Raw genomic sequence first — 41,780 nt, 5'->3', positions numbered from 1 at the left:
GGATACTGAACAGGCATCTCCCAGCCCGCAAAATCAACCATCTTGCCGCCAAGCTCGACGTGCAAATCGTAAAGAGGAGTGCGCTTCGGTGCGTCGGTCATGGCAGATACCTTTTCGTATCGAGTGGTCGGAACGCATACCCGTAAGTTTGCCCCAACTTGGATCTAATGCAACGATTCAGCCTTGGTGTTTCGGCCCAGAACCGCAGCCAGAGCGGGCATGTATACGAGCGCATGCATCGGTAATGTTCCTATAGGAAACTTTTTTCCGTTAGGCAACAGACGATGTTCTCAGCGCTGGTAACTGGCACATTTGCGAAGCTGCACTTTCAACTCGGAGATTGGCTATGGTCATGCTTACAATCGAGAATTTGCGTATTCGCTACAATTCACTACGGTTTTGGCTGCAGCCTTTGAACGACGTGATCCAGCACATGAAGCCCGGCGATCAGGTCACTTTCGGCGGTATCCTCGGCAAAATCGTGACTGATTCCGTCAATAGACGGCGCAAACAGCATGGCAACCGGCATCAGGCGCGAGACGTTGGTGGCATCATGAAGCGCCCCCGAGGGCATCCTGCGCCACTTGCCGGGCGCGACCTGTTCGGCCCCATGCTCCAACGCGGCGCGAAGCGAGGAGTCCATGGCCACCGGCTCCAGCCCCAGCATCGGACCGTAGCTCAGGCCCATGCCCATCTCTGCGGCGATCTCGGCGGCTGTGGCGCGAATGATCTCCTCCATCCTTGCCAGACGGTCGGCATCTCCGTCACGCCATTGCATCGAAAACCGCACCCGCCCCGGCACAATGGACGAGGCGTTGGGGTGCAAATCCACATGCCCAATTGTCCAGACGGTTTGCTGCGTAACCACGTTTCGGAACCGGTCGTTCAGACGGGCGTTGAACGCAGACAGAGCCTGAAACGCGTCGCGACGCAGATGCATCGGCGTGGTTCCGGCGTGGTTCTGCTGACCGTCGAACTGAACCACCATATCGCGAATGCCAACGATCTCGGTTACAACTCCGATTTGCTCTTTCTGGGTATCAAGCGTCGGGCCTTGCTCGATATGCATCTCGATGAAGCCGGTGAAACGGGAGGGATCGACAAAACTCTCGGCCAGATCGCCCATCGCGCCCCGGGCTTTGGCAAAGGGTATGCCTGCATGGTCGGTCAGCTCGTCCGCCTGATCCAAAGACAAACCGCCCGACCAGATGGCCGAGCCTGTAGTAACACCAAACCGCCCCTCTTCATCTTGAAAGCTGACGACCGAGACTGGCTGATCGCTACTGCGCGCAATCTCAAGCGCGGCGATCACGCCTAGCGCACCGTCGAGCCAGCCGCCTTCGGGCTGGCTATCGCTATGTGACCCCATCAGCAAGGACGGCCCGTCCGTCAAACCAAACAGGTTCCCGACCGGATCGAAATGCGGGGTAAGGCCCGCATCTGCCATCCGGTTCGCCAGCCATTTCCGGGCGGCAATGTCGGCCTCGGAATAGGCGGGGCGGATAACGCCTTTGCACACGCCCGAGGCACCGAATTCGCGCAGCTTGTGCAGATCAGCCAAAAAGCGGTTTTCGTTGATTGCCATGAACTCCCCCCAAACGTCTTGCGCGGCCAACCATAGCGCCCAGCTGGCAACCTGCAATCACCCTTCGATTTTTGCCTAACCCCTCTGGCCCCGGCCCGGAACCTGCCCTAAGACTTGCCAGCAAGAGGGACCGCCATGTCACATATCACACTGGTTCGTCACGGTCAGGCCAACACGGCAGCGCGGGACGAGGTAAACTATGACAAGCTCAGCGATCTGGGCCACCAGCAGGCGCGCTGGCTGGGCGCGCATTTGCGCGACACGCGCGCGCATTATCCTCGCGTCTATTGCGGCACGCTGACCCGGCATGTCGAAACCGCATCGAGCATGGGACTGCCTGAGCCGGTTCGAGATGCACGCCTGAACGAGATCGAGTATTTCACCTTGGCGCAACTGTTTCACGAACAGCACGGCGTGGCGATCCCGACTGATCGCGAAGGGTTCGTTGACCACCTGCCCCGCACATTCGCTGCGTGGGCCGCTGGCGACATCCAGGATGCGCCCGAAAGTTTCGAACAGTTTGAAACCCGCGTCAGTGACGCCCTGCATGAGATCGGAACCGAGGGTGGGCCGGCCATTGTCGTAACTTCGGGTGGGCTGATCTCGATGGTGGTGCGGCAGGCAATGGGGCTGGATATCCCGTCGATGGCGCGGGTGGCGCTTGCCATCATGAACACCTCGATGCACCGGCTGCATCCGATTGGAGCGCAGCTCAGCCCGGTTCTTTTCAACGCGACCCCGCATCTGGAAGCGCCAGACCGTCAGTTCGCCCAGACCCATCTGTAGGGAGGTCACGATGCAGCTTTACTACGCTCCCCGCACCATCTCGGTCGCTGTCGCCATAGCGCTGGAGGAGGCCGGTCTGGATTATGAGGCGATCCGATTGGACTTTGCCGATGGCGAACAGACCAGACCCGCCTACAAGCAGATCAACCCCAAGGGCCGGGTTCCGGCGCTGGCGGTGGATGGCGGTATCCTGACCGAAACCGGCGCGTTGCTCGACTATATCGCAACCATCGCGCCGCAAGCCGGGCTGGCCCCCGAAGACCCGGTCATGGCCGCGCGGATGCGCGAGGTGATGTACTACCTCGCCTCGACCATGCATGTGAACCATGCCCACAAGATGCGCGGGCACCGCTGGGCCGACAAGAAATCCAGCTGGAAAGACATGAAGGACAAGGTCGCGCAGACCATGACCGCGTCCTGCAAATACATCTCGTCGAACGGGCTGCGCGGGCCGTTCGTTCTGGGTGAGACCTTCTCGCTTGCCGATGCCTACCTCTATGTGGTGTGCAGTTGGCTGGAGGGCGACGGCGTAGATGTCTCGGCCTTCCCCAAAATCCTCGCCTTCCGCGAGGCGATGGAAGCGCGGGGTTCGGTTCAGGCGGTGCAGGCCGCCGGAATGCTCTGACAAAAGGAAATATGATGACACATCTCTGGGTCCGGGCAGAACAGCGCCCGAACGAAGAACGGGTCGGCCTGACCCCCGAAGGCGCCGCCGCGCTGATCGCGGCAGGCATCCGTCTGACGGTCGAAGAAAGCTCTGTCCGCGCCATCCCGCTGGACGGTTACAAGGACGCAGGCTGCGAGATCGCGGCTGAAAACAGCTGGCCCGAGGCCCCGCAGGACGCGATCATCTTCGGCCTGAAAGAGCTGCCCGAGGACGGCACCCCCCTGCCTCATCGCCACATCATGTTTGGCCATGCCTACAAGGGCCAACATTCCGGTCGGGCTCTGCTAGAGCGGTTCAAGGCGGGCGGCGGCACGCTCTATGATCTGGAATATCTGGTCGACGAAGACGGCCGCCGCGTCGCTGCCTTTGGCTATTGGGCTGGATATGCGGGCGCGGCGGTCACGCTGAAAACATGGGCCGCGCAGCAACGCGGACAGGAATGCCCGCCCGTAGGCGTCTATGCCAACAAAGATGCGCTCAACGCCGAATTGCTGGCCGAGTTGGACGCCACCGGCGCCGACCGCCCCCGTGCCATCGTTATCGGCGCGTTAGGCCGAGTGGGTACGGGTGCCGCAGATATGTGCGAAGCGATGGGTGTCAGCGTCACTAAATGGGACATGGCCGAGACCGCCAGCGGAGGCCCATTCCCGGACATCCTGGATCATGACCTGTTCCTGAACTGCATCTTCGCGCGCCCCGGCACGCCGGTCTTTGTTCCGCGCGAGGCGCTGACCGCGCCGCGTAAGTTGACCGCCATCGGTGACGTGGCCTGCGACCCGGATAGCGACTACAATCCGGTCCCGGTCTATGACCGCGCCACCACGTGGGAGGCCCCCGCCCTGCGCGTTGCCACCGACCCAGTGATGGACGTGATGGCCATCGACAACCTGCCCTCAATGCTGCCGGTCGAAAGCTCACAAGACTACGCGGCGCAACTGCTGCCGTCTCTGCTGACGCTCACCGATCTGGACAGCGGCGTCTGGGGTCGGGCAGAAGCAACCTACAAAACTCATATCGAAGGACTCTGAGCGATGACGATTCACTGGTGTGGCACCGGCCTGTCGGCCATCCCCGGCCTGCGCCGCCTGATCGAGGGCGGGCACAAGGTCACCGTCTGGAACCGAACCATCGAAAAGGCCGAAGCCGAGGTCGGAGACCTGACCGACGACATCCGTGCCTTCGACATCGACGCTCTGGGCGCGGTGCTGGAGAAGGGCGACGTGATCGTCTCGATGTTGCCGGGCGATTGGCACGTGCCGCTGGCGGAGCTGGCAATCTCCAAAGCAGCGAACTTCGTCTCGTCCTCCTACATCGCTCCCGAAATGCGCGCGCTGGATGACAAGGCGCGTGAAGCTGGTGTGGCTTTGGTCAATGAGGTCGGGCTGGACCCGGGCATCGACCACCTGATGGCGCATGCTTTGGTGGCCGACTACCGCGCCTCGGATGCATTTGACGCGCAGAACCATCTGAGTTTTATTTCTTATTGTGGCGGCATCCCTAAGAACCCGAACCCGTTCCGCTACAAGTTCAGCTGGTCGCCACTAGGTGTGCTCAAAGCACTGCGGTCGCCGTCGAAATCCATACGCGACTATGCCCCGCTGGACATCGCCCGCCCATGGGACGCGATCAGCAGCTATATCGCGCCGCTGCCAACCCCCGAGAGCTTTGAGGTCTACCCAAATCGCGACTCGCTGCCCTTTATGGCCGAATACCAGTTTGAGGATCACTGGCCGGTCAAAGAATTCGTCCGCGGCACCCTGCGCCTGAACGGCTGGACCGATGCCTGGGCCGACGTATTCTCCGAAATCGAGACCCTCTCAGGCCCCGAAGGCGACGCGCGTCTGAAAGAGATGTCGGATCAGTTCTGGGCCGAAAACGCCTATGACGAAGGCGAGCCCGACCGCGTGGTGCTGTGCGTTGGCCTGAAAGCCGAGAAAGACGGCGTTGAGGTTTGGCACAAAACCTACGTCATGGATGCCTGGGGCGATGAACGCGGCACCGCGATGGCGCGGCTAGTGTCGATCCCGGTTTCGCTGGCGGTTGAAGCCGTCCTGAACCGCGCCATCCCTGCTGGCGTTCACGCGGCACCCAGCGATCCGAAACTGGTGCAAGGCTGGATGGGTGAAATCGACACGCTCGCGCAGCATCTACAAATCGTGGATCACTTGGGTTAACCAGCCGGTAAAAAGAAAAAGGCCATCCCAGCATGTCTGGAATGGCCTTCAATCTCGTATTTTTTCCATCTCTTAGTCTGGCTTTCTTTGCGACGCCCAAGCGTCAGATATATCGATTGATCGTGTCCTCGATATCGCTGCGGTTTATGCCCAACTCGGCCAACTGATTGTCGCTCAGGCCATCCAGATACTGCGCAGCACGCACAATTTCCGGACTTATGGCCCTGATACGCATTGCGCGATCAAACAGAAGTAGAGCCGTAGCGGATGGCGTTGGCTGATTCGCGGGCGGGATGACATCAAACATATTCGTTACCTCACTCATTATATAAACGGCGTTTGTGAACGGTCGCGGACCCTGTTTCATTGCCGAAGTGGGGCACCGTTGAAAACGCTCTCATAGGCGCGCTGTTTGATCTCGCTCCGATCAATCCCGATATCCGCGAGTTGGTGATCCGAAAGTCTTTCCAGATTGCGCACCGTGTTCGAGAAAATGCGTCTCCGAAAAAACTCGACCTTTGCGTCCGCGTAGTTCGAGAACAAACCGTCAAAGAGGCCAGTCCGGGCTTCTGCAGTATGTGAATGTGCCATTTCTTTTCCTCCTAAATTTGATTTTCAGTGCAGTACTGACATCAAATAAAGGGACGCTGCGTTAACCAAAAAGCAGCGTTCCATTAAAGTTTCTTTAGGAAGATGGAGCACGATGGCACGCGCTATCCGGAGCCTTTGGCTACATCAGATCGTTCTCGATATCCTCAGCCGATATGCCCAACGCATCCAACCCGTTCTCAAGGTGGTCCGACAGATGCGGTGTGCCGATCAGATAATCGGCGCAGGGGGTTGAGGCCTCGGATTTGGCGGTGGCAATGGCCTCGGCAAGATCCTCGGCGAAAAAGCTTTCGCGCCCGATCCACATGATGGCGACCAACTCGGCTTGCTCATCCTCGCTCATCCGGTCGACAAAGGCGCGCAACTCACCTTCGGCCCGTCCCAGCTCACGTCCCATCATGGCAACCTGAGCCACTTTCCTTGCCGAAATTTCCAACATGCCTTCAGCTCCTCTTGTTCGCGGTTTCGACACATCAGACCCCGACACGCGCCCTGAGTCTTTGATCTTACGCAAACAGAGGGGCAACTATCGCCGAACCCGCGACACCGGTTGATCCGGAACAGGCGCAGTGCGGAACGGACGAAAGCGGGCTTTTTTGATCCACAGCTTGATTGCCTGCCATACGATCAGCGCAAAGGTGCGCCGCGCACCAAACGGACGCCGCAAAAACGACCATAGTATAGAGCGGTTGGTCAGCGGCTGACGCGGACCCGTCAGCGTGGCAATCAGCCCGCCTCCTTCCCGCCCATAGTCGATCCAAACCCCAACGCGGTCGGGACGATAGTCGAAGCGGAATGTGTAGTTCCCCTCAATCTTCTGGAAGGGCGACACATGCATCAGCTTGTCCGCCACCACCCGGTCCGAGGGGTCGATGACCGCAAAACCCGGCTTGTGGCAAACATAGCTGTGGCGTGTCCCGTAAGTGTTTGTGACTTCGGCAACCACAGCGTAAAGCTGCCCATCCCCATCGAAACAGAACCAGAAACTGACCGGGTTGAAAACATGGCCCAGAACCCTCGGCTGCGTCAGCAACATGATCTGCGCAGGCTGGGGCACCTCCAGTTCCTCAAACCGGGCACGCAGCCATGGGGCTCCGATCCCCTGCCCCGGTTTACCGCCGTGATCTGACCTGCGCCAATTGGTGATGTTCACGCGGTCGACTGAAAAGAGCATCGGCGTGGACAGATCGGCCTCGGGGTCCAGCAGGATGTAATCGACCGAATAGCGAAAGGCGTTTTCAATCGCCCCTTTGCGACCGTGATAGGTGTAACCTGCTATGTGGTCGATATTTTTCATTCCGCCGCGCGTCCTGCTTTGCCCGTAAATTGTTCGACTTGCGCCCTTTTCAGAAAAGAGACGTCATTTGAAATACGGAATCCACCCCGGTTTGGACTTTTTTTGTCGCATGAAAGTGATCCGCCTTGGTGCCCCCCGCGTAATCCGGTTATGTTTACCGAGATCAATACCGTGACCTTGGACGAACCTGCGGCTGAACAGGCCGCCCCTCAGCCTTGGCGCGCAAAGAAACGCATCAAGGGTAGACAGGTGAACGGAACGAACGGCAGTTGCGACACCAGGACCGAGTGGGTGGACCATGTCAGGCGCATCCGAGACGCGCAGGACCAGGCGGCTTTTGCCGAGCTGTTCCTGCATTTCGCGCCGCGTGTAAAGGCGTTCCTGATGAAGTCAGGATCCGACGCCGCTCTGGCCGAGGAGTGCGCGCAAGAGGTGATGGCGACCTTGTGGCACAAGGCCCATCTGTTCGATCCGTCACGGGCCACGGTGGCCACTTGGGTGTTCACCATCGCTCGGAACAAGCGCATTGACGTCCTGCGCAAGCAACGCCGCCCTGAACCCGAGGAACTGGGATGGGGCCCCGAGGCTGAGCCGGACCAGGACGATGTCCTTGCGCTACAACAGGAAACCGCGCAGCTGCGCACCGCCATGCTGGCGTTGCCCGAGGCGCAGAGAGAGCTGATCGAGAAGGCGTATTTCGGTGATCTGAGTCATCGAGAGATTGCGTCTCAGACCGGGTTGCCCCTGGGAACGATCAAATCACGTATTAGGTTGGCGCTGGACCGCTTGCGCCACGCGATGAACTGAGATGAGCAAGATGAGCCAGTCGATTAAACATCACCTGACAGATGAGCTGCTGATGGCCTATGCCGCCGGCTCGCTGCCCGAGGCGTTCGACCTGATGGTTGCAACCCATCTGTCGCTTTGCGACCACTGCCGTGCGCGCGCCGAAAGCTATGAGGCCGTGGGCGGACATGTTTTGGATGCACAACCCGATGCTGTCAGCATGAGCGACGCATCCCTTGCCGCAACGATGGCCCTGATCTCTCAAGGCGCACCGACCCCCAAGCCCGCCCGTCCGGGCTGCGCCATCCTACCGACCCCCCTGCAAGACTATGTCGGTGGGACAGTTGATGACATTCAGTGGAAACCGATCGGTATGGGCGTGAAGCAGGCGATCCTGCCGACCAGCAAAGAGGCCACCGCCCGCTTGCTGTTCATTCCCGCAGGTGTCGCCGTCCCGGATCACAGCCACAATGGTACGGAACTGACAATGGTTCTTCAGGGCGCGTTTTCGGATGAGGTTGATCGCTTCGCACGCGGCGATGTCGAGATTGCAGATGAAGATCTGCATCACACGCCGACGGCCGACATCACCGAGGATTGCATCTGTCTGGCCGTTACGGACGCACCGCTGAAGTTTAGCAAACTGATGCCGCGCCTTTTCCAGCCCTTCCTGCGGATCTGATCATGTATATTTCGGATCAGAACTGCCTCTGACAGGAGATAATTCATGACCCGAACATGTTTGATCGCGCTTGGCTTTGCGTGCTTTGCCACGATTGCGTCTGCCCAGATGAAGGCTGATGTGAAGTTCGAGCCAGGCAACTTTGGCACAATGGTCAACGGTACCGTGACCGGAGATGAGTATTTTGACTACTCTCTCGGCGCGAAAGCCGGGCAAGAGATGTTTGCCGATCTCAAGGTCAGCGACACCAATGGCAATGGTGTGGTCTATTTCAACATCCTGCCCCCCGGTAGCGATGGCGTCGCGATCTATAACGGCTCGATTGACGGCAACACTGCCCGCATCGATCTGCCCGAGGACGGGGACTATACGATCCGAGTCTATCTGATGGGAAATGACCGGGATACGGGCAAAACCGTGGGCTACAATCTGGACCTGTCGATCCAGTAAGTTGCTACTTGAGCTCGCTGTCGACTGCGGCGTTTTCAGACCGAATAGGAACCCCCAACAACTCTAAAGCGCCGCTGCGGCCCTTGACCTCGATCGGGGGGATGCTGACTAGCCCGTCCAAGAGGCCCCGCCCTCCAGCCGCTGTCACAAGGTCGTTCGAGACAATCAGGTCCATTTCCAGATCGCGGGTCAGGCTTTCAAGCCTTGCGGCTATGTTCACCGCGTCTCCGAACACCGAAAACTCCAGCCTGTCTTGATCGCCTATAACGCCGAGAAACACCTCACCCCAATGCAAGCCGATTCCGGTGCCAAGTGACGGAAGGCCCGCCGATTTGCGCTCGGCAGTCCAGCGGGCCATTTCGTCGAACAGCCCTGCGCCGCAGTTCAGGCAGCGTTCTGCGGCCTGATCTCCGTCAAACACGATCATAACGGCGTCTCCGATGAACTTGTCGATGATCCCGTTTTCCCGACGCACAACAGCCGAGACCCGGCGCCTGTAATCCGACACCAGTTCAGAGACCTCATCCGGCTCAAGCTGTTGCGACAGTGTAGTGAATCCGCGCAGATCGATGAAAATCAAACCGGCCATCTGGCGGCGTCCGTTTTTCAAAGCCGCCAATCCGCTGTCGCCGAGGTCCTGAACGACCTGCGAGGGCAGGTAGCGCGTCAGGTTTGCGCGTCGCTGCGCCTCAGTTATGGATTGGAACAGCAACTTGTGAACCCGCCTTGCGGCAACGATCAGAACCATCCCGGCCAGGGCGATCATGAAGACTCGGATCAGGTTGGGCGGCGGTGCCAGAAACAGCCAGATAGGACTATCCGTGTGACCCCGCGCGGATCCTGCATTTATCCCGATCAGGAACAGAAACCCAAGCGACAGCAAGACAACCTGCATCAACATGACCTTGGGGTTGCCGCGTAATACTCCGAAAGCCAGAACCACAGGGACCAGCCAGACGGCAGGCAGAACGAAGACCTCGTCCCCGACAAGGCCAGTATTGAGCAAGCCCAACCAGACCGAGACAATCAGGAACACGGAATCCGCGCCCGACACAGGCCAGGCCATCCAACCCGAAAAGCGCCCCCTGCGAGCCGCGATCCATGTCACGAAGCCAAGCAAGAAATAGGCAAAGAGGGTTCCGAACGCGAACGCCCATTGGCGCTCCAGAACCGCATGTCCGCTGTTCGAAACCGGTTGGATGGTGACGAGGAAAAAGACGCCAAGGCCCGCCGCAACACCCATTCGCAACAGGCCAACGATCTGTTCCGCGTCTTGCTCGGCCGTTCTCAGCAGTTGGTCAATTTCTGGCGGGTGCGCCGCATTTTTCATTCTGCAACCTGTCTGTCAGGATGCGCACTCAGCCCTCGTGCCGCGTCAAAGGGACGACCTCCGAGGGGGCCTCTGGCGCCAATTCCTCAAAATCAAAGTTATCAAGCCGTTGCGCCCTGCGGCCAGCTTTTTCCGCACTGATCTTGATGTCCGAGATATCCTTGGCCGCCTGCCCGAAATGACGATCCAAATTGGCAACGCGGTCGCCCAGACGCTCGACATCCTTGTGCAGCATTCCCAGTTCTTTGCGGATGGCGCCTGCTTGTTCCCGCATCCTTGCGTCTTTTAGAATCGCGCGCATCGTGTTCAGCGTCGCCATACAGGTGGTCGGTGACACGATCCAGACGCGTTTGGTAAAACTCTCCTGCACCAATTCGGGGAACTTGGCGTGCAACTCGGCATAGACCGCCTCGGACGGCAGGAACATCAGCGCGCCATCGGCTGTTTCGCCATCCAGAATGTATTTCTCAGCGATATCGTTGATGTGTTTGCGCACCGTGCTGCGGAACATTTGAACCGCCGCCTTTAGCTCGGCGTCATTGGTCGATCCAATCAGAGCCTCATAGGCTTCCAACGGGAATTTGCTGTCGATCACAATCGGCCCCGGAGGGTTCGGCAGATGGATCAGACAATCCGCCCGGCGTCCGTTCGAGAGGGTTGCCTGCAACTGGAAACTGTCATGCGGAAGCGCTTTGGAGACTATGTCATTCAGCTGAATCTCACCAAACGCGCCCCTGGTCTGTTTGTTCGACAAGATATCCTGCAGCGACAACACATCGCCGGACAGCTTGGTGATGTTGTCCTGCGCCTTGTCTATGGCGGCCAACCGCTCCTGAAGCTGGGTCAGCGAAGTCGCGGTCTGCTTGGAGGACCCGTGCAGCGATTCCTTCATCCTCTCTTGCATTTCGGCCAGCGCGCGGGCCGATTTCATGGCATTGTCGGCCAGTCGGTCATTCATCTGCTGCTGCACCGAGGAAAGGCGGGATTCGACCGTCTGAATCACCTGCACCTGCGCATTGGCCTGCGTGTCCGAGACATGCTGCAACCCGCCGCGCAATTGCTCCTGCCCCTGCCCCAACGCCTGCACATGTTGCCCCAGATGCGCCATCTGTCGCGCGAGGGGCTCTGCCATCCGCGCGGAACGTTGCGACGCCCGCAGCGACAGAAACAGCAACAAAAGAACCAGCGCCAGAACGCCACCCGCAACGAGGATTACGGGGTCATTCAGTGCATATTGGGTGCCTGCAATCTCGATCATATAAACCTGTATGTTCTCGTTTTGTTTCTATCTTTTTAGACGCTTCGCGTGACCAGATCAACTGCGCCCGAACAGGCGCTCGATATCGCTGAGTTTCAGTTCAACATAAGTGGGTCGCCCGTGGTTACATTGGCCGGAATGCGGGGTGGCCTCCATCTCGCGCAGCAGGGCGTTCATTTCCTCGGCCCGCATCCGGCGGCCAGAGCGGATCGAACCACGGCAGGCAACGCGGCTGAGGATCGCCTCAATCCGCGCCTGCACCATCTGACTGTCGCCCTGATCGGCAAGCTCATCGAGGATATCCAGGATCATCGCGCGGGCATCAACCTCGCCCAGAATGGCAGGGGTTTCGCGCACGGCAATGGCACCGCCGCCAAAAGGCTCCAGCGTCAGGCCAAGGCGTGAAAGGTCATCGGCCACTGCCATCAGCCGCGCGCAATCGCCTTCGGACAGTTCGACGATCTCGGGGATCAGCAAAGCCTGCGCGGCGACACCGTTCTCGGCCATTTGCGTTTTGAGCTTTTCATAAACCAACCGCTCATGCGCCGCGTGCTGGTCGACGATGACCATCCCGTCGGCGGTTTGTGCGATGATGTAATTTTCATGCACCTGACCGCGTGCTGCCCCCAAGGGCAGGTCCTGAGGCGCGGGTTCTTCAGCGGTCACCGGGGTCACAACCGGGGTCGGCTCAACGATGCTGCCGCTATAGTCCCTTGCCAATTCAGCAAAGCCGGGGGATTGCGCCCGATACGCGGCTTGCCGGGCCGCCTGCGACGGCCGGTCCATCTGGTAGACCCGCGCAGGGGTAGGCTGCGGCGCCTCGGGCCGCATCGCGCCCAAAGTCGCGTTGGCAACAGTCGAGGACGCCCGATGTCCGGCTTCGGCCAGCGCGTGGCGCAGGGCGGATACGATCAAACCACGCGCGACGCCGGGATCGCGGAACCGAACCTCTGACTTGGCGGGATGCACGTTCACGTCCACCAGCGTCGGATCGCAGTCGATGAAAAGCGCCGCAGCAGGGTGTCGGTCGCGGCTGAGGAAATCGAAATACGCGGCCCGAAGCGCGCCAGTCAGCATCTTGTCACGGACTGGACGGCCATTGACGAACAGATATTGCGCGACCGCAGCCCCGCGCGAATAGGTCGGAAGGGCAGCATAGCCGTACAACCGAATACCTTCGCGGGTCGCGTCAATCTGCAGGGCGTTATCGGCGAACTCGCGACCGATCACGCGGGCCAGACGGGCGTGGAGGGCATCGAAAAGATCGCCATTCTCGCGGTCGGCGCGGAAGGTCACGCGACCCTGACCTCCGCCCGAAACATCGCGCAAGGTGAACGTGACGGAAGGCTCAGCCATGGCGAGGCGTTTGACCGTATCGCCAATGGCCTGAGCCTCGGCCCGATCGGTTCGCATAAACTTGAGCCGTGCCGGCGTGGCGAAAAACAGATCGCGCAGCTCGACCACTGTGCCTGCACGAAGGGCGGCGGGCTTCACCGCCTCCATCTTGCCGCCCGAAACCGCAATTGACGCCGCATTCGCGCCCGGAACGCGGCTGGTGATCGACAAGCGACCTACCGCGCCGAGCGAGGGCAAAGCTTCACCCCGAAAGCCGAAGGTGTGAATGTTCAAAAGGTCCGACCCGTCGATTTTCGAGGTCGCATGGCGCGACAAGGCCAGCGGCAGATCCTCGGGCGCGATACCACAGCCATCATCGGTGACACGAATCAAGGTCTTGCCCCCGCCCGCGATATCTATGGCAATACGGGTGGCTCCGGCGTCGATGGCATTCTCGACCAGTTCCTTGACGGCCGAGGCCGGGCGTTCGACCACTTCACCCGCGGCGATGCGGTTGATCGCAGCATCGTCGAGCTGCCGGATAACGGGTCGTGTTTCGCTGATATTGGGGGTCGTCTGCGCCATACCACCAGACCTAGCACATCACGGCCCGATTCTGCCACCGGATTGAACCGTAATATCGGCCGATCTTTCAGATCAAGAAGGAGGGGGGCCGGACAGTGTTCGGGGGCTGGCTGTGCCGCCCTCACCGAACCCTGCCCGGACTTACCGAAGTGAGTGGTAGTTGTTAGCCGGTAATGTAATTGACCTAACATGCAATTAGTTAAATTGCTTATTAAGAGTCATCTTTATTTACTCTGGGCAAAGTTCAGCCGATGACCTGCGGGAACCAGTGGCAGGAAAGTGCCGCTTCACGCAGGTGTGTGCGCACCCACTCGGGTGCGGCACGGGCCGAAAATGGCGGTCAGGGCCAGGATCGCGCCGGACATGGTGGCGATCATCCCTGCCGCGCTGACGGCGTCCGCCGCGCCCAGCCAAAGCGGGCCATACCCGGCCAGCACATATCCCGAAACAGCTGAGAGGATGGCGAATCCCACGCTCCAGGCGATTTGCGTCTCCAGCCGGTTGGTCATCATGCGCGCCGCAGCAGGGGGGCAGATGAACATGGCGATCACGATGATCGAGCCGACGGCATCAAAGGCGGCAACAGCAGCGATCGCGGCGACGATGACCAACGCCAGTCCTAGCGCGCCCGTGCGGATACCCATGGTGCGAGCGAACCCCTCATCGAAGGTCGAGATTTTCAGTGGCCGCCAGAACAGCCATGTGAACAGCAGAACACCCAGCATCGTCACCGCGATCCGAGGCAGTTCAGGCGGCAGCCCGGCCAAGGCCTGCAAGTCCCAAAGTGAGGACCAGCCCGTCGCATCCAGCCAGATCTGGCTTTCCAGATTGCCGTAAAGCGCATGTTCCACATCCAGATGCACGGTTGAGGTATCCGTCTGCTCCAACAGCAGCACACCTGCCGCAAACATCGTGGTAAAGACCACACCCATCGCCGCACCCGGCTCGATTTGACCCAGCCTCCGGATCGCCTCGATCAGAACAACGGCAACGATCGCCGCTCCCGCCGCGCCCAGCATCATGGGCCAGGTGGAGATCGCTCCGGTCAGCAGAAAGGCCACAACGATGCCGGGCAGGACCACATGGCTGATCGCATCCCCGATCAGCGCCTGTTTGCGCAGCACGAGGAAATTGCCGGGCAAGGCGCAGGCTATCGCCGCGAAGGTGCCGATCAGCAGTGGCGTCAGCGACAGGGGAACGAATTCTTCACCGCTCATGTCGGAACCCCCTGTGGTCCGCCGATGCGATTGTCTATTTCCGCGATCTGATCCTTGGTCAGTACGGTTTCGATGTCACGCAGGCCATCGTATAGCGCGGCAGTCGCCTCATGCGCCTGATCCGCGCGCACGACCTCCCACCGCTTTTCATCGCGCAACGCTTTTGCAGCGCGAGCTTTGCCAGCCTCGGTCGCTACGCCATCGGCGCGCACAAGATCAGCGTGGCGCAACAGGCGCAGGGTTAGAGGTTCGTAGATCTTCTGGCCTTGTGCCAAAGCCAACAGCCCTTGCCGGATATGCACCCGACGTTGGAACCTCAGATGGCGCAGAACGGCGGCCAGAATCCCGCGGACCGGGGCGAGGAACAGGGACAGGACGAAGAAGGCGAAGCTGACCAGAACGATGATAGGCCCAGTCGGCAGATTCGGCGCAGTGGCCGACAAGGCGGCGCCGATATAGCCCGCCAAACCACCCGCGAGACCGGCCAGCAAGACGACGCGATCCGACCGCTCGGACCAGAACCGCGCGGTGACTGGAGGGATGATCAGCAAAGCCACGATCAGGATCAGACCAACGATCTTCAGGCCCACCACAGTGACCGCCATCACCAGACCCATCATGGCAAGGTCAATGCGATGCACGGGCAAGCCCCGGGCGGCGGCATATTCGGGGTCAAACGCCACCAAAGTCATCGGGCGGCGCAGGATCATCACAAGCACCAGAGTCGCCGCACCTCCGATCGCGATGATCAAGGCATCCGCCCACAGCATCCCGGCGGTTGATCCGAGAAGGAAGCCCTCCAACCCCGCTTGCCGACCAACGCCCATGGTCTGAATGACGGTCAGTAGGACGATTCCGAAGCCGAAAAACACCGATAGAACCGCGCCAATGGCTGCATCCTCGGCCAGTCGCGTGTGGCGCGTTAGCCAGTTCAGGCAGAGCAGACCAACCCAAGCCGACACCGCCGATCCGGCCAGCAGCCCCAGCAGGTTACGCCCATCCCCACCCAAAGCGACAAGCAACATGAAGGCCAGACAGACCCCCGGCAAAGTCGCATGACTGATCGCGTCACTGACCAGCGCGCGTTTGCGCAAAAAAAGAAAGGTGCCGGTCACACCGGCCGAGACTCCCAGCAAACTCGCACCAATAGCGACCAGCGTGGCGTTGTAGCCAAGCTGCAGGCTGAGCGCATCCCAGAGCATTCCCTACCCCAGCGCGCGCGAAATCTGGTCGATTTGGGCGGTGGCCAAGCGGCCTCCGTATGCGGATTGCAGGGTTTCGGCGGTAAAGGCCTGCGCCACCGAGCCCTCGGCGATCTTGCGTGTGTTGATCAGGAAGACATGATCAAAGTAGTCCGAGACCGTGGCCAGATCGTGATGCACGACTACCACGGTCTTGCCCGCCTCTTTCAGCGATTTCAGCACCGCGATGATGGCTTTTTCGGTGGCCGCATCGACACCAGCGAAGGGCTCGTCCAAGAGATACAGATCGGCGTCCTGCGCCAAGGCACGTGCCAGAAACACGCGCTGTTGCTGGCCACCTGAAAGCTGACCGATCTGACGATCCGCAAAGTCGCGCATGCCAACGCGGTTCAGGCAATCCATCGCTGCCGCTTTGTGCCGCGCGCGGACACGGCCCAACAGGCCCAGTTGACGCGACAGGCCCATGAGAACCACGTCAATAACGCGGGTCGGGAAATCCCAATCAACACTGGCGCGCTGCGGGACATAGGCGATCCGGGCACGCTGTGCCTCGAGCGGTTGACCGAACACTGTCACCTGCCCGGACAAGGGCGTGACGATCCCAAGCGCCGCTTTCAGGAGTGTCGACTTCCCTGCCCCGTTGGGGCCAATAATCGCGGTCATCGCTCCCGGCTGAACCGTCATATCCACCGAGAATACAGCGGGCTTCTGACCGTATGAGACTGTCAGACCCCGCACTGCCAGCGGGCTGGCCTCAATCCCTTGGTCTTCGACGGAAACACCCTGAACAGCTGCAAGCTCTAGCATCACTCAAAACCCCGCAGACAGTTTGCCGTTCAGACCCTGATCTGGAACTTCAGCCCCCAAGGCCCCTGCTATCACGGTGATATTGTGATCCAGCATGCCGACATAGGTGCCCTCATATGTGCCTGGCTCGCCCATGGCATCGGAGTACAGCTCACCCCCGACCGAGACTTTGTGGCCCTTGGCCGCAGCCCCTTCAATAAGCGCACGCATCGAGCGATCCGAGACCGAGCTTTCTACGAACACGGCGGTCAACTGGCGGTCGACCAGAGTGTCGACCAGCTCTCCGATCCGGTTCAGACCGGCCTCGGACTGGGTCGAGATGCCCTGCACGCCCATTACTTCATAGCCATAGGCCGCACCGAAATAGCCAAAGGCGTCATGGGCGGTTAGCAACACACGGCTGCCTTCGGGCACTGCGGTCAGGGCCTGTTCTGCATAGGCTGTCAGAGCGTCCAGCTCAGCCAGATGCACCTGTGCGTTTGCGGCAAAAATCTCGGCAGCCTCGGGGCGGGCCTCCGTTAGTGTCTCTTGGACTTTGGCGACCACATCGGCCCACAGGACCGGGCTCATCCAGATATGCGGGTCATATTTGTCGGCATAGTCGTCGTGCGCGCGCAGCTTCGATTTTTCGACGCTTTCGGCCACGGCTACCACGGTCTGCTTGCGGCTGAGGTCTCCAAAGAAATCCTCCATCTGCGCTTCAAGGTAGAGACCGTGCCACAGCACCAGATCCGCGCGGGTCATGGCGACGATATCGCTGCGGGTCTGGCGATAGGCATGCGGATCAACACCGGGACCCATGAGGCCCTTAACCTCGACCTGATCGCCGCCAACCTGTCGCACGGCGTCGGCAATCATGCCGGTCGTTGCCACGACCTTCAGCGGAGCCTGTGCCCATGCGGCAAGCGGCATGGCGGCGGCGATAGCGAGAGCAGTAAGGAAACTGCGACGAATCATAGTTGATCTCCGGAATTCGGACCCTGTTGCGATTAAATATGAGAACGACTCGCAACTAAGTCAATGCTATTGCGAATTAGTCGCAACAAAATCCCATTTTATTTGTCCAAATGGTCAAAAAAATACCGCAAGGCCGCTCTGCTGCCTTCCATTTACTGCCAAGCCGTGCGATTTTGGCGCAAACCTCCCAAAGGATGTGAGAATGGAACCGCAGCGCTCAGACAGCCCCGTGCGCACCGCGCATCTGCCGCAAGTCACCGAACCCAGAAACCCCGGAATGGATCTTGATCTGGATTGGGTCCGCGCCGTGCAGGCCAATACCTCGGCGATCGAGCGCCGGGCCACGACCCTGCCCGGTCGGCGGTCGGTGAAGAAGGAACATCAGGCTGCGTGGCTGCTGAAGGCGGTCACCATGATCGACCTCACCACACTGTCAGGTGACGACACGGTGGGACGCGTGCGCCGTTTGTGCGCTAAAGCGCGGCAACCGGTTGCGCCAGCAACTTTGCAAGCGCTGGATATGCCCGCAATCACCACAGGGGCCGTCTGCGTCTATCACGACATGATCGAGACTGCCGTTGCCGCTTTGAAAGGCACTGGGATACCCGTGGCTGCCGTCTCCACCGGGTTTCCGGCGGGCTTGTCGCCGTTCCATCTGCGCGTGGCCGAGATAGAAGAAAGCGTGAAAGCCGGAGCGGAAGAGATCGACATTGTCATCTCACGCCGTCACGTGCTGTCGGGCGATTGGCAGGCTTTGTATGACGAGATGAAGGCGTTCCGCGTGGCCTGCGGCGATGCGCATGTCAAAGCCATTCTGGCGACCGGAGAGCTGGGCAGCCTGCGCAACGTCGCGCGCGCCTCGCTGGTCTGCATGATGGCGGGGGCGGATTTCATCAAAACCTCAACCGGGAAGGAAAGCGTCAACGCTACTCTGCCCGTATCGCTGGTGATGATCCGCGCGATTCGCGACTACTATGACCGCACCGGATATCGTGTCGGGTACAAGCCTGCGGGCGGCATTTCCAAGGCCAAGGATGCCTTGGTCTACCTGTCGCTAATCAAGGATGAGCTGGGCGACCGCTGGCTGGAGCCGGACCTGTTCCGCTTTGGCGCCTCATCACTGCTGGGCGATATCGAACGGCAGTTGGAACATTATGTGACGGGCGCGTATTCCGCCGATTATCGCCACTCCATGGGCTGAGGAAAAGCACAATGACAGTCAAAGAAATCTTCGAGACCATGGACTATGGCCCCGCCCCTGAAAGCGCAGCAGAAGCTTTGGCCTGGCTGGTCGATCAGGGCGACAAGTTCGGTCACTATATCGACGGGAGTTTCACCAAACCGGGCAAAGGGTTCGAAAGCCGCAACCCAGCGACCGGAGAGGTTTTGGCCAAGCTGACCCAGGCCAAGCAAGCTGATGTGGACGCGGCCGTCGCGGCTGCCCGCAAGGCGCAACCCAAGTGGGAGAAACTGGGCGGCGCAGGCCGGGCGCGGTATCTCTATGCCATTGCGCGGCTGTTGCAAAAACATTCGCGCCTGTTCGCCGTGCTGGAGAGCATGGATAACGGCAAGCCGATCCGTGAATCGCGTGACATCGACATCCCTCTGGCGCAACGCCACTTCTACTATCACGCCGGTATGGCGCAATTGATGGAGAGCGAGTTGCCCGATGCAGAGGCCTTGGGCGTATGCGGGCAGATCATCCCGTGGAACTTCCCTTTGCTGATGCTGGCCTGGAAGATTGCGCCCGCGCTTGCGATGGGGAATACGGTGGTGTTGAAACCGGCCGAATATACCTCGCTGACCGCGCTGCTGTTCGCTGATATCTGCTCACAGGCCGGGCTACCCAAAGGCGTCGTCAATATCGTGACCGGAGACGGCGCGGTGGGTGAGATGATCGTAAACGCGGACGTGGACAAGATCGCGTTTACCGGCTCGACCGTTGTGGGGCGGCGTATCCGCGAGGCGACTGCGGGTTCGGGCAAGGAACTGACCTTGGAGCTGGGAGGCAAGTCCGCCTATATCGTCTTCGACGACGCTGACATCGACAGTGCGATCGAGGGGCTGGTAGATGCGATCTGGTTCAATCAGGGGCAGGTTTGCTGTGCAGGGTCCCGTCTGCTGGTGCAGGAGGGCATTGCCGACCGCTTCCACGACAAGCTGCGCACCCGGATGGACGGCTTGCGCATCGGTGATCCGCTGGACAAATGCATCGACGTCGGCGCGGTTGTGGACCCGGTTCAGCTGCAGACGATCAAATCCATGGTCGACAGCAACACCGCAGGCCATGTCCATCAGGCCGCCTGTGAGCTGCCGGAAAACGGCTGCTACTACCCTCCGACGCTGATCTCGGGGCTCGAGACCTCGGACCCTCTGATGCAGGAGGAGATTTTTGGCCCGGTTCTGGTCTCCTCGACCTTCCGCACCCCAGCTGAGGCCGTAGAACTGGCCAACAACACCCGCTACGGCCTGGCCGCTACGGTCTGGACCGAGAATGTGAACCTCGCGCTGGATATCGCGCCCAAGCTGGTTGCGGGCGTGGTCTGGGTCAACGCCACCAACCTGTTCGACGCCGCAGCCGGGTTCGGCGGAGTGCGCGAAAGTGGTTTTGGCCGTGAAGGCGGTTGGGAGGGGCTGACGGCCTACACCAAGCCCAAAGGCAAGGCCAAGCCGCTGGCAAAAGTCGTGGCGACCATGGGCGAAGGTGCTCCGGTAGATCCCATCGACCGCACCGCCAAGATGTATGTGGGTGGCAAGCAGGCGCGGCCCGACGGGGGGTACTCCAAGCCTGTTTGGGGTAAGTCCGGTCTTTTGGGTCATGTAGGTCTTGCCAACCGCAAGGACGTCCGCAACGCGGTTGAGGCCGCCGCTGGCGCGAAAGGCTGGTCCAAGACCACCGGCCATCTGCGGGCACAGATATTGTACTATATCGGCGAGAACCTCTCGGCCCGCGCGGGTGAGTTCGCCGCCCGTATCGACGCCATGACCGGCAAGAAAGACGGCGTGAAAGAGGTCGAAGCCTCGATCCAGCGCCTGTTCACCGCAGCTGCCTGGGCCGACAAATATGACGGTCAGGTGCATGGCGTTCCGATCCGGGGCGTGGCAATCGCCATGAAAGAACCCGTTGGCGTGATCGGCGCGCTCTGCGCGGATGAGGCCCCTCTGCTTGGGCTGGTCTCGGCCATGGCGCCTGCGATCGCCATGGGCAACCAGGTCGTACTGGCCGCATCCGAGCCGTATCCGCTGGCGGCGACGGATTTCTATCAGATTCTCGAAACATCGGACGTGCCCGCAGGTGTGGTCAATATCCTGACCGGCAGCCATGCGGAACTGGCGAAGCCGCTGGCCTCGCACCTGAACGTGGATGCGGTCTGGTCTTTCTCATCGACGGATCTGTCGAAAGAGATTGAGGTTGTCTCAGCCGGGAACCTGAAACGGACCTGGGTCAATAACGCGACGGCATTTGATTGGAGCATGGACCATTCCCGCCGCTTCCTTCAGGCTGCGACCGAAGTGAAAAACATCTGGGTGCCCTACGGCGAGTAGGGCTCCCGCATCACGGGAGGCCCACATGGACTTTGCAAACAAAACCGTCATCGTCATTGGCGGCACCAGCGGTATTAACCGGGGCATTGCCGAGGCCTTTGCGGCCTCGGGCGCGAGGTTGGCGGTTGCCAGCCGCTCACAAGAAAAAGTGGATGATACCGTCGCTGCGCTGAAAGCGGCAGGCGCGGCAGAGGCCATCGGTGCGGCGTTTGACGTGCGCGATCCGGACGCCGTGGCGGCGGGGTTGAAACAGTTCCATGATGCGTTTGGTGATTTCGACGTGCTGGTGTCAGGTGCGGCGGGGAATTTCCCGGCGCTGATGTCCGAGATGTCCGTCAATGCATTCAAGACAGTTGTCGACATCGACCTGATGGGCACCGTTCATGTTCTGAAAGGGGCCTACCCTTACCTCAAACGGCCTGGTGGCAGCATCATCAACATCTCGGCCCCGCAATCCTATCTGCCTTATGAAGGGCAGGCTCATGTCTGCGCGGCCAAGGCGGGTGTTGATCAGATCACCCGAACACTGTCCATGGAATGGGGCGTCGAAGGCATCCGTGTGAACTCGGTTGTGCCTGGTTTCATCGAGGGCACCGAAGGGGCCAAACGCCTTGCGCCAACACCCGATGCGGGCGAAGCGCTGCGTAAGGACGTTCCATTGGGCCGTTGGGGACAACCGAAGGACGTGGCCAATGCCTGCCTGTTCCTCAGCTCTGATATGGCCAGCTATATCAGCGGCACAGTCATGGCCGTTGATGGAGCCTTGTATCAGCGCGGCTCGGGTAAGTTTGGCCAGATGATGGGTCAGATGCTGCGGGCGGCGAAAGAGGGCTAAAGCTTGAAGGCTGAATGTTCAGCCGCGGGGCTTTGTTTCGGCTACAGCTAGCTCAAGAGCTTCTGAAATAGATCCCTGCGGCGACCAGCAGCGAGGTCAGGACGCCGGCCACCACGTAAAGTGCAAAGGCGCTGAGCAGGGATTGGCCTAGAATCAAAGCTGCCGCAAAGGTCAGCAACCCTGCAACTGTGCCCAATCCCATAATCGCAACTACCATAGCGTCACTATCCATCCCAAGCTGTGACAAGAGATGAGGACCAAGGGAATCTCATCTCATACTCCGATTATCACAGAATTCTCGACATTTCTGGCTAAAGTATGGCCAAGACGCGTTAACGGTAAGTTAAGGCGGAGAGTTGCCGATCCGGTAAGCGGCGCATCGCTCGTTATCAATAGGTATCCTGCCCTCAGCGTGGGGGGACGGTGTCAGCCGTCCACCCCTTCCGGTTTTCCGACAATGGTGAAGTGCAGGCCCTCTGGGTCCAGCAGTTCAGACGCGACGCGATTGATCTCATCCAGCGTCACCGCATTCACCTTGTCGTTGCGAGTCGCGATATAGTCGATTGGCAGACCCTGCATCTGCATCCCGACCATGATCCCGGCAATACGGCCGTTGCCATCAAACCGAAGCGGATAGGCGCCGGTCAGATAGGTCTTGGCGTCGTCCAACTCCTTCTGGGTCACACCCTCGGACGCCGCCCGGGCCCATTCGTCGCGGATCACCTCGACGGCTTCAGCGATGCGATCGTTGGAGGAAGAAACTGAACCCAAATAGACCGAGGCCAGGTCCTTGGGCGCCAGATAGGAATAGACGCCGTAGGTCAGGCCGCGCTTTTCGCGCACCTCTTGCATCAGGCGGCTTTCGAAACCGCCGCCGCCAAGGATGTGGTTCAGGACAAAAGCCGCGAAGAAATCAGGATCATCACGGTCGATCCCTTTCTGCGAGAACAGCGCCACGGATTGCGGCGTGTCGAATTCGACCACGCTTACGCCACCCTCGATCTGAACCTCGGCTTTTTCCGGGATCGGTTTGCCAGTCTCGGGCAGGTCCAGCAGCAGGGTATCCAGCAGCACGCCCAGTTCCTCGGCTGTGATGTCGCCGACAGCGCCAACGTAGAGGCGATCCTTAGCAAATACGCTCTCATAAGCGGTGACTACATCGTCGCGCGTCAAGGCTGCCACGGTTTCAAGTGTGCCTTTGCCCTCGGACCCGTAGGGATGATCGCCATAGGCCATAGCGGCAAAGCTGCGACCGGCTATATCGTTCGGATCGGTCTGGTCCGAGCGCAGGCCGGACAGGATCTGCGCCTTCACACGTTCCACCGCGTCTTCATCAAAGCGCGGCTCAAGCAAGGTTGTTCGCAGCAGATCAATCACCTCGTCCCGGTTTTCGGTCAGGAAGCGGGCGGAGATCGAAACCGAGTCGTCCCCGGCATTATAGGTGAATGAGGCGGCCAGCGACTCCAACTCGCGCGCATAGGTGCGGGCGTCCATATCACCCGCGCCCTCTTCGATCAGGCCACTCATCAGGTAAACCGCGCCGCGCTTGTCCGGGTCATCCAGCGAGGTACCACCGCGAAAGCGCAGCTCGAGCGCTGCGAAGGGGATCGAGTGATCCTCGACCAACCATGCGGTGATTCCACCGGGAGAGGTGACCTCCTCAATCTCAATCTCGGCCCATGCGGGCAGCGCGATGACAAAGGCGATCAGGGTTGCAAAGATGCGTTTCATTGGGTCACCTCATCATCCTTCATCAGCCAGCCGGTGACCGAGCTTTCCAGTTGCAGAACCTCGCGGGCGGCGGCGATGATTTCATCCCCGGTCACGGCCTGCAGGACGTCGGGCCAGGCCTGTACATCCTCAACCGTCAATCCGCTGGTCAGGGCTCGACCATAGCGGTTGCCGATGCCGTCTACATTGTCGCGGGCGTAGGTCTGCGAGGCGCGCAGTTGCATCTTGATCCGGTCAAGATCTTCTTCGTTCACGCCCTCGACGATGAACTCCGCCACGACCCGATCCATGGCATCCTCGGCCTCTTGCAGCGAGACGCCTACGGCCGGAACAACCAAAAGGTCAAAGGTGGTATCATCCAACGAGACGCCTCGGTAGAACGCGCCTGCATAGGTAACGACCTGATCTTCGAATTGCAGTTTCTCGTTCAGATATGAGGTCGTGCCGCCCCCAAGAAGCTCGGCCAACAGAAATAGGGCTGCCGCTTTCTCCTGTGCGCCCGGATCGCGTTCCGGGGCCAGATAGCTGCGCTGCACATAGGGCTGCGACACACGCGGGTCTTTGTAGGTCAGGCGACGTTCCGCGGTTTGCGGAGGCTCCTGCGAGCGGACGCGTTCCGGCAGATCCAGATTGGCCGGGATCACACCGTAATACTGATCCGCAAGACTACGCACCTCGTCCGGGTCGACATCTCCGGTCACGACAAGGATGGCGTTATTGGGGGCGTAGTGCGTCTGGTAGAAGGAGAGCGCGTCCTCCATGTCCAGCGTCTCCATCTCATGCCGCCAGCCGATGATCGGGACGCCATAGCGGTGGTTGAGGTATTGCGCCGCGTTCATCTGCTCGCCAAACAGCGCGCGCGGGTTGTTGTCAGTGCGCTGGTTCCGTTCTTCCAGAATCACGTCGCGTTCGGTGGCAATATCGTCTTCGGACAAGCGAATATTCCGCATCCGGTCCGACTCCATCTGCATCATCAGCTCCAGTCGGTCGGCCGCGACGCGCTGGAAATAGGCCGTGTAGTCATAGGAGGTAAAAGCGTTGTCATTGCCCCCATTGGCCGCAACCGTGGCCGAGAACTCGCCCGGTGCCAGAGTATCGGTGCCCTTGAACAGCAGATGTTCGAGGAAATGCGCCACGCCGGACGACCCGATCGGCTCATCTGCCGATCCGGCGCGATACCAGACCATGTGCTGCACGACCGGCGCGCGGTGATCCTCGACCACGACGACATCCATGCCGTTGTCCAAAGTGAAGGTCGTGACCGCCTCTTTCCCGTCCTCGGCAAGGACCGGGGTGGCTGCAATCAGGGCGGCAGATAGTGCCAAAGCCCGAACCATGGGGCATCCTCCGTTTCGTTTCTAGACTTCAAACTACGGTGGAGCCCGGCGGGATCAAGGGAGATGACAGAAAGTTAAAGAATTATTCATTCGGAGGTGAAGACGGAGTCTCTACACCAATACGACGGGCTGCATCGGTCTCGACAAAGGGATCGATCGACTGACGTTCGTAAACCTGCTGGTAGCGATCGACCGGGAACAGGCGCAGACCGGTCCAACGGCCACGGCGCTTGCGGAAGGCTTCATCATCAGCCTCGACCACGGCGCGCGCGTTTGCCGGAACGCCATAACGGCTTGAGGCAGTTACAAGCGCGGCATCTGACGATGGGATCGCCGCATTCGGGTTCAGCGCCGACGCGTTGCCCCCAAGGGCCACTACGGCGTCTGCGTTCGGGTTCGGATCCGTCAGGTTGCCACCGCCCGGTGTGGGGGCTGGCAGAAACGCATAGTCTTTCGGCTGGGTCAGAGGTTTGACCGGCAGCACGGAGAACTCATCCGGCCCTTCCCCCGGAGGGTCAAGATCGCGCAGGCCGGGGTTGTTGCAACCTGCAACGGCTGCACCAAGGATCATGGCAAGTAGGGCGCGCGACAACCGCATCAGAGTCTCCAACCTGTTTCAGGTGCTTTTAACGCATCTCTTCGGGCGCGTCACGAGGCCTTTTTATTGTCGAACAACACAAGTCCGATGGCGCCGGCAAAGATGAACACATCGGCCAGATTGAACACGAAGGGATTGTTGATGCCACAACAGGACATGTTCAGGAAATCCAGAACATAGCCATACAGCACCCGGTCAACCACATTGCCCAGCGCTCCGCCAATCAGCAGCCCACCGCTCAGCAGCATCACTTTGGTTGGGGCCGACCGCCACAGCCAGATCGCTACAGCGATGCAGACGGCAACCGAGATACCAATCAGAACCCAACGCGCGGCGTCGGAATTCCCCTGAAACAGGCCAAAGTTGATCCCGCGATTCTCGCCATATTTGAAAACAAGCAGCGGCGGCAGCACCTCGATATTGCCCTCGGCCACGCGCATCACGTGAACGACCAGATATTTGCTGATCTGGTCGATCAGAAAGGCCGTGAGTGCAGCCCAGAGCAGAAGACGGCTGCGCATCAGTGGCGGAAGTGGCGCATGCCGGTGAAGACCATGGCCAGACCGGCCTCATCCGCCGCCGCGATCACTTCGTCATCGCGCATCGAGCCGCCGGGCTGGATCACACAAGTGGCACCGGCCTCGGCGGCTTCCATCAGACCGTCAGGGAAGGGAAAGAACGCATCCGAGGCTACGGCTGAGCCGATGGTCAGCGGCTGCGGCAGTCCAAGCACATCAGCCATGCGTTCGGCTTTCTTGGCCGCAATCAGCGCCGAGTCGACGCGGCTCATCTGGCCTGCGCCAACCCCGACGGTCGCCCCGTCCTTAACGTAGACGATAGCGTTGGATTTGACGTGTTTGGCGACTTTCCACGCAAACAGAAGGTCTCGCATCTGTTCGTCGGTCGGAGCTTTCTTGGTGACCACTCTCAGGTCATCCATGCCGACAAAGCCGTTATCCTTGTCTTGGACCAGAAGGCCACCGGCCACCTGACGCACGGTTTTGCCACCGGCGGTTACGTCCGGCAGACCCTCGGTCGTCAACAGGCGCAGGTTCTTCTTGGCGGCAAAGATCTCCTTGGCCTCATCCGAGGCACCGGGGGCAATGACGACCTCGGTGAAGATGCCGGTGATTTCCTGCGCTGTCTCCGCGTCCAGAGGCTGGTTGAGCGCAACAATCCCGCCAAAGGCCGAGGTCCGGTCGCAATCGAAAGCCGATTTATACGCGTCCAGCAGACTCGCGCCTGTCGCGACACCGCAAGGGTTGGCGTGTTTGATAATCGCGCAGGCGGCAGTGTCGGCAGGGTTGAACTCGGCAACCAGCTCAAAGGCTGCGTCAGTGTCGTTGATGTTGTTGTAGCTCAGTTCCTTGCCCTGATGCTGCAGGGCGGTCGCCACGCCGGGGCGGTTGGTGCCATCGGTATAAAACGCCGCCTGCTGGTGGCTGTTCTCGCCATAGCGCAGGGTCTGTTTCAGCTCACCGGCAAAGGCACGGCGCTTGGGGGCCTCCAACTGCAGGGCATCAGCCATCCAGTTCGAAACAGCTGTGTCATAGGCCGCTGTGCGGGCATAAGCCTTTTGCGCCAGCCATTGGCGGAAGCCATAGGACGTCTTGCCATAGTTCTCTTCCAACTGGTCAAGCAGCGATGAATAGTCTTCGACATCCACAACCACATTCACAAAAGCATGGTTCTTGGACGCCGCGCGGATCATCGCCGGACCGCCGATATCAATATTCTCTATGCAGGTGTCATAGTCGGCCCCTTTGGCCACGGTCGCCTCGAAAGGGTAGAGGTTCACGACCAGCAGGTCGATCGCACCAATTCCATGTTCATCCATGGCCGCGACGTGACTGTCATTGTCGCGCAGCGCCAGAAGGCCGCCATGCACCATCGGGTGCAGCGTTTTCACACGGCCATCCATCATCTCGGGGAAGCCGGTGATCTCGCTGACGTCCCGAACCTCAAGCCCCGCATCACGCAGTGCCTTGGCGGTTCCACCAGTGGACAGCAATTCGATCCCGCGCTCGGCCAGCGCCTTTCCCAGCTCGATCAGCCCGGTCTTGTCGGAAACGGAAAGCAACGCGCGGCGCACGGGGTGAAGGTCGGTCATGGGTCCAAAGGTCCTTTTGGCGTCAGTCGAATTCGGGTTCGTCCCGGTGCATGTCGCGCACGGCATAGGCTGTATCCTGCGCCTTGCTCAACGTCCACTGGATGCGCGTCGCATACTCCATTGCGCGGCCAGATAGAACGATCTGTTTTGTCGCGCGCGGCTTTAAACGCCCTTTTTCAAGGTAAACGCTTGGCTCGACGGATAATTTTCCCACGCCATCATGGCGGAAAACCCAGATCTCGCCACTTTTGAGTGCCATCGACACTGCGGAGCCGCCCAAATCCACGGCCGCATCCACATCCGGGTGCAGGTGGAACCGGATGTCGAACCCGACACCTGCAAGGCCCGAGGCATCCATCGCCTTGTCAAACTGCCGCTTGGATTTTTCGCTTGTGGTCAGCAGGATATCCTCGCCCGTCAGCTCACGCCCGTCAAAGCGCAGCTCGAACGTGCGGGCGTGGGTCAGGCCGAAAACCTTGGTATAGCCATCGTTGCCAACCATAAAGCGGATGCCCTCGAACGCGTCCTCGAAATCCACGGGAACGTCTTGCGGCGCATCCACCAGCGCCTGCCGCTCGCTACCCGTCACAGGTTTGGCGAGACGCGCGCTGGAATATCCATCCAGACAGAGCGTGGAATGAGACGGCGTGGCCCGTCCCGCCCGACGCCAATCCAGCCCAAAACTGGCCCCTGAGCCGCAATTCACGATCAGCGGACGCCGGCCCGAGGTCAGCTCGAACGCCGTGGTTGAGGCATGCGCGTTCAACGAGGCCGCGCCAACGGGCGGAGGGCTGGCATCCACAATCACCGTCGTGCGGGCGGCAGAGAGCCGGGCAAAACCCATGGGCAATTCCGTTGCCGCCTTGTGCTTGACCCCGCTTTGAGCCAGCGCTTGTTCCAAACGGCCTTCGATCCCACGCCCGCCGCCATGGAACCGGGCCAGAGCGCCATCCGCATGGCGCAAACTGCGCAATGTAGGCGCGATCCGCTTGATCGCTGCGGCCTGCGCCACCGGCGTGCCGCGCCCAAGATCGCTGAGAGCGGCGGACGTCCAGCCGAGCAGCGTAAACACCTCAAGCAGCTCTTCAGGGTTGCGCGTTGGGATGCCGCCCTGTTTGTCGACCTGCCGTTCGCATTCGCGCGCCAGCGCACGCAGGGCTGGATCGGCCATCCCCTCCAGCCCCTGCAAGGCCAATCCAGCCTGGACCAGACCGGCCAGTGCCTCAAATCTCGGCAATCCCGGCGTTGCGGCATGCGCGCGTTTAGACAGAAACCATGTTTGTTGCGCGAGAGACCGGAAAAACAATTTGCTCTGCGCCTCGTCTGCGCCGCGCAGCAAGAAAGACGCGTGATTGATCCAGCGCATGACACGCCGTCCGGTCAGATCGGGAACCCACCCGGGCCCTTGCCCGCGCCCATGCGCCTCGATCCAGCCCCAGACCCAGCGCTGCGCCTTGTCTCGCGCCCGCATATCGCCGACTGCCGCCAGATCATCCAGCCAGGCAAAGCCGTGTCTCTCGTCGTCAAAGCCCAGACTGGGGGCTGTGACCTCCCACAGACCCGTATCCTGTGCCTCGACGAGATATCCGGAGAACAGCAGATTACCCGCCACCAGCTGACGGCCGCGGGCAAAAGACCCGACGGTGCGCGGTTCAGGCTGCGTGACAAACCCCGTGACCGCCTTTTGCCGCTGGCTCAGGCGCGCATAGAGACGGTTCTGGAACCGCATCCACCGGCTGGTCATGGTGTCCGTATCTGACATGACGCTCGTTACTCTGCCTCTTGCGCTCTGCTGGCGCTTGAGACCCAACGATAGACCGTGCCGATCGTCAAGTCATCGAAAAGCATGCGCTCAGGCGGATTTGTTCAGACAGGCGATGTAGAATCCATCCATCCCGCCGCGATCCGGCCAATAATCTGGCCGCAGACGCAGACCGCCTTCCTCGGTGATCCACTCCGGTTCGACCCCGTCGCGCTTCAACGCGTCGCGATCCACGGACATGTCCGGGTACATGGCCAGCGCCTCTTCGACCTGCACCTCGCCCTCGTCAGGCAGCAAAGAGCAGGTGCAATAGACCAACCGCCCGCCTGGCTTGAGCAGGCTCCAGGCATGGGCCAGCATCTGTGTCTGCAACTCGATCAAACCGCCAAACTCCGAGCCGTCCTTGGCAAAGGGCAGATCGGGGTGACGGCGGATCGTACCGGTTGCCGAACAGGGCGCATCCAGCAAGATCGCATCATACTGACCCTGATGTTCCAGCGCGTCGCCCGCGATGACAGTCGCCTTCAACCCGGTGCGCGTGAGGTTTTCGCGCACCCGCTCTAACCGCTGCTCCGAGATATCCAGTGCTGTCACGTCGGCCCCAGCAGCGGCCAGTTGCAGCGTCTTGCCCCCGGGCGCGGCGCAAAGGTCGAGGATTTTCTCACCGGCCTGAGGGGCCAGCACGCGCACCGGCATCGCCGCCGCCGCATCCTGCACCCACCAATCGCCTGCGTTGTAGCCCGGCAACGCCGAAACCTGTCCCGCATCCTGCACGCGCATTGACCCGGTCGGCAGCACCTGACCCGGCGCGTCCGAGCCCGGCTTGACCGTCAGATCCAGTGGGGCAGCTACGAAATGCGCTTGCTCCATACCCGCAACGGCCTCTGCCCCCCACGCCATGACCAGCGGATCACGAAGCCAGTCCGGCAGACGCGGCACGCGCATCTTGGGCCAAGCGTCTGGCCCTTCGGCGGCCACCTTGCGCAGCACTGCATTGACCAATCCCTTGAGGCGACCATGCTTGCGCGAGCGGCCAACAATCTCGACCATGGAATTCACCACACCATGCGCGGCCTCGCCGTGGCACAGCTCAACCGCGCCCAGACGCAACGCGTTGTGGACAGTCAGCGCCGGGGTGCGATTGAGGTGATTGTCGAGTAGCCGGTCCGCACGCTCGAGCCCGCGCAGGGTTTCCAGCGTCAGGCGTTGCGCCCGCGCCCGGTCTTCCGGGGCCAGACGGTCCAGCGCGCCTGCGGCCAGACATTCGGACAAAAGCCGCCCTTCGCCCAAAATCTGATCCAGCAGATAGATCGCGCTGCGTCGCGCCGCTGTTGCATTGTCGGACATGGAACCGCCTTTTGATGTGCTTGTCGTCCGCATTGCCTTTGGCGGACGGGGGCGTATATCAAGACCGTGACCGGAAAGGAACCCGATGTCATGAGTGACGACACCAAAGATCTACCGCCCGCAGCCCAGCGCGCACTGGCCGAGGCCGCCGAGCGCCGTCGCAAGGCTGAAGCCGAGGCAAAAGACATGCCGAAAGAGCTGGGCGGACGTGACGGACCAGACCCGGCGCGTTATGGCGATTGGGAGAAAAAGGGCATCGCCATCGACTTCTGATGGGTTACCCCCGCAGCGCTTGCAGGAAATCATCCAACAACGCGCGCTGCTTTTTCGATTTGGCCCGCTCCTCGGGCCATGTCAGCCAATAGCCGTCCTTGGTCTTCAATTCCGGCAGGTCCAGCCTGCGCAAACGCCCCGACTGCAGGCTTTCCGAAGCAAGAGGCACCGAGCCCAGAACAACCCCCAACCCCTGCCGCGCCGCCTTCATCGCATGCCCGACGGAATCAAAACTGATCCGGCCCTGCGGCAAGTCCTTGATCCCCGCGCCCTGCACCCAGTCCTGCCAGCCGGGCCGCTCGCCCCGCAGATCAATCACCGGCGCGCCCCAGGACACATCCGGCGCAGCCATCGGGGCCAGCACCTCGGGCGCGATCAGTTTGGCCTTGCGCCCCGGCCAGACACCGCGACCGTAGCGGATTTGCAGCCATGTCCGCTCTTCCTCCAGCGACGTTCTGCGTGTCACCGAATCCGTCATCACTCGCACCTTGGGCCGCATGTTCAGAAAGGCAGGCAAGGCTGGCAGAACCAGTGCGTGGATATGTGAGGAAAGCCCCGCGACCCGTAGCTCTCGTGGGGATTTACCGAACAGGTCTTCGGTGTTGCGTTCCAGCGCCTGCAGGCTGTCTTGCACCAGCGGCAGATAGCTTTCGCCTTCGATGGTCAGCGACACGCCCCGCGCCTCACGCACAAAAAGTGTGCGCCCGAGCCAGGCCTCAAGGTTGCCAATCCGCTGGCTCACCGCGGCCTGAGTCAAACCGAACTCACGCGCAGCGGCCGAGAAACCGCCCAGTCGACCAGCCGCCTCGAACACCCGCAGCCAGTCAAGAGGCGGCAAACCGATCTTTTCCTTAGCCATTAGAAAAACCAACCCTCAGACGAAATAAGCATTAATTGTGATAATGGCACGGGGGGCGTATCCCCTTCAAGCAAAGCCCGCGCTGAACAGGAGAGACCCCATGCTGCGCACCGCCACCTATGATCCTTCGGTTGTGACTATTGAATTCACCGACGGAACCTCAGCCCGATTTCATGCCATTTGGTTGCGCGACAACGCGCTTGACCCGGACACCCGCGCGCCGGGCAACGGGCAGCGTCTGATCACCATTGGCGACATTCCCGAAAACACCTCAGTCAGCGCGGCCGAGGTGATCGACGGCGATCTGAGCGTCACCTTCCAGCCAGAGGGTAAAACCGTCACCTTCCCCGCCGAATGGCTGGCCGATCATGTTTACGATCGCGATCAAAGCGCCCCGTTCGGGCGCATCGCCCCCGGCATCACCACATGGGAAAGCGGCATCGCAGCCCCCAGCGGCGACTGGAATGCGGTTCACGCCGACCCCAGCGCCAAACGCAATTGGCTGGCGGCTGTGGCCGAATACGGTTTTGCCAAACTGACCAGTGGCCCGACCGAGCCCGAGTCGCTGCTGATGGTGGCCAACCTTTTCGGCTATGTGCGTGAGACCAATTACGGCCCCTATTTCGAGGTCCGGACTGAGGTGAACCCGACCAACCTCGCCTTTACCGGGCTGGGATTGCAGGCCCACACCGACAATCCCTACCGCGATCCGGTGCCGACGCTACAAATCCTATACTGCCTTGAAAACAGCGCCGAGGGCGGCGACTCGATCGTGCTTGACGGGTTCCGCGCCGCCGAAAGACTGCGCGACCAGAACCCCGAAGGCTTTGCCTTGCTGGCAGGCTACCCGGCGCGATTCGAATACAAAGGCTCAGACGGGGTTTGCCTGCGGTCACGCCGTCCGATGATCGAGCTGTCTCCGGATGGCGAAATTATCGGCATCCGGTTCAACAATCGCTCCTCCGCGCCCTTTGTGGATGTGCCCTTCGACAAGATGGAGGCCTACTACGCCGCCTACCGCCAATTGGGGGACATCATCGACGACCCTGCGATGGGCGTGTCGTTCAAGCTTGAACCGGGCGAGAGCTTCATCGTCGACAACACCCGCGTGCTGCACGCGCGACTTGGCTATTCGGGCGCAGGGTCGCGGTGGCTGCAGGGCTGCTACGCCGATAAGGACGGGTTGCTGTCCACTCTGGCCGCTATGGACATTGCACAGCCGGAGGCGGCGGAATGAAACCCGATTTTACGACTCTGAACCGCGACAATATCGTGGCTTTCATCGGAGATGTCTTCGACCGCCGTGGTGGCGAGGAATATCTGGGCGAACCCGTGACCATGGCCGAACACATGCTGCAAGGGGCCACCATCGCCGAACAGAACGGCATGCCCGAAGAGATCATCGTGGGGGCCCTGCTGCATGACATCGGCCACTTCACCTCGGAATTCGGGACATATCACCCGGATGATACCGAAGATCGCCATCACGAAGACGCAGGTGCTGAAGTACTCGAGCAGTTCTTCCCGTCCGTCATCACCGATTGCTGCCGCTATCATGTGGCGGCCAAACGGTATCTTTGCGCCACAAAGCCCGAGTATTTCAACCGGTTGTCCGCCGCCTCGGTCCACACGCTGGAACTGCAAGGCGGCCCGATGAGTTCCGAGGAAGTGACCGCGTTCGAGGCCAACCCGAACCTTAAAGAGATCATTCAGGTGCGATATCTCGATGAGGCCGGAAAGCGCGCGGATATGGAAACCCCTGACTTTGCACATTTCGCCCCGATGGTGCAGCGTATGGTCGACAAGCATATGGGTACGCCATGAACGCCCCGGAATATATCTTTGAAGCCAGCACCAAACCCTCGCTGCCGTGGCACGAGGTTCCTCTGATCCGCGCCACGGACGCTTCGGTCAAAGGCTATGGCTGTCTGGTCGATGACCCCGAAGGATTCGAGATCGAGATCACCCGCTGGCCGCAGCAAGGCTGGCGGCCCATCGACGAAGGCACCGGCGATGAAGGCGGCTGGGTCGAAGGCACGTTCCATGGTCAGTGGAAAGGCGATGTCCTCTATGGCCGGAATGAGGCGGTGGGCGGCCACTATTTGCTGGGCTGGTCAACTGATCCTCAGCAGGCACAGGTCGAGCGGCAGAGCGCACCGCGCGATCAAGTCCTTTTGTGGCACATGAACTATCACCCAGACGGTGGACAGATGTTCTGGCCGCTGGACAACAAGCCCTTCATCGTTCCCGTTGCCCTGCCGGGCGACAATCTGACACCGGGAAGGGTGGTGGCCTTTTGGTGCGATGGCTCACGCGGCCTCTATATCCATCCCGGAATCTGGCATGAGGGGATTTTCCCGGTCGAAGACAACCAGCGCTTTCTCGACCGGCAAGGCGCGGTTCACGCTCGCGTCAGCGCGGATATCGGCAAGGAATTCGGCGTCTATCTCGCCTGCCCGCTGCGCGCGGACAAGGTAAAGGATCTTTGACGATCACTCGAAGACAAGCTCGGTAATCGCCGTGTCCTGATAATGCGTGCCGGGGTAGACATCGGTGATCTCGAACACGACCCAGGATACGGCACCATAGTTGGCCAAAGCGCTGGTCTCTTGCCAGTCTGATGTGTCGTCGATCGTGAAAGATGTCGTCGAACCATTCGAAAAGCTCAACTTCAGCTCGCGCACACGACTGTTGCGGATGAAGGTCCGTTCAGATTTGGCATAGCCGTTCCGAATTGCCCAGCGGTTGATCTGCGTGGGTGAATCAAAAGCCAGAACGAATGCTTCACCGTACCCATGCCCCGGCGCGCCTTCCACCCAAGCGGTGCGGTGATCCTGGTCCGTCACATTTCGAGGGCCATAGTTGTTGCTGCCCTGTGCCTTCAAAACTGAACTGAAACACAAATCCGCCCACTGCCCGGCAACCGAAATACCGGTGCAGCTGTTCATAAGCCAACCCGGTGGCGGTGGCACTTCGGGCGCAGGCGGCTGAGCCGTTGGCGTCGCAGTGGATGGTGCCTGCCCATTGCGTCGCAGCCATCCGCGCTCAACCGCTGCAAGGCGCTGATGGCGGGGCGGATGGGTCGCTGAGCCTTGTGCGGGCAACGTCTCCCACAGGGACTGAGCCTGCGTCAGGTTGGCCCCAAGTGCGGCAAGAACGAACCCGGCATATTCATCTGCCTCCAACTCGGTGGGGGGGCGCGACCCTCCTTCGACAATCGTATGTCCCTGAAGATGATGACCGACCTCATGGGCGATCACACCATAAAGCTGCCAGTAGGCGTTCGGGTCCGCTTCGTATTGCGAAAGCCAGTCCGGGTTGAATGCCAAGTACCGTTGTTCTTTGAAGATTACGGCCGCTGCGTTATCAACCTCGGTAGTTTCAAGCACCTCGAAATTCGGCAACAGGCCAGACACGGCCAGGATACTGTCCACCACACCCCAAACCTGCTGCACCGAAAACGCACTGGACTCGCTGAAGCGGGGCTTTTGCAGCGTGATTTCCTTACAGCCCTCGACCGTGCACACCACCTGCTGATCCTCGGCCAAAACGCTACCAGCGGCCAGCGAAAGCAGAAACGCCCCTGCAACAGACTTGACCAAAGCACTCTTCCCCCTTGTCTTACGAGGCAAGCATGGATCGAGTCCCGGCGTCAGGTAAAGCCCATGTTCAAAAAATCTCATTGGTTGTGTTGGGTTAGAGCCCCAGCACATCCACCATGTCATACTGACCCGGTGCCTTGCCCTGCCCCCACAGCGCCGCCTTCAGCGCGCCGCGGGCAAAGATGGCGCGATCGGTGGCCAGATGGCGCAAAACGATCCGTTCGCCTGGCGCGGCGAACAGGACGTCATGTTCACCCACGATGTCTCCGCCGCGAATGGCATGGAAGCCGATGTCTCCGCGTTTACGGGCCCCGGTGATACCATCGCGGCCCCGGTCGGCCACATCCGACAGCTTAACGCGACGCCCTTCAGCGGCAGCTTCACCCAGCATCAGCGCCGTGCCCGAGGGCGCATCGACCTTGTGGTGGTGATGGCCTTCGATCACCTCGATGTCGAAATCCTCATCCAGCGCAGCGGCGACTTTTTTGGTCAGTTGCACCAGCAGATTGACGCCAAGGCTCATATTCCCAGCCCGCACAATCACGGCATGGCGCGATGCTGGTTCTAGCGCGGCGATCTGTTCATCGCTCATGCCTGTGGTGCCGATCACATGAACGCAGCGCGCCTGCGCTGCAAGTGCCGCAAACTCCAGCGTCGCTTCGGGCGCGGTGAAATCGATCACCGCCTGCGCCTGTGCAAACGCCTCAAGCGGGTCGTCAGTCACGGTTATACCCAGCGTCTGCCCGCCCATCGCCTCGCCGACATCCTGACCGATCCAGTCATGTCCTGCGCGCTCAACGACCCCAACCAGACGCGCCTGATCACTGTCAGTCACAGTCTTGATCAGCATCTGCCCCATACGGCCCGAAGCCCCTGTGATGACGATCCCCGGAATATGGGTCATTGCGCTGGTCCTTTTCGCTAAGTCGGCTCAAAGCCTCCTACCCGGTTCGCGCCCGCTTGGCAAAGGCTCGGTTAGGGCTTAGATCGTCGTTATGGCAAAGAACAAATTCCACGATGGCCCCGGCCCGTCCCAACGGCAACTGCGTGTCGGCGAACTGATCCGCCGCACCCTGTCCGAAGTTCTGGCGCGCGGAGATGTCCACGATCCCGACCTGAACCGTATGTCGATTACCGTAGGTGAGGTCCGCACCTCGCCCGATCTGAAGATCGCCACCGCCTATGTGCTACCGCTGGGCGGAAAAGGCCAAGAGGATGTGATCGACCTGCTCGCTCGCAACAAAGGCGAACTACGGCGCATGATCGGCAAAAAGCTGAACCTGAAATTCTCGCCCGATCTGCGGTTCCGTCTGGATGACACGTTCGACCGGCTGGACGACACCCGCCGTATGTTCGAACAGGACGCGGTGCGCCGCGATCTGGACGAGTGATCCGGGCATTCGTAACACTTGGCGCGGTTCTCTGGGCCGCGCAGGCCCATGCGGTCACCTGTGAAAAGCTGACCCATGAGGACAAGCGGTATACGGTCTGCGAGGTCGATGCCTCGGAAGACATACGCCTGTTTCTAAACGATAACGAAGGCGATTTGCTTGGGCATTTCTCATCTGTGAACGATACGCTCGCGCCCGAAGGCAAACGGTTGGCCTTTGCGATGAATGCGGGCATGTATCACGACGACCGCTCGCCCGTGGGCTACTATGTCGAAAACGGGCAAGAGAAGATGCGCGTGATCCCGAATGCCGGGCCCGGTAATTTCGGTTTGTTGCCCAACGGGGTGTTCTGCATCCGTGAGGGCCGCGCTGACGTGTTCGAAACACTCTCCTTCGTCGATCAGGCCCCGCAGTGCCGATTTGCAACCCAATCCGGCCCGATGCTGGTGATCGACGGCGAACTGCACCCTCGGTTCCTGCCCGATTCGACCTCGCGCTACATTCGCAACGGTGTGGGCACCAGTGCCGATGGCACGCGCACGGTCTTTGCCATCTCTGATGATTACGTGACCTTCCATGAATTCGGCCGGCTGTTCCGCGACGTGCTGGAGACACCGAATGCGCTGTTCCTCGATGGAAATATCTCTCGCATGTATGAGCGCGCCAGCAACCGGTCGGATATCGGGTTCTCGCTGGGGCCAATCGTGGGCGTCGTCGAAGACGCGCCCTGAGTTTGACAGCGGCAAAACGATCCGCTAACCCGCGCGCCTTAGCAAAAGGCAAGGTGCAAGATGGGACGCAAACGCAAGGGCCGCGACATTTCCGGTTGGCTGGTGGTGGACAAGCCTGCGGGCATGACCTCGACCGCGGTGGTCAACAAGGTGCGTTGGGCGATGGACGCCAAGAAAGCGGGCCATGCGGGTACTCTGGACCCCGAAGCAACCGGTGTTCTGGCCGTGGCTTTGGGTGAGGCGACCAAGACCGTTCCCTACATTACCGATGCGCTGAAAGCCTACACTTTCACCGTGCGTTTGGGTCAGGCGACCAACACGGACGATGCCGAGGGCGAAGTGATTGCGCAAAGCGATGCGCGCCCTTCGGATGACGATATCAAACAGGCACTCGCCCCATTTCTGGGGGATATCATGCAGGTCCCACCCAAGTTCTCGGCCGTGAAGATCGACGGGCAACGCGCCTATAAGCTAGCCCGCGACGGCGAAGAGGTGGAGCTGTCCGCCCGCCCCCTCTGGGTCGAGGAACTGATCCTCGTCGACCGCCCTGACGAAGACCATGTGGTGCTGGAGATGACCTGTGGCAAAGGCGGATACGTCCGCTCGATAGCGCGGGATCTGGGTGAGACGTTGGGCTGCCACGGCCACGTCAAGGAACTCCGCCGCATCTGGTCCGGCCCGTTTGAGGCCGAAGATGGACTGTCCATCGAACAGATCGACGAGATGGCCAAGACCGAGGCGCTGGACGACTACCTGCACCCGCTGGAAACCGGCCTTTCGGACCTGCCCGAGCTGAAATGCACCCCCGAAGGCGCCACCCGTCTGCGCAACGGAAATCCGGGCATGGTTCTGGCCTCGGACGTGGAATACGGCGATGAAGCCTGGGCCTCGCTGGACGGCAAGGCCGTGGCGGTGGGCATCTACAAATCCGGCGAGCTGCACCCAAGCCGGGTGTTCGTCGCCTGAGCCCTGTGTTAGGCGAAGGGCATGATCACCCGAACGCATACCAAGGGCGATGCGCCCTCGACCGCCGTCTACTCGGATTGCGAGAAGTACCGATACAGCCTGACCCGTGTTTGGGATCCGGCGGGACGCAAGGCGCTGTTTGTGATGCTGAACCCGTCAACCGCGACCGAGGTGCAGAACGACCCGACGGTCGAGCGCTGCGAACGCCGCTCACGGGCGCTGGGGTTCGGGGCGTTTCAGGTCACCAACATCTTTGCCTGGCGCGACACCGATCCGCGTAAAATGCGCGCCGCCGCTGATCCGGTCGGTCCGGCAAACGACGCGACCATTCTGGAGGGCGTCCAATGGGCCGATCAGGTCATTGCCGCCTGGGGCACCCACGGCGCGCATCTGGACCGCGGCCCGGCGGTTGAGGCGCTGCTGCGCGGCACCGGGCAACCTCTGTTTCATCTGGGCCTGTCCAAAGCCGGGCACCCCAAACATCCGCTTTACATCGCCTATACACAGCAGCCCGAACTCTGGTGACAAAGGGTTAACCACTCGGCCAGCTATGCTTTGACCGATGAACCGTTCGAATGGAACAGTGCCGCCAAGGCGTCTCATTTCTTTCGGAGGGTTCGATATGTTTCTGGCCGGGTTGATCGGATTGGCCGCCGTCGGCGGCGCGGCATACGCCATTGGGGATGCGTTCATCGAAGAAGATGAGCAGGACGAGGGCGCGGAGGACGAAAGCCAGACCGAGATCGGCGAAGGTGAGTTCCTTGATGTGGGCGAGAGCGTCGAGCCGGCGCAGGACACCGGCGGAACGGTGATTTCTGAACATGAAGGCGATCTGGTGATCGCCGGAAGTGACAACGCCGATGTCATTACCGGGCAGGACGGCATGGACCAGATCAACGGCTATGGCGGTGATGACCACATCATGGGCGGCGATGGCGACGACGTGATGCATGGAGCCGAAGGTGAGGACACCCTGTCCGGCGGTCAGGGCGATGACCTGCTGCATGGCGAGGCAGACGATGACACCCTGTTCGGGGATGAGGGCGATGACAGGCTCTACGGTCATTTCGGCGACGATCATTTGCAGGGCGGCAAAGGCAGTGACGCACTGTATGGCGGTCAGGGTGACGATGATCTGAACGGCGGAGACGGCAACGATACCCTGCATGGCGGCTATGGTGATGACACTCTGACCGGCGGCGCAGGTGAGGACGTGTTGTTCGGCGGCGATGGCGACGACCTGTTGCTGGGCGATGAGGATGACGGCGAAACCGATTATCTGAACGGCGGCGCAGGAGAGGACACGATACTGGCCAAAGACGGCGACGTCGCGACCGGAGGCGCTGGCGCGGATGACATCATCGCCGACACGGAGAAATCCGAAGTCACCGTGATGGGCTTTCAACCTGGTGAGGACCGCCTGCTGATCACCTGGGAAGATCAGGACCCACCCGAGATCGAAATCGAGCAGGACCCCGAGAATGAGAACCTGACCCGCGTCAGCCTCAACGGCCACGAAGTCGCGCATCTGTTCGGGGCCGACGGGTTGACGGTGGACGACATCCATCTCCTGACCGAGGCCGAATTGGCGGAATACCTGCCTGCTGGCTGAACCGTCAGAATCCCTTTGCCATTCACGCCAAAAGCGCCTATACGCGCCCATCCGCATCGGAATCGGTGCGGTTTTCTCCATGGGCCTGTGCTGGACGACATCCCGGCCTGCGCCATTAACTCTAACCTTTGAAGGAGACCCCGATGTCGATTACTGCCGCTGAAAAAGCACGCGTCATGAAAGAATTCGGCACCAAAGAGGGCGACACCGGTTCGCCTGAAGTCCAGGTTGCCATCCTGACCTCGCGCATCACCACCCTGACCGAGCACTTCAAGACCCACAAGAAAGACAACCACGGTCGTCGCGGTCTGCTGAAAATGGTCGCCCAGCGCCGTAAGCTGCTGGACTACCTGAAGGGCAAGGAAGAAGCACGCTACCAGGACCTGATCAAAAAGCTGGGCATCCGCCGCTAAGGTCAGAGCTGATCAAGCTGATATCAAAACGCCCGCCGAAACAGCGGGCGTTTTTTTTGGTGTTGCCAATTGGCAAGGGCTAGAAGGCCCTGCGTGCAACTTGCGCTGCTACATCTTGGCTTTTTCCGATTTAAGCGCCAGCCATAGGCAGTAGCACATCATCAGAACCACCAGTGTGAACGGGATGCCCGTCGACACTGCCGCGCCTTGCAGGGCCGCAAGACCGCCGCCCAAGAGCAGGGCGATCGCCACCAGACCCTCGAGCGTGCACCAGAACACCCGTTGGATCACAGGAGCGTCCATCTTGCCTCCGGCGGTAATGGTATCAATCACCAACGAACCTGAATCCGATGAGGTCACAAAGAACACAACAATCAAAATCAGGGCGATCGGCGCGATGATGCCATAGAGCGGCAGTTCCTTTAGGAACCCAAACAGGGCGCCTTCGGGGGCATAGCTGTCGATCACGGTTGCGCGCACGCCTTCGGCTCCTCCTGCGTTCAGCATGTCGATCGCCGCGCCGCCGAAGGTCGACATCCACAGGGCGCAGACCGCCGTGGGGGCCAGTAGCGCGCAGAGGATGAACTCACGCACCGTGCGGCCCTTCGAAATTCGGGCGATGAACATGCCCACAAAGGGCGACCACGCGATCCACCAGGCCCAGTAGAAGGTTGTCCAGCCGTGGAAGTAACTGGTGTCTTCTCGCCCGAACGGGTTGGATAGTGCCGGCAGATGGGTCACGTAATCCACCATTACGTTGAAATACCGCGAAATGGCTGTACCCACTCCGGTGACAATGATGACGAAAAGGAACAGACCAACGGCCATGATCATGTTGATCTCACTTAGCCGTTTCACGCCCGCATCCATACCCAGCAGGACTGAACCAAGCGCGATCAGCGTAATGCCGATGATCAGCAGGACAGTGACGGTTGGACTG

The 41,780-nt window shown here is 60.5% G+C and carries 44 protein-coding genes (1 of these 44 running past the window's edge); 20 read left to right on the top strand and 24 right to left on the bottom strand.

Annotated elements, in window-relative coordinates; translation table 11 throughout:
- Nucleotides 1-391: 391 nt before the first annotated feature.
- Nucleotides 392-1,585: a Zn-dependent hydrolase gene (locus tag ACR0KL_RS16310; protein WP_480777277.1), complete on the bottom strand. Its 1,194-nt coding sequence runs from the start codon at nt 1,583-1,585 to the stop codon at nt 392-394.
- Nucleotides 1,586-1,720: 135 nt separating this feature from the next.
- On the opposite strand from ACR0KL_RS16310, the gene ACR0KL_RS16305 reads away from it, so the two are divergent.
- The 4 genes from ACR0KL_RS16305 to ACR0KL_RS16290 are packed head-to-tail and all read left to right on the top strand — an operon-like array spanning nt 1,721 to nt 5,212.
- On the top strand, nt 1,721-2,371 hold the full coding sequence (locus tag ACR0KL_RS16305; RefSeq protein WP_170528781.1) for a histidine phosphatase family protein: 651 nt from the start codon (nt 1,721-1,723) through the stop codon (nt 2,369-2,371).
- Between the two features lie 10 nt (nt 2,372-2,381).
- Nucleotides 2,382-2,996, top strand: a complete 615-nt coding sequence (locus tag ACR0KL_RS16300; RefSeq protein WP_480777276.1) for a glutathione S-transferase family protein — start codon at nt 2,382-2,384, stop codon at nt 2,994-2,996.
- Nucleotides 2,997-3,010: 14 nt separating this feature from the next.
- Nucleotides 3,011-4,066, top strand: coding sequence for a saccharopine dehydrogenase (locus ACR0KL_RS16295; protein WP_170679343.1), 1,056 nt, complete (start codon nt 3,011-3,013; stop codon nt 4,064-4,066).
- Between the two features lie 3 nt (nt 4,067-4,069).
- Nucleotides 4,070-5,212 carry a saccharopine dehydrogenase C-terminal domain-containing protein gene (locus ACR0KL_RS16290; protein ID WP_170679345.1) on the top strand — a complete coding sequence of 381 codons (1,143 nt, stop codon included), beginning with the start codon at nt 4,070-4,072 and terminating at the stop codon, nt 5,210-5,212.
- A 103-nt stretch (nt 5,213-5,315) separates the two neighbouring features.
- On the opposite strand, the gene ACR0KL_RS16285 is transcribed toward ACR0KL_RS16290, so the two are convergent.
- From ACR0KL_RS16285 to ACR0KL_RS16270, 4 genes are all read right to left on the bottom strand, one after another.
- A complete protein-coding gene (locus ACR0KL_RS16285) occupies nt 5,316-5,519 on the bottom strand; it encodes a DUF1127 domain-containing protein (RefSeq protein WP_170492715.1) in 204 nt (67 codons plus the stop codon).
- Nucleotides 5,520-5,575: 56 nt separating this feature from the next.
- On the bottom strand, nt 5,576-5,803 hold the full coding sequence (locus ACR0KL_RS16280; protein ID WP_480777275.1) for a DUF1127 domain-containing protein: 228 nt from the start codon (nt 5,801-5,803) through the stop codon (nt 5,576-5,578).
- Between the two features lie 139 nt (nt 5,804-5,942).
- Nucleotides 5,943-6,260: a DUF3775 domain-containing protein gene (locus ACR0KL_RS16275; protein ID WP_170379290.1), complete on the bottom strand. Its 318-nt coding sequence runs from the start codon at nt 6,258-6,260 to the stop codon at nt 5,943-5,945.
- Nucleotides 6,261-6,347: 87 nt separating this feature from the next.
- A complete protein-coding gene (locus ACR0KL_RS16270; protein WP_480777274.1) occupies nt 6,348-7,118 on the bottom strand; it encodes a DUF1365 domain-containing protein in 771 nt (256 codons plus the stop codon).
- Between the two features lie 291 nt (nt 7,119-7,409).
- On the opposite strand from ACR0KL_RS16270, the gene ACR0KL_RS16265 reads away from it, so the two are divergent.
- Genes ACR0KL_RS16265 through ACR0KL_RS16255 form a run of 3 tightly spaced genes read left to right on the top strand, consistent with a single transcriptional unit; the run spans nt 7,410 to nt 9,036 of the window.
- Entirely contained in the window at nt 7,410-7,925 is a 516-nt protein-coding gene (locus ACR0KL_RS16265) for a sigma-70 family RNA polymerase sigma factor (protein WP_480777279.1), read from the top strand.
- Between the two features lie 10 nt (nt 7,926-7,935).
- Nucleotides 7,936-8,586: a ChrR family anti-sigma-E factor gene (locus ACR0KL_RS16260; RefSeq protein WP_170379294.1), complete on the top strand. Its 651-nt coding sequence runs from the start codon at nt 7,936-7,938 to the stop codon at nt 8,584-8,586.
- Between the two features lie 45 nt (nt 8,587-8,631).
- Nucleotides 8,632-9,036 carry a hypothetical protein gene (locus tag ACR0KL_RS16255; protein WP_425084905.1) on the top strand — a complete coding sequence of 135 codons (405 nt, stop codon included), beginning with the start codon at nt 8,632-8,634 and terminating at the stop codon, nt 9,034-9,036.
- Between the two features lie 4 nt (nt 9,037-9,040).
- On the opposite strand, the gene ACR0KL_RS16250 is transcribed toward ACR0KL_RS16255, so the two are convergent.
- From ACR0KL_RS16250 to ACR0KL_RS16220, 7 genes are all read right to left on the bottom strand, one after another.
- On the bottom strand, nt 9,041-10,366 hold the full coding sequence (locus ACR0KL_RS16250; RefSeq protein WP_480777273.1) for an adenylate/guanylate cyclase domain-containing protein: 1,326 nt from the start codon (nt 10,364-10,366) through the stop codon (nt 9,041-9,043).
- Between the two features lie 28 nt (nt 10,367-10,394).
- The gene (locus tag ACR0KL_RS16245; RefSeq protein WP_170679356.1) at nt 10,395-11,624 is read right to left on the bottom strand and encodes a DNA recombination protein RmuC; all 1,230 of its coding nucleotides are present in this window, start codon (nt 11,622-11,624) and stop codon (nt 10,395-10,397) included.
- Between the two features lie 57 nt (nt 11,625-11,681).
- Nucleotides 11,682-13,544 (bottom strand): DNA mismatch repair endonuclease MutL, encoded by a 1,863-nt coding sequence (gene mutL, locus ACR0KL_RS16240; protein WP_170679358.1) that lies wholly within the window; start codon nt 13,542-13,544, stop codon nt 11,682-11,684.
- Nucleotides 13,545-13,831: 287 nt separating this feature from the next.
- Nucleotides 13,832-14,761, bottom strand: coding sequence for a metal ABC transporter permease (locus tag ACR0KL_RS16235; RefSeq protein WP_170679360.1), 930 nt, complete (start codon nt 14,759-14,761; stop codon nt 13,832-13,834).
- The gene (locus ACR0KL_RS16230; RefSeq protein ID WP_170679362.1) at nt 14,758-15,963 is read right to left on the bottom strand and encodes a metal ABC transporter permease; all 1,206 of its coding nucleotides are present in this window, start codon (nt 15,961-15,963) and stop codon (nt 14,758-14,760) included. Before ACR0KL_RS16230 ends, ACR0KL_RS16235 begins: the two co-directional genes overlap by 4 nt.
- A gap of 3 nt (nt 15,964-15,966) precedes the next feature.
- Nucleotides 15,967-16,770: a metal ABC transporter ATP-binding protein gene (locus ACR0KL_RS16225; protein ID WP_170528763.1), complete on the bottom strand. Its 804-nt coding sequence runs from the start codon at nt 16,768-16,770 to the stop codon at nt 15,967-15,969.
- Between the two features lie 3 nt (nt 16,771-16,773).
- Nucleotides 16,774-17,727 (bottom strand): metal ABC transporter solute-binding protein, Zn/Mn family, encoded by a 954-nt coding sequence (locus tag ACR0KL_RS16220; protein ID WP_480777272.1) that lies wholly within the window; start codon nt 17,725-17,727, stop codon nt 16,774-16,776.
- A 202-nt stretch (nt 17,728-17,929) separates the two neighbouring features.
- Here ACR0KL_RS16220 and deoC point away from each other — a divergent pair, with 202 nt between their 5' ends.
- From deoC to ACR0KL_RS16205, 3 genes are read left to right on the top strand one after another with little or no spacing between them, the layout of a single operon-like run.
- On the top strand, nt 17,930-18,928 hold the full coding sequence (gene deoC / locus ACR0KL_RS16215; protein ID WP_170679368.1) for a deoxyribose-phosphate aldolase: 999 nt from the start codon (nt 17,930-17,932) through the stop codon (nt 18,926-18,928).
- Between the two features lie 11 nt (nt 18,929-18,939).
- Nucleotides 18,940-21,273 (top strand): aldehyde dehydrogenase family protein, encoded by a 2,334-nt coding sequence (locus ACR0KL_RS16210; RefSeq protein ID WP_170679370.1) that lies wholly within the window; start codon nt 18,940-18,942, stop codon nt 21,271-21,273.
- Between the two features lie 25 nt (nt 21,274-21,298).
- A complete protein-coding gene (locus tag ACR0KL_RS16205; protein WP_170679372.1) occupies nt 21,299-22,108 on the top strand; it encodes an SDR family oxidoreductase in 810 nt (269 codons plus the stop codon).
- A 52-nt stretch (nt 22,109-22,160) separates the two neighbouring features.
- Here the strand turns inward: ACR0KL_RS16205 and ACR0KL_RS16200 are convergent, their stop codons facing one another.
- The 8 genes from ACR0KL_RS16200 to ACR0KL_RS16165 all read right to left on the bottom strand — a co-directional run bounded on the left by ACR0KL_RS16200 (nt 22,161) and on the right by ACR0KL_RS16165 (nt 30,993).
- Nucleotides 22,161-22,325, bottom strand: coding sequence for a hypothetical protein (locus tag ACR0KL_RS16200; protein ID WP_170379318.1), 165 nt, complete (start codon nt 22,323-22,325; stop codon nt 22,161-22,163).
- Between the two features lie 209 nt (nt 22,326-22,534).
- On the bottom strand, nt 22,535-23,839 hold the full coding sequence (locus ACR0KL_RS16195) for a M16 family metallopeptidase (RefSeq protein ID WP_170679374.1): 1,305 nt from the start codon (nt 23,837-23,839) through the stop codon (nt 22,535-22,537).
- Nucleotides 23,836-25,176, bottom strand: coding sequence for a M16 family metallopeptidase (locus tag ACR0KL_RS16190; RefSeq protein WP_480777271.1), 1,341 nt, complete (start codon nt 25,174-25,176; stop codon nt 23,836-23,838). The genes ACR0KL_RS16195 and ACR0KL_RS16190 overlap by 4 nt, the downstream gene beginning before the upstream one ends.
- 82 nt (nt 25,177-25,258) lie before the next feature.
- Nucleotides 25,259-25,774, bottom strand: coding sequence for a DUF3035 domain-containing protein (locus ACR0KL_RS16185; RefSeq protein WP_170555488.1), 516 nt, complete (start codon nt 25,772-25,774; stop codon nt 25,259-25,261).
- Nucleotides 25,775-25,824: 50 nt separating this feature from the next.
- Complete coding sequence (gene lspA / locus ACR0KL_RS16180; RefSeq protein WP_170679378.1) at nt 25,825-26,295, bottom strand: signal peptidase II; 471 nt, start codon at nt 26,293-26,295, stop codon at nt 25,825-25,827.
- Nucleotides 26,295-27,884 carry a bifunctional phosphoribosylaminoimidazolecarboxamide formyltransferase/IMP cyclohydrolase gene (purH, locus tag ACR0KL_RS16175; RefSeq protein ID WP_170679380.1) on the bottom strand — a complete coding sequence of 530 codons (1,590 nt, stop codon included), beginning with the start codon at nt 27,882-27,884 and terminating at the stop codon, nt 26,295-26,297. The genes lspA and purH overlap by 1 nt, the downstream gene beginning before the upstream one ends.
- Nucleotides 27,885-27,906: 22 nt before the next feature.
- The gene (locus ACR0KL_RS16170; protein ID WP_170679382.1) at nt 27,907-29,646 is read right to left on the bottom strand and encodes a heparinase II/III domain-containing protein; all 1,740 of its coding nucleotides are present in this window, start codon (nt 29,644-29,646) and stop codon (nt 27,907-27,909) included.
- A gap of 90 nt (nt 29,647-29,736) precedes the next feature.
- A complete protein-coding gene (locus tag ACR0KL_RS16165; RefSeq protein WP_480777270.1) occupies nt 29,737-30,993 on the bottom strand; it encodes an RsmB/NOP family class I SAM-dependent RNA methyltransferase in 1,257 nt (418 codons plus the stop codon).
- Nucleotides 30,994-31,083: 90 nt separating this feature from the next.
- Between ACR0KL_RS16165 and ACR0KL_RS16160 the strand changes: the two genes are divergently transcribed.
- A complete protein-coding gene (locus ACR0KL_RS16160) occupies nt 31,084-31,266 on the top strand; it encodes a DUF1674 domain-containing protein (RefSeq protein WP_170643653.1) in 183 nt (60 codons plus the stop codon).
- Nucleotides 31,267-31,270: 4 nt separating this feature from the next.
- Here the strand turns inward: ACR0KL_RS16160 and ACR0KL_RS16155 are convergent, their stop codons facing one another.
- Nucleotides 31,271-32,125 carry a LysR family transcriptional regulator gene (locus ACR0KL_RS16155; RefSeq protein ID WP_480777269.1) on the bottom strand — a complete coding sequence of 285 codons (855 nt, stop codon included), beginning with the start codon at nt 32,123-32,125 and terminating at the stop codon, nt 31,271-31,273.
- Nucleotides 32,126-32,225: 100 nt separating this feature from the next.
- On the opposite strand from ACR0KL_RS16155, the gene tmpA reads away from it, so the two are divergent.
- From tmpA to ACR0KL_RS16140, 3 genes are read left to right on the top strand one after another with little or no spacing between them, the layout of a single operon-like run.
- Entirely contained in the window at nt 32,226-33,362 is a 1,137-nt protein-coding gene (gene tmpA / locus ACR0KL_RS16150) for a 2-trimethylaminoethylphosphonate dioxygenase (protein WP_480777268.1), read from the top strand.
- Nucleotides 33,359-33,949: a (R)-1-hydroxy-2-trimethylaminoethylphosphonate oxygenase gene (tmpB, locus tag ACR0KL_RS16145; RefSeq protein WP_170555472.1), complete on the top strand. Its 591-nt coding sequence runs from the start codon at nt 33,359-33,361 to the stop codon at nt 33,947-33,949. Before tmpA ends, tmpB begins: the two co-directional genes overlap by 4 nt.
- Nucleotides 33,946-34,614 (top strand): ureidoglycolate lyase, encoded by a 669-nt coding sequence (locus ACR0KL_RS16140; RefSeq protein WP_480777267.1) that lies wholly within the window; start codon nt 33,946-33,948, stop codon nt 34,612-34,614. Before tmpB ends, ACR0KL_RS16140 begins: the two co-directional genes overlap by 4 nt.
- A gap of 3 nt (nt 34,615-34,617) precedes the next feature.
- Here ACR0KL_RS16140 and ACR0KL_RS16135 read toward each other — a convergent pair whose 3' ends face one another.
- Together ACR0KL_RS16135 and dapB are read right to left on the bottom strand one after the other, a co-directional pair.
- Complete coding sequence (locus ACR0KL_RS16135; RefSeq protein ID WP_170679392.1) at nt 34,618-35,727, bottom strand: NADase-type glycan-binding domain-containing protein; 1,110 nt, start codon at nt 35,725-35,727, stop codon at nt 34,618-34,620.
- Between the two features lie 94 nt (nt 35,728-35,821).
- Nucleotides 35,822-36,631, bottom strand: a complete 810-nt coding sequence (gene dapB / locus ACR0KL_RS16130; RefSeq protein ID WP_170679394.1) for a 4-hydroxy-tetrahydrodipicolinate reductase — start codon at nt 36,629-36,631, stop codon at nt 35,822-35,824.
- Nucleotides 36,632-36,722: 91 nt separating this feature from the next.
- On the opposite strand from dapB, the gene rbfA reads away from it, so the two are divergent.
- The 6 genes from rbfA to rpsO all read left to right on the top strand — a co-directional run bounded on the left by rbfA (nt 36,723) and on the right by rpsO (nt 40,840).
- On the top strand, nt 36,723-37,118 hold the full coding sequence (rbfA, locus tag ACR0KL_RS16125; protein WP_170379347.1) for a 30S ribosome-binding factor RbfA: 396 nt from the start codon (nt 36,723-36,725) through the stop codon (nt 37,116-37,118).
- Entirely contained in the window at nt 37,115-37,849 is a 735-nt protein-coding gene (locus tag ACR0KL_RS16120) for a phosphodiester glycosidase family protein (RefSeq protein WP_170679396.1), read from the top strand. Before rbfA ends, ACR0KL_RS16120 begins: the two co-directional genes overlap by 4 nt.
- Before the next feature lie 60 nt (nt 37,850-37,909).
- Nucleotides 37,910-38,815 (top strand): tRNA pseudouridine(55) synthase TruB, encoded by a 906-nt coding sequence (gene truB, locus ACR0KL_RS16115; RefSeq protein WP_170679398.1) that lies wholly within the window; start codon nt 37,910-37,912, stop codon nt 38,813-38,815.
- 21 nt (nt 38,816-38,836) lie between these two features.
- Nucleotides 38,837-39,340 carry a DUF1643 domain-containing protein gene (locus ACR0KL_RS16110; RefSeq protein ID WP_170679400.1) on the top strand — a complete coding sequence of 168 codons (504 nt, stop codon included), beginning with the start codon at nt 38,837-38,839 and terminating at the stop codon, nt 39,338-39,340.
- Between the two features lie 97 nt (nt 39,341-39,437).
- On the top strand, nt 39,438-40,427 hold the full coding sequence (locus tag ACR0KL_RS16105) for a calcium-binding protein (protein ID WP_170679402.1): 990 nt from the start codon (nt 39,438-39,440) through the stop codon (nt 40,425-40,427).
- 143 nt (nt 40,428-40,570) lie between these two features.
- On the top strand, nt 40,571-40,840 hold the full coding sequence (gene rpsO / locus ACR0KL_RS16100) for a 30S ribosomal protein S15 (protein WP_170379357.1): 270 nt from the start codon (nt 40,571-40,573) through the stop codon (nt 40,838-40,840).
- Nucleotides 40,841-40,948: 108 nt separating this feature from the next.
- Here the strand turns inward: rpsO and ACR0KL_RS16095 are convergent, their stop codons facing one another.
- Nucleotides 40,949-41,780, bottom strand: partial view of a BCCT family transporter gene (locus ACR0KL_RS16095; protein WP_170555456.1) — the 3' portion only. 770 nt of this gene lie beyond the right edge of the window; 832 of the gene's 1,602 nt are visible here — the last part of the coding sequence; its start codon lies off the right edge, out of view — the gene reads right to left on this strand; its stop codon occupies nt 40,949-40,951.

It is taken from the genome of Ruegeria sp. C8, from assembly GCF_056537565.1.
The sequence above is the reverse complement of the archived record's forward strand: the minus strand, read 5'-3'. Positions and strand labels throughout refer to the sequence as shown.

Coding starts and splice junctions, on each gene's coding strand:
- ACR0KL_RS16270 (WP_480777274.1), bottom strand. CDS start 7,118: ATGAAAAATATCGACCACATAGCAGGTTACACCTATCACGGTCGCAAA.
- ACR0KL_RS16230 (WP_170679362.1), bottom strand. CDS start 15,963: ATGCTCTGGGATGCGCTCAGCCTGCAGCTTGGCTACAACGCCACGCTG.
- truB (WP_170679398.1), top strand. CDS start 37,910: ATGGGACGCAAACGCAAGGGCCGCGACATTTCCGGTTGGCTGGTGGTG.
- ACR0KL_RS16200 (WP_170379318.1), bottom strand. CDS start 22,325: ATGGTAGTTGCGATTATGGGATTGGGCACAGTTGCAGGGTTGCTGACC.
- ACR0KL_RS16245 (WP_170679356.1), bottom strand. CDS start 11,624: ATGATCGAGATTGCAGGCACCCAATATGCACTGAATGACCCCGTAATC.
- ACR0KL_RS16170 (WP_170679382.1), bottom strand. CDS start 29,646: ATGTCAGATACGGACACCATGACCAGCCGGTGGATGCGGTTCCAGAAC.
- deoC (WP_170679368.1), top strand. CDS start 17,930: ATGGAACCGCAGCGCTCAGACAGCCCCGTGCGCACCGCGCATCTGCCG.
- ACR0KL_RS16305 (WP_170528781.1), top strand. CDS start 1,721: ATGTCACATATCACACTGGTTCGTCACGGTCAGGCCAACACGGCAGCG.
- ACR0KL_RS16105 (WP_170679402.1), top strand. CDS start 39,438: ATGTTTCTGGCCGGGTTGATCGGATTGGCCGCCGTCGGCGGCGCGGCA.
- rpsO (WP_170379357.1), top strand. CDS start 40,571: ATGTCGATTACTGCCGCTGAAAAAGCACGCGTCATGAAAGAATTCGGC.
- ACR0KL_RS16275 (WP_170379290.1), bottom strand. CDS start 6,260: ATGTTGGAAATTTCGGCAAGGAAAGTGGCTCAGGTTGCCATGATGGGA.
- dapB (WP_170679394.1), bottom strand. CDS start 36,631: ATGACCCATATTCCGGGGATCGTCATCACAGGGGCTTCGGGCCGTATG.
- ACR0KL_RS16260 (WP_170379294.1), top strand. CDS start 7,936: ATGAGCCAGTCGATTAAACATCACCTGACAGATGAGCTGCTGATGGCC.
- ACR0KL_RS16155 (WP_480777269.1), bottom strand. CDS start 32,125: ATGGCTAAGGAAAAGATCGGTTTGCCGCCTCTTGACTGGCTGCGGGTG.
- ACR0KL_RS16220 (WP_480777272.1), bottom strand. CDS start 17,727: ATGATTCGTCGCAGTTTCCTTACTGCTCTCGCTATCGCCGCCGCCATG.
- ACR0KL_RS16165 (WP_480777270.1), bottom strand. CDS start 30,993: ATGTCCGACAATGCAACAGCGGCGCGACGCAGCGCGATCTATCTGCTG.
- ACR0KL_RS16250 (WP_480777273.1), bottom strand. CDS start 10,366: ATGAAAAATGCGGCGCACCCGCCAGAAATTGACCAACTGCTGAGAACG.
- ACR0KL_RS16195 (WP_170679374.1), bottom strand. CDS start 23,839: ATGAAACGCATCTTTGCAACCCTGATCGCCTTTGTCATCGCGCTGCCC.
- ACR0KL_RS16235 (WP_170679360.1), bottom strand. CDS start 14,761: ATGAGCGGTGAAGAATTCGTTCCCCTGTCGCTGACGCCACTGCTGATC.
- rbfA (WP_170379347.1), top strand. CDS start 36,723: ATGGCAAAGAACAAATTCCACGATGGCCCCGGCCCGTCCCAACGGCAA.
- tmpB (WP_170555472.1), top strand. CDS start 33,359: ATGAAACCCGATTTTACGACTCTGAACCGCGACAATATCGTGGCTTTC.
- ACR0KL_RS16225 (WP_170528763.1), bottom strand. CDS start 16,770: ATGCTAGAGCTTGCAGCTGTTCAGGGTGTTTCCGTCGAAGACCAAGGG.
- purH (WP_170679380.1), bottom strand. CDS start 27,884: ATGACCGACCTTCACCCCGTGCGCCGCGCGTTGCTTTCCGTTTCCGAC.
- ACR0KL_RS16255 (WP_425084905.1), top strand. CDS start 8,632: ATGACCCGAACATGTTTGATCGCGCTTGGCTTTGCGTGCTTTGCCACG.
- ACR0KL_RS16290 (WP_170679345.1), top strand. CDS start 4,070: ATGACGATTCACTGGTGTGGCACCGGCCTGTCGGCCATCCCCGGCCTG.
- ACR0KL_RS16190 (WP_480777271.1), bottom strand. CDS start 25,176: ATGGTTCGGGCTTTGGCACTATCTGCCGCCCTGATTGCAGCCACCCCG.
- ACR0KL_RS16160 (WP_170643653.1), top strand. CDS start 31,084: ATGAGTGACGACACCAAAGATCTACCGCCCGCAGCCCAGCGCGCACTG.
- ACR0KL_RS16210 (WP_170679370.1), top strand. CDS start 18,940: ATGACAGTCAAAGAAATCTTCGAGACCATGGACTATGGCCCCGCCCCT.
- lspA (WP_170679378.1), bottom strand. CDS start 26,295: ATGCGCAGCCGTCTTCTGCTCTGGGCTGCACTCACGGCCTTTCTGATC.
- ACR0KL_RS16110 (WP_170679400.1), top strand. CDS start 38,837: ATGATCACCCGAACGCATACCAAGGGCGATGCGCCCTCGACCGCCGTC.
- ACR0KL_RS16300 (WP_480777276.1), top strand. CDS start 2,382: ATGCAGCTTTACTACGCTCCCCGCACCATCTCGGTCGCTGTCGCCATA.
- mutL (WP_170679358.1), bottom strand. CDS start 13,544: ATGGCGCAGACGACCCCCAATATCAGCGAAACACGACCCGTTATCCGG.
- ACR0KL_RS16140 (WP_480777267.1), top strand. CDS start 33,946: ATGAACGCCCCGGAATATATCTTTGAAGCCAGCACCAAACCCTCGCTG.
- ACR0KL_RS16310 (WP_480777277.1), bottom strand. CDS start 1,585: ATGGCAATCAACGAAAACCGCTTTTTGGCTGATCTGCACAAGCTGCGC.
- ACR0KL_RS16205 (WP_170679372.1), top strand. CDS start 21,299: ATGGACTTTGCAAACAAAACCGTCATCGTCATTGGCGGCACCAGCGGT.
- ACR0KL_RS16295 (WP_170679343.1), top strand. CDS start 3,011: ATGACACATCTCTGGGTCCGGGCAGAACAGCGCCCGAACGAAGAACGG.
- ACR0KL_RS16285 (WP_170492715.1), bottom strand. CDS start 5,519: ATGTTTGATGTCATCCCGCCCGCGAATCAGCCAACGCCATCCGCTACG.
- tmpA (WP_480777268.1), top strand. CDS start 32,226: ATGCTGCGCACCGCCACCTATGATCCTTCGGTTGTGACTATTGAATTC.
- ACR0KL_RS16185 (WP_170555488.1), bottom strand. CDS start 25,774: ATGCGGTTGTCGCGCGCCCTACTTGCCATGATCCTTGGTGCAGCCGTT.
- ACR0KL_RS16280 (WP_480777275.1), bottom strand. CDS start 5,803: ATGGCACATTCACATACTGCAGAAGCCCGGACTGGCCTCTTTGACGGT.